At 45.3% G+C, this 51,766-nt stretch carries 38 protein-coding genes and 1 tRNA gene (1 of these 39 running past the window's edge); 13 read left to right on the plus strand and 26 right to left on the minus strand.

Annotated features, from left to right (window positions below):
• The 5 genes from J3492_RS06065 to J3492_RS06085 form a co-directional block, all read right to left on the minus strand.
• Nucleotides 1-717 carry the 5' portion of a prepilin-type N-terminal cleavage/methylation domain-containing protein gene (locus J3492_RS06065; RefSeq protein WP_207990913.1) on the minus strand. Its footprint begins 54 nt before the window's first position, so the window shows 717 of its 771 coding nt (coding positions 1-717); it begins with the start codon at nt 715-717; the stop codon falls past the left edge of the window.
• A gap of 80 nt (nt 718-797) precedes the next feature.
• Nucleotides 798-1,487 (minus strand): TetR/AcrR family transcriptional regulator, encoded by a 690-nt coding sequence (locus J3492_RS06070; RefSeq protein ID WP_207990914.1) that lies wholly within the window; start codon nt 1,485-1,487, stop codon nt 798-800.
• Between the two features lie 223 nt (nt 1,488-1,710).
• Nucleotides 1,711-2,499 carry a TatD family hydrolase gene (locus tag J3492_RS06075; RefSeq protein WP_207990915.1) on the minus strand — a complete coding sequence of 263 codons (789 nt, stop codon included), beginning with the start codon at nt 2,497-2,499 and terminating at the stop codon, nt 1,711-1,713.
• A 164-nt stretch (nt 2,500-2,663) separates the two neighbouring features.
• Nucleotides 2,664-4,451, minus strand: a complete 1,788-nt coding sequence (tfpB, locus tag J3492_RS06080; protein ID WP_207990916.1) for a type IV pilus assembly ATPase TfpB — start codon at nt 4,449-4,451, stop codon at nt 2,664-2,666.
• Between the two features lie 73 nt (nt 4,452-4,524).
• Nucleotides 4,525-5,442 (minus strand): tRNA (N6-threonylcarbamoyladenosine(37)-N6)-methyltransferase TrmO, encoded by a 918-nt coding sequence (locus tag J3492_RS06085; protein ID WP_207990917.1) that lies wholly within the window; start codon nt 5,440-5,442, stop codon nt 4,525-4,527.
• A 467-nt stretch (nt 5,443-5,909) separates the two neighbouring features.
• Between J3492_RS06085 and J3492_RS06090 the strand changes: the two genes are divergently transcribed.
• The 6 genes from J3492_RS06090 (at nt 5,910) to J3492_RS06115 (ending at nt 14,394) form a co-directional block, all read left to right on the plus strand.
• Nucleotides 5,910-6,683: a ferredoxin--NADP reductase gene (locus J3492_RS06090; protein ID WP_201575029.1), complete on the plus strand. Its 774-nt coding sequence runs from the start codon at nt 5,910-5,912 to the stop codon at nt 6,681-6,683.
• A gap of 206 nt (nt 6,684-6,889) precedes the next feature.
• Nucleotides 6,890-6,976, plus strand: a tRNA-Leu gene (locus J3492_RS06095).
• A gap of 685 nt (nt 6,977-7,661) precedes the next feature.
• Nucleotides 7,662-8,747 (plus strand): HlyD family secretion protein, encoded by a 1,086-nt coding sequence (locus tag J3492_RS06100; RefSeq protein WP_201575030.1) that lies wholly within the window; start codon nt 7,662-7,664, stop codon nt 8,745-8,747.
• Between the two features lie 83 nt (nt 8,748-8,830).
• A complete protein-coding gene (rbbA, locus tag J3492_RS06105; RefSeq protein WP_207990918.1) occupies nt 8,831-11,680 on the plus strand; it encodes a ribosome-associated ATPase/putative transporter RbbA in 2,850 nt (949 codons plus the stop codon).
• Complete coding sequence (locus tag J3492_RS06110) at nt 11,681-12,799, plus strand: ABC transporter permease (protein ID WP_207990919.1); 1,119 nt, start codon at nt 11,681-11,683, stop codon at nt 12,797-12,799. It abuts the gene before it with no gap.
• 128 nt (nt 12,800-12,927) lie between these two features.
• Complete coding sequence (locus J3492_RS06115) at nt 12,928-14,394, plus strand: TolC family protein (RefSeq protein ID WP_207990920.1); 1,467 nt, start codon at nt 12,928-12,930, stop codon at nt 14,392-14,394.
• Nucleotides 14,395-14,453: 59 nt separating this feature from the next.
• Here J3492_RS06115 and J3492_RS06120 read toward each other — a convergent pair whose 3' ends face one another.
• Entirely contained in the window at nt 14,454-15,158 is a 705-nt protein-coding gene (locus tag J3492_RS06120; RefSeq protein WP_207990921.1) for a hypothetical protein, read from the minus strand.
• Nucleotides 15,159-15,430: 272 nt separating this feature from the next.
• Here J3492_RS06120 and J3492_RS06125 point away from each other — a divergent pair, with 272 nt between their 5' ends.
• The 3 genes from J3492_RS06125 (at nt 15,431) to J3492_RS06135 (ending at nt 21,136) form a co-directional block, all read left to right on the plus strand.
• Complete coding sequence (locus tag J3492_RS06125; protein ID WP_207990922.1) at nt 15,431-17,347, plus strand: MrcB family domain-containing protein; 1,917 nt, start codon at nt 15,431-15,433, stop codon at nt 17,345-17,347.
• Nucleotides 17,348-17,377: 30 nt separating this feature from the next.
• Nucleotides 17,378-20,026, plus strand: a complete 2,649-nt coding sequence (locus J3492_RS06130) for a DUF2357 domain-containing protein (protein WP_207990923.1) — start codon at nt 17,378-17,380, stop codon at nt 20,024-20,026.
• 156 nt (nt 20,027-20,182) lie between these two features.
• Nucleotides 20,183-21,136 carry an NAD(P)-dependent oxidoreductase gene (locus J3492_RS06135; protein ID WP_207990924.1) on the plus strand — a complete coding sequence of 318 codons (954 nt, stop codon included), beginning with the start codon at nt 20,183-20,185 and terminating at the stop codon, nt 21,134-21,136.
• Nucleotides 21,137-21,409: 273 nt separating this feature from the next.
• Here J3492_RS06135 and J3492_RS06140 read toward each other — a convergent pair whose 3' ends face one another.
• From J3492_RS06140 to J3492_RS06160, 5 genes are all read right to left on the minus strand, one after another.
• Complete coding sequence (locus J3492_RS06140) at nt 21,410-22,393, minus strand: glutathione S-transferase family protein (RefSeq protein WP_207990925.1); 984 nt, start codon at nt 22,391-22,393, stop codon at nt 21,410-21,412.
• 291 nt (nt 22,394-22,684) lie between these two features.
• A complete protein-coding gene (locus J3492_RS06145; RefSeq protein WP_207990926.1) occupies nt 22,685-23,995 on the minus strand; it encodes an arsenic transporter in 1,311 nt (436 codons plus the stop codon).
• A 43-nt stretch (nt 23,996-24,038) separates the two neighbouring features.
• Nucleotides 24,039-24,797: an arsenical resistance protein ArsH gene (gene arsH / locus J3492_RS06150; RefSeq protein ID WP_207990927.1), complete on the minus strand. Its 759-nt coding sequence runs from the start codon at nt 24,795-24,797 to the stop codon at nt 24,039-24,041.
• Nucleotides 24,784-25,191, minus strand: a complete 408-nt coding sequence (arsC, locus tag J3492_RS06155) for an arsenate reductase (glutaredoxin) (RefSeq protein WP_207990928.1) — start codon at nt 25,189-25,191, stop codon at nt 24,784-24,786. Before arsC ends, arsH begins: the two co-directional genes overlap by 14 nt.
• Nucleotides 25,192-25,328: 137 nt before the next feature.
• Nucleotides 25,329-25,691, minus strand: coding sequence for an ArsR/SmtB family transcription factor (locus J3492_RS06160; RefSeq protein ID WP_207990929.1), 363 nt, complete (start codon nt 25,689-25,691; stop codon nt 25,329-25,331).
• A gap of 324 nt (nt 25,692-26,015) precedes the next feature.
• Here J3492_RS06160 and J3492_RS06165 point away from each other — a divergent pair, with 324 nt between their 5' ends.
• Nucleotides 26,016-27,320 (plus strand): lytic murein transglycosylase, encoded by a 1,305-nt coding sequence (locus J3492_RS06165; RefSeq protein WP_207990930.1) that lies wholly within the window; start codon nt 26,016-26,018, stop codon nt 27,318-27,320.
• Here J3492_RS06165 and J3492_RS06170 read toward each other — a convergent pair.
• Nucleotides 27,311-28,285 (minus strand): serine/threonine protein kinase, encoded by a 975-nt coding sequence (locus tag J3492_RS06170; RefSeq protein WP_207990931.1) that lies wholly within the window; start codon nt 28,283-28,285, stop codon nt 27,311-27,313. The genes J3492_RS06165 and J3492_RS06170 overlap by 10 nt on opposite strands.
• A 59-nt stretch (nt 28,286-28,344) precedes the next feature.
• Between J3492_RS06170 and J3492_RS06175 the strand changes: the two genes are divergently transcribed.
• Nucleotides 28,345-29,301 carry an ATP-binding protein gene (locus J3492_RS06175; protein WP_207990932.1) on the plus strand — a complete coding sequence of 319 codons (957 nt, stop codon included), beginning with the start codon at nt 28,345-28,347 and terminating at the stop codon, nt 29,299-29,301.
• 36 nt (nt 29,302-29,337) lie between these two features.
• Here the strand turns inward: J3492_RS06175 and J3492_RS06180 are convergent, their stop codons facing one another.
• The 7 genes from J3492_RS06180 to J3492_RS06210 form a co-directional block, all read right to left on the minus strand.
• A complete protein-coding gene (locus J3492_RS06180; RefSeq protein WP_207990933.1) occupies nt 29,338-30,435 on the minus strand; it encodes a ribonuclease Z in 1,098 nt (365 codons plus the stop codon).
• Nucleotides 30,436-30,480: 45 nt separating this feature from the next.
• The gene (locus tag J3492_RS06185) at nt 30,481-30,729 is read right to left on the minus strand and encodes a hypothetical protein (RefSeq protein WP_207990934.1); all 249 of its coding nucleotides are present in this window, start codon (nt 30,727-30,729) and stop codon (nt 30,481-30,483) included.
• A gap of 43 nt (nt 30,730-30,772) precedes the next feature.
• On the minus strand, nt 30,773-31,441 hold the full coding sequence (locus J3492_RS06190) for a glutathione S-transferase (RefSeq protein WP_207990935.1): 669 nt from the start codon (nt 31,439-31,441) through the stop codon (nt 30,773-30,775).
• A gap of 409 nt (nt 31,442-31,850) precedes the next feature.
• Complete coding sequence (rarD, locus tag J3492_RS06195; RefSeq protein ID WP_207990936.1) at nt 31,851-32,921, minus strand: EamA family transporter RarD; 1,071 nt, start codon at nt 32,919-32,921, stop codon at nt 31,851-31,853.
• A 641-nt stretch (nt 32,922-33,562) separates the two neighbouring features.
• Entirely contained in the window at nt 33,563-34,633 is a 1,071-nt protein-coding gene (gene rarD, locus J3492_RS06200; RefSeq protein WP_207990937.1) for an EamA family transporter RarD, read from the minus strand.
• 204 nt (nt 34,634-34,837) lie between these two features.
• Entirely contained in the window at nt 34,838-37,630 is a 2,793-nt protein-coding gene (gene gyrA / locus J3492_RS06205) for a DNA gyrase subunit A (protein ID WP_207990938.1), read from the minus strand.
• Nucleotides 37,631-38,030: 400 nt separating this feature from the next.
• Entirely contained in the window at nt 38,031-39,698 is a 1,668-nt protein-coding gene (locus tag J3492_RS06210; RefSeq protein ID WP_207990939.1) for an alpha/beta hydrolase family protein, read from the minus strand.
• A 375-nt stretch (nt 39,699-40,073) separates the two neighbouring features.
• Between J3492_RS06210 and J3492_RS06215 the strand changes: the two genes are divergently transcribed.
• Together J3492_RS06215 and J3492_RS06220 are read left to right on the plus strand one after the other, a co-directional pair.
• Entirely contained in the window at nt 40,074-40,355 is a 282-nt protein-coding gene (locus tag J3492_RS06215; RefSeq protein WP_207990940.1) for a hypothetical protein, read from the plus strand.
• Between the two features lie 55 nt (nt 40,356-40,410).
• Nucleotides 40,411-41,280 carry a methyltransferase domain-containing protein gene (locus J3492_RS06220; RefSeq protein ID WP_207990941.1) on the plus strand — a complete coding sequence of 290 codons (870 nt, stop codon included), beginning with the start codon at nt 40,411-40,413 and terminating at the stop codon, nt 41,278-41,280.
• A gap of 35 nt (nt 41,281-41,315) precedes the next feature.
• On the opposite strand, the gene J3492_RS06225 is transcribed toward J3492_RS06220, so the two are convergent.
• The 7 genes from J3492_RS06225 to J3492_RS06255 form a co-directional block, all read right to left on the minus strand.
• Entirely contained in the window at nt 41,316-42,581 is a 1,266-nt protein-coding gene (locus J3492_RS06225; protein WP_207990942.1) for an ABC transporter ATP-binding protein, read from the minus strand.
• Between the two features lie 68 nt (nt 42,582-42,649).
• Entirely contained in the window at nt 42,650-44,326 is a 1,677-nt protein-coding gene (locus tag J3492_RS06230) for an ABC transporter permease (protein ID WP_424108390.1), read from the minus strand.
• A 75-nt stretch (nt 44,327-44,401) separates the two neighbouring features.
• Nucleotides 44,402-45,535, minus strand: coding sequence for an extracellular solute-binding protein (locus J3492_RS06235; protein ID WP_207990943.1), 1,134 nt, complete (start codon nt 45,533-45,535; stop codon nt 44,402-44,404).
• A gap of 214 nt (nt 45,536-45,749) precedes the next feature.
• Nucleotides 45,750-46,499, minus strand: coding sequence for a 16S rRNA (uracil(1498)-N(3))-methyltransferase (locus J3492_RS06240; RefSeq protein ID WP_207990944.1), 750 nt, complete (start codon nt 46,497-46,499; stop codon nt 45,750-45,752).
• Between the two features lie 86 nt (nt 46,500-46,585).
• On the minus strand, nt 46,586-48,178 hold the full coding sequence (locus J3492_RS06245) for a 3-deoxy-D-manno-octulosonic acid transferase (protein ID WP_207990945.1): 1,593 nt from the start codon (nt 48,176-48,178) through the stop codon (nt 46,586-46,588).
• A gap of 65 nt (nt 48,179-48,243) precedes the next feature.
• Nucleotides 48,244-49,632: a tetratricopeptide repeat protein gene (locus J3492_RS06250; RefSeq protein WP_207990946.1), complete on the minus strand. Its 1,389-nt coding sequence runs from the start codon at nt 49,630-49,632 to the stop codon at nt 48,244-48,246.
• A 37-nt stretch (nt 49,633-49,669) separates the two neighbouring features.
• Complete coding sequence (locus J3492_RS06255) at nt 49,670-51,304, minus strand: cardiolipin synthase (protein WP_207990947.1); 1,635 nt, start codon at nt 51,302-51,304, stop codon at nt 49,670-49,672.
• Nucleotides 51,305-51,766: the final 462 nt, after the last annotated feature.

Here is a 51,766-nt window from a genome sequence, read left to right on the forward strand (position 1 = left end):
CAAGCGCGAATGATGACGCACTGCGATCGTCACTGGCGTGGCTTGCCCATTACCAAACCATAAAGCTTGTGGCACCGTCTGCGTTCTAAACCAAGGCTGTAGCGTTTGCGCTTGTTGGTTTGGCGACAGGCCAGTCTCCAAACTCTCGATACTCAGACTCATCCCAGTCGGCATATCTGGCAAAGACACCTCAGACTCGAGCACCCAGCTCGGGAGCGCTGCCTGATGATCAACAGTGCCGGACATCCCAGACAAATCTGCTGATAACTCCATCGCATTTTTGGGCATACTGTCACCTGCATTTGCTGTGAGCGCTGGCGTTTGATAAGCGCTATAAGGCGTCGACAAAGACACAATCACGGGGGTTATCTGACCTTGTTTGTCCGCTTGCAGACTAAGCCCCATGGGCTGCATACGTTCAGCCGCCAACAGTCTGACATAGCTGAGCGAGTCTGTCAGATGCTCATAAAACGCACGGTTTTTACGAGACTCACTACTGCCGACAGACAGACTTATCATGCCAGCAAATATAGACAAGATAACCACAACCACCACAATCTCAACCAAGCTAAAGCCTGATTGAGTAGACGTGAGCAAGCGTGAAGACGGTATACTAGGAGGTCTCTGCTTAAAAAAAGGCGCAGACAACGGTGGATCCATAAATAAAGCAGATGGATGAGGTGCGAGGCTGGACTGAGTTTTGACAGTAACCGGCATAAAACACCTAAAACTATAAATAGTAGCGACAAAAAAGCCATTTAAACCATCAAAGCTCAAAGACTATCGACAGCAGATCATCAATAAGTCGTATTGCGATGTGCCTCTGATTCTGTATCGATCTGATCTACAAGCTCCTGCATATCGACATCCATCATCTCTTCATCATCAATATACAGCGGATATTGACTGGGCAAGGCCAGCATTTGCTGCACAAACGCATAGCGCAGAGTGTCACGACGACCAAGATAGCGCTGATAAAAACTTGAATTCAAAAGTCCAGCACCACCTTGACCCATCGCCCATAGAGAAGACAAATAATCACGGGTGGTCATACGGCTACGCTCGTCTTTTAGATAGGCACTGATGATATCAATCACCCGTTTCATACGCTGGCGACGGATATCATAAAGCTCGCCAAATAAACGATTCAGACCTGTCGCTGACGCTGCCAAACGCTCTTCGATTTGATTAAGCAACATGGCTTTTTGTGGCTTAAGCAGCTGTTGCAGGAGCATACGTGTAATCCCTGCCGCAGGCGTATCATCGATACGATTGATCTCAAACAGCTGCTCTTCATAACGTATGATAATACGCAAATACAGCTCGTCCTTGCTAGAGAAATGCTTATACAGAGTGCCTTTCGCCAAATCAAGTTGGTCAGCCAAGCTATCTAAAGTAATATCACCATCGCCAGATTCAAGTAGTAAACGTTCAGCCATCGCCAAAATGTTTTCTTCTCGTGCTTTAAATTGTTGTTGACGGCTCATAATATCTCCTAAAACTTGACCAGATGACGCATATGATTAACGCTGTCACGGCTCGCTATCACCCCAAACGTGAATACCTCTTAACGGCCAGACAATAACTATAAAGAATGATAGTCCTTATATTCTATTAATAGTCATTAATAATCATACGGTTAGCACTATAAACAATGACGCAGCATTCAAATGATTTAATGAATGACTGACTGGTCATAGCATACCTACTTTAGTGGTACTGTGCCAGCAGATTTTCAAAGTTTTTTGCCGTCAGTGTGCCGACCTCCTCACTACTGCATCCATACATATCTGCCAAGTAGCTTGCGACATAAGGTACATAAGCTGGCTCGTTCGGTCGACCACGCTTGGGCACTGGGGCCAGATAAGGACTGTCAGTTTCGATGAGTATTCTATCTTTTGGCATGCGTCTGGCAGCATCTTGAATCATCTGCGCGCTCTTAAAGCTCACAATACCTGAAAATGAGATATAAAACCCTAAATCTAGCGCCCGTTTGGCTGTCTCCCAGTCTTCAGTAAAACAGTGAATAATGCCATGCTCAGCACCCTCTGCCTTTAAAATATCGATGGTGTCTTCTTTGGCATCACGCATATGCACGACAAGTGGTTTTTTGAGCTGCTGACTGGCATGAATATGACGGGCAAAGCTCTCACGCTGCTCGTGTGCGTTTTCAGTTGACCAGTAATAATCCAGCCCCGTCTCCCCAATGGCCCAGACCTGCTCGGCATTAGCCGTTTCTACCAAGCGCTCGACGGTCGCTGACTGTAATGTATTGATGTCTTCACAAGGATGAATCCCTACGCTCATACCAAGATTTAGAGTTTCATCGCTATACGTTCTAATGATATTGGCAATATCATCATATTCAGCAAAATCACACATAATGGCCATGGCACGCATCACTTGCGCCTCTTTCATGGCTGCAATCGCACCTTCTAACTTGCCATCATATTTGGCTAGGTCCAAACGGTTTAGATGACAATGGGTATCGGTAAACATAAACAATCTCGTTAATAAACATTAAGAAATAATAAGCGTTAAAAATAGAGTGTGGTCAGTTCAAAATAAAAAAGCATAAGCCTCTTAACCCATGACTGCTATACCTTTTAAATTGAAGCACCCCTACTGTTTATTGCTCTAAGTAGGTCTGTTTTCAAGTCCAATTAATGCAAAGGCACTACCCGCATCACCTCTTCTATACTCGTCAACCCCTCACTGATGCGCTTGGCCCCTGACAGACGCAGCGGTTGTACGCCTTCACGATAGGCTTGCTGTTTCAATATGTCCAAGCTGGCATCAGCGCTCACCAGTTTTTTGAGCTCATTCGATAGTGGCATAATCTCGTACAGTCCGACTCGGCCTTGATAACCGGTATGGCGACAGTGCTCACAGCCTTGAGCTGTATAAACTTGAGCAGGCAATGCCGCACGCCAAGGCTGTACCAGCTCCTGCCATTGTATAGCCACCTCACTATCTGCAATCACCGCCACAGCTTGCTTACAGTAAGAGCATAAAGTCCGTAGCAATCTTTGTGCCATCACGCCCAATATAGTCGCTGATGTCAAAAACGGCTGAACACCCAGATCATGCAAACGAGTGATCGAACTGGGTGCATCATTGGTATGCAGCGTCGAGAGCACCAAATGTCCGGTGAGTGACGCTTGCACCGCCATGTTGGCAGTTTCGGCATCACGAATCTCACCGACCATAATGATGTCTGGGTCTTGGCGCATTAAAGAGCGAATACCGTCAGCGAAAAGCAAATCCACGCCTGGATTGACTTGCATCTGATTAAAAGCCGGCTCAATCATCTCAATAGGGTCTTCGATGGTACAGACGTTTACCTGCTCAGTGGCCAGCTGCTTGAGCGTACTGTATAACGTCGTTGTTTTACCAGAGCCGGTCGGACCTGTAACCAGAATAATACCGTTTGGATGCGCAGTCAGCTCTTGCCACCTCTCGAGCTGACTGCCTGACAGGCCAAGCTGAGCAAAAGAGCGCACCAACACTTCAGGGTCAAACACTCGCATCACCAGCTTTTCACCAAAGGCAGTCGGCATGGTAGACAGGCGCAGCTCAGTCTCCATGCCATTATGAGTACGGGTCTTTAGACGCCCGTCTTGCGGTTTGCGTTTTTCTGCAACATTGAGCCGCCCTAAGATTTTGATGCGCGCCGTCACTGCTACTACAATCGCCAGTGGCATCTCATAAACCGTATGCAGCACGCCATCGATACGAAAGCGCACCTTGCCTGTCTCACGCCGTGGCTCTAGATGGATATCACTGGCACGCTGCTCAAAGGCGTATTGCAGTAGCCAATCGACGACTTTGACGATATGTTGGTCATTGGCATCGGGATTATTGTTGTCACCCAGCTGTAATAACGCCTCGACGTTGGTTACATCCGCAGCGGCGCGTTTATGGATGGAGTTGGCACCTGCAATCGCTTGCGTGACTTGATAGAACTCTTGCCGATAGCGATTGATCTGTTCAGGATTGATATAGACGGTGCGATAAGTTTTGGATTTAATCAGCTTTTCTATATTAGCGTGCCAATCCGTATAAAACGGCTGATCAGTACCAATGACCACTTCATCCATCGTGACTTCAATCGGCAAAATGTGCTGCGAGCGCGCGTATTCAAACGACATCAGCTGCGTCACGGCGGGCACATCGATCTTTAGCGGATCAATACGTACGAGCGCCATATCTGCTTTGGCTGCTAGCCACTGATTGAGCCATGCCAGCGTCAATGTTTGCTCTGAGTCGCTACCAAAGGCGTGGCCATTCGGCAGCCCAAACTCACTGATGGTCAACAGTGGATGCTGATCTTTATCACGGCGACTGGTCATCACCAAATTATAGCCGCGCTGATCAATGACTCTATCCGCTAGTAGCTCATCTAAGCACCAACGCAGATCAATCATTATCGAATACTTCTGAGCAGACATATTTTTCTTCTTTTATAATGGTCAAATATAATTTGTATAGTAGATTCAACAACTTAAAAATCAGCCTGCAATACTATAAGGCATCCTTAACCTCTACAACAGCCGTTATCTGCAACTGCCCCGACTCTATGAGCTGAAAACTCACATCGACCGACTTATAACGCATGATAAAAGTGGTATTCATCTCATCACGGCGATAAGCAGGGCGCGGATCATAGGCGATGAGGTCTTTAATACGCTCAATATCTGCATCTATCAAGCGGCTTTGTAGATGGTAGAGCACGCTGTCATGCGTTGATGGTTGTTTGTCAGCGTTTTGCTGAGCCTGCTGTTGCTCATGAGCTATTTGCATAAACTGCTGCTTGGCTGTGTCAGTCATCTGCACTACTAACTTCTCAAGCGCAGCGGTCGCAAAGCCACTCTTAGCGTCAGCCACAGCATCGCTGTAAGCGATATAAGGCTTAATATCGATAATCGGTGTACCATCGATCATATCAGCGCCGCTAATCATCAGTAACACGCGTCCTTCGATCACCTCAATGCGCTCAAGCTTGACCACAGACAGTCCCAGAGCTGACGGTCGATACATACTACGACTGGCAAACACGCCAACCTTTTGATTACCGCCGAGTCTTGGCGGACGGACTTGCGGACGAAACGTAGTTCTATTTGCATTTGCTGTGTCCGACTGATCGTTATGGCGCTCGTTAGAATGGCCTTTAGTTTCATTTTGCTTAGCTTTAGCTTGTTTAATATAGTTATGATGAAACTGCCAACTGAGCCACAGATGGCTAAAATGCTCTAAACCGACAAACGCCTCTGGCACGTCATAAGGCGCAATCATCTCAATCACGCTCATCAACGGTACCAAGTTTGGCTGTCTTGGTGCCCCAAACTTTTGTGATAGCGGTGCTCGGTGATAGCCTATAATCGGTGCTCTATGACAGCGCTCCGGCTGGTATGTCTCGAAAGATGCCGTAGCAGCAGTCATAACTTTCTCCAAACGCTGTAAAAACCTATGCAAACGTAACAAACCGCCTCAAGTAAAGCGGATAGACATGAGAATACAAAATTACTCACTAACGATATTCCATTTTATCATGGCGCATGACTGCCGCCAGACGGATTTTTATTTTAAAGTTTGTTATGATGAGCGATAAATTCAGTGCAGCCTTTTAAGCGCTTGGTTTACGTTATGTCCAAAACGCTATAGACACCCTTACTTATGTCTCATGCGACATAAAAAATGTTAGAATAGCCAGCCATAATATAGTGGACACGCACACCGTGTTATTGCGCTACGCATTCGTATTAAAAAAATAAGCATGGTCCACAACCATCTGAGCGCTAGAGTGTACTTCACTCACTACTAATCTTGCAAAAGATTAAACACTTTAATCAGTATTTAAAAACACTTAAACCTACTAACGCAGACAGCAATTTACCAACGAGGACTTTATGTCAAAACTTCGCACCGAAACGGTCACAGAGGTTCATCACTGGAACGACTCTCTATTTAGCATCAAAACCACGCGCGACGACGGCTTACGCTTTCGCAATGGCGAGTTTGCGATGATAGGCCTCGTTGTCGATGGCAGGCCACTGCTGCGTGCTTACTCACTTGCAAGTCCTAATTATGAAGAGCACTTAGAGTTCTTTTCGATCAAAGTTCAAGACGGCCCGCTTACCTCACGCTTGCAGCACATCAAGGTCGGCGACGAGCTACTGGTCAGCAAAAAGCCCACAGGCACGCTGGTATTAGACGATCTATTACCGGGCAAAAACCTATACATGCTCTCAAGCGGTACAGGGCTTGCGCCCTTCTTGTCTTTGTCACGTGACCCTGAGGTCTATGAGCGCTTTGATAAAGTCATCTTGGTACATGGTGTACGCCATGTAGAGGATTTGGCGTATCGTGATATGTTCGAAAACGAGCTGCCCAATGATGAGATCTTTGGTGAGTGGTTCCGTGAAAAATTCATCTACTACCCTACCGTCACACGCGATGAGTTTAGAAATACGGGTCGTATCACGGACTTAATGAAGTCTGGCAAGTTCTTTGAAGATATTGGTTTACCTCCGATGAACAAAGAAGATGACCGCGTTATGATTTGCGGTAGTATGCCTTTCAACGCCGACCTGTCCAAAATTTTAGACGACTTTGGTCTCACAGTTTCACCACGTATGGGCGTGCAAGCGGACTATGTGGTTGAGCGTGCCTTTGTCGGTTAAGTAGTCATACTAATAATCAATTGAGTACGATTTGTTAGGGATGGCCAGCTATGAAGCGTTAAATCTAAAGTTTTACGCCAAAATAGCAAAATCCCAGTAAATAATTCTTGACGCTCCAAAATAGGCTGTTATAATACGCAGCCTATACAGTTAACCCTGTAGCCCAATTCGATAATGTTTAGCAGTATAAACTTATCACCTTACATGCCAGTGTGATGGAATTGGTAGACATGACGGATTCAAAATCCGTTGCCTTTAAAAGCGTGTCGGTTCGAGTCCGACCACTGGTACCATATACAAAACCCTTACAGTCTATTGATTGTGAGGGTTTTTTATTGCCTATCAATATTGTCTAACAAATCATCTTCATAACCGTCCAGTTGCTCTATATTTGCTTATTTGCGCTTACTAATACCATTTCCAAAAATTAGAGTCACGCGAAAAACTTGTGCAAGTACTACACCTAGTAGGCTTAGCAAGTTTGACAACGTTAAACGCACTTTTTGGGTTTGGTATAACTCATGAGCAGTCGCTTTACCGATAATAAGCGCTTTATGATAAGGCAACACCATAACCTACTGATTGATAAACTAAGCAGTTCTCACATTAGATTTCGCTACGGTAGTTTATTGAACCAATATCCCGTATCATAACCACACTTTAGTTATGGTTATTATGGCTTTGTTAGTGAAACAGCCTTTATTTTTAATATTTATTTCCAAAAAACAAACTACTTCTCAAAAATCACTCTGTCGATTTATATCGAATATAGTGTTTTTAAGTGACACAGGGTTTTTGTTAGCTTACTTATAAGCCACTATGATCATCGTAAAAGGTTGCTTTTAGCCTCTGTTGTTAAAAATTACTGAAAAACTTTCAAAATATTTGAGGATGACAGAATTAGCCAACATATCGATTGGTCGTTTTCCGTTCTGTTTTCCGCATAAAAAGATGCATAGAGAAGAATAGGAACTCATCATGAAAAAGTCGTGGATTTTAATTCTCCTAGTCGTGGCTGCTGCTGTCGGTTGGTACTTCTGGCAACAGCAGCAACAGGCCGAAGCCCTTCCTTCAGGCATAGTCAGCTCAAACGGTAGACTAGAGCTAGAACAGTTTGATATTGCCAGCCTCTATCCAGGACGCATTGAGCAAATACTGGTTGATGAGGGAGAGGATGTCATGGCAGATCAATTGTTGGTTAAGCTGTCGTCCACTCAAAGCGAAAGCCAGCTCATGGCAGCGCAGGCTACTGAGCAGCGCGCTTATCAAATGGTATCGCAGGCTCAAGCAGGACGTAATCAAGCTGAGCAGGCAATGGCTCGCGCCCAAGCTGAGATCAATGCTCATCTTGAACAGCAAAAAGTCGCAAAAATGGATTTAGACAATGCACGTAAGATGCGCAGTGAAAACTTGATTTCAGACTCAGAGGTCAGTAAGAGAATGGCGGCTTACAATGGTGCCGTTGCAGCGGTGCAAGCGGCGCGAGCAGCACGAGCAGAAGCCCAAGCAGCTGCGCAACAAGTCGATGCTCAAATAGCAGAAGCCAAAGCTGGCGTCAATCAGGCAAAAGCTCAGCAACAAGCCGCTACTTCAATGAATGACGATATGCTTATCCGTAGCCCTAAAGCTGGGCGTGTCGAGTACCGTATTGCTGAGGTTGGTAGTGTCATTGCTGCAGGCAGTAAAGTGGTTAGTCTGCTCGATACTGAGGATGCATATATGAACATCTTCCTTCCTAACCAGCAGATGAGTAGTTTACAGGTGGGTGATGACGCAAGAATTGTGCTCGATGGACTCGATAGTGTATGGCCGGCACAAGTCTCGTTTATTGCTTCAGAAGCTCAGTTTACGCCCAAATCAGTAGAGACTCAGAATGAGCGCGAAAAGCTGATGTTTAAGGTGCGTATTAAGTTGCCTCTTGAAGTGGCACAAAAATATAAAGGCTTACTGAAGGGCGGTATGACAGGGAACGGTTATGTGCGTAGCGATACTGATGTAGCGTGGCCTGATGAGCTAACGATCAAGCTTCCTGCAGTAAAAATGCCTGTGCAAAATGCATCATAAATTATTCAGCAGCTTTTATGATCAATAAAACTGAATGCTTACGATGATAGAAAAGTTACCAGTACAAGATAAAGAGATGATGTATGGACAGCCAGCTTAATACAGTTGAGGTTAGCCATGTTTCTCATAGCTATGGCGAGACGATTGCTCTTGATGATATCTCCTTCAACATTCCACGCGGCGCCACCATGGGCCTGATTGGTCCTGACGGGGTGGGGAAATCCACTTTATTGTCTGTTATTGCTGGAGTCAAGATCATTCAAGAAGGCTCGGTGCAAGTGCTCGGTCAGGACATGGCAAAAAAAGCGGTACGTGATGATTTATCGCAGCATATTGCTTTTATGCCGCAAGGGCTGGGACACAACCTCTACCCCACACTTTCAGTGTATGAGAATGTGGATTTTCATGCGCGTTTGTTTGGCTTAGATGCGCACGAACGCCGTGCCCGAATCGCTCGATTACTTAAGGCAACAGGACTAGATCCCTTTCCAGATCGTCCGGCTGGCAAGCTCTCAGGTGGCATGAAACAAAAGCTTAGTCTTTGCTGCGCCTTGGTGAATAACCCAGAGCTGCTTATCCTTGATGAGCCAACCACTGGGGTGGACCCTTTAGCCCGTCGCCAGTTCTGGGCATTGGTGGCCTCGCTGCAAGCCGAACGCAAAGAGATGACCGTCATCGTCTCGACCGCCTATATAGAAGAAGCCGAAGACTTTGAATATTTGCTGGCGATGGATGATGGTAAGCTGCTGGCCAATGATCGCACGCAAACCGTCATGGAGCAGCTTGGGGTCACCTCGCTTGAAGAGGCGTACATCAAGCTTTTGCCAGCAGAGAAACAAACCAACTCAGGCAAACTAAAAATCCCTCCGTTCGAGCCCGATCCAGATGCGCCGCCCGCCATTGAGGCCGAAAACCTAACCAAGCGTTTTGGCGACTTCACTGCGGTCGATAGTGTCAGCTTTCGTATCGAAAAGGGAGAGATTTTTGGTTTTTTAGGCTCTAATGGTTGTGGTAAATCCACTACTATGAAAATGCTTACTGGCTTGATTGATAAGACTGAGGGATCAGCAAAGCTACTTGGTCAATCTATCGATGATGAAAATGTCGATACTCGCATGCGAGTTGGCTACATGTCGCAGACCTTCTCACTCTATGAAGAGCTGACCGTACGGCAAAACTTAGAGCTACACGCTAGGCTTTATCAGATAAAAGGCGCACGCGGACAGCAAGCGGTCAAGGACTCTTTAGAGCAGTTTGATTTGGTTGATGTGGCAGAGACTGACCCTTCCTCATTGTCGCTTGGTATTCGCCAAAGACTACAGCTGGCAGCCGCCTGTTTGCATCGTCCAGAGGTATTAATCCTCGATGAGCCAACCTCAGGGGTAGATCCAGAAGCGCGTGATATGTTTTGGCAAAAACTAATAGAGCTTTCTCGCGAAGAAAAAGTGACGATATTTATCTCTACTCATTTTATGAATGAGGCCTCTCGCTGTGATCGAATCTCCTTTATGCATCAAGGGCGCGTGCTCGATGTTGGTACGCCGCCAGAGCTAACACGCAATAAGAAGGCGGAAAACCTTGAAGAAGCCTTTGTGCAATATCTGCTTGACGATGAGCAAAGTCAAAAAGAGGACAGTCAGAACGCAGAACATGCAAACAACACAAATGACAGTCAAGGCCAGCCAACTAAAACCGCTGAAAACAGCACAGCTAAAAGCAGCACGGCTGAAAGTGAAGACAGCCCTATCGGCTCAGACATCATAGCATCTGCACCTGACAAGCAGGCCAATAAGACTGATACGCTTAGCTACTGGTTTAGTACTGTTTGGACATTTGCCACTCGTGAAGCTAAAGAGCTACTGCGCGATAAAATCAGATTCTTTTTTGCGATTCTCGGCCCCATCATCCTAATGGTTATGACTGGCTGGAGTATCTCTTTTGATGTCAATAATTTGCCATATACTGTTCTCGACCGAGATCAGACTATGCAAAGTCGACAGTTAACCGAGTATTTTTCTGGTTCAGAATACTTTATCACCAAGCCGCCTGTATATTCTTTAGAAGAGGCTGAGTATGCACTCAAAAGCTCCGAGGCCAAACTGGTGATCGATATTCCAGCGGGTTTTGGACGTGACATAGCAGCCAACAGACAGCCAGAAGTCAGCTTTTATATCGATGGAACTGTCCCCTTTAATGCGACTAACATTGAGGGCTATGTGGGCGGCATCATGAGGATGTATATGCAGGACCGCTTTCAGGACACGGGCTTGCCTATCGATCTAACGCCTGCTGCTGAAATAGTCCCGCGTTTTATGTATAACCAGGACTTTAGAAGTGTCAGCGCCGTCATCCCAAGTGTGATCATGATGATCCTGATGCTCATTCCAGCGATGATGACCACACTTGGGGTAGTACGTGAGCGCGAAATTGGCTCGATATCCAACCTCTATACGTCACCTGCCAGTGTGCCACAATACCTCATTGGCAAGCAGCTGCCTTATGTCGCTCTAGGCTTTATCAACTATATCATACTAGTATTAATGGCTGTTTTTTGGTTTCAAGTACCGGTAAAAGGCTCTTTTTTGGGCATGTCCTTTGGTGCCTTATTATTGGTATATGTGTCTACAGGACTGGGGCTGCTAGTATCCAGTTTGGTTCGCACCCAAATTGCAGCGCTACTGATAACCGCTATCGTGACTCTCATACCTACCATCAACTATTCTGGACTGCTCTACCCCATCTCCAGTATGGACGGTTTCGCTTATGCTCTGGGTGTCGGGTTTCCAGCATCTTGGTATCAGCGTATCAGTATTGGCGGTTTTACCAAAGGACTTGGCTGGAGCAGCTTTTTGACTGAGTATATGGTTCTGGCTGCCTTTGCCCTCACGTTTATCACACTGGCTTCTATTTTCCTGAAAAAGCAGGAGGTGTAAATGCGCTCTTTAAAGAATATCTGGACCTTAACCATCAAAGAGTTGCGTAGCTTGTTTGGAGATACCGTCCTATTTTTGATGATCGGCGTGGTTTTTTCTGTCACCATCTATACAGTAGCCGTCGGTATCAATACCGAGGTACGTAATGCCCCCATAGGTATTATAGATTCAGACCGTACCGCTCTGACCAGACAAATCCAAGAAGCTTTGCAGCAGCCCTACTTCATCCCGCCCGTTGACGTAAAGCGCGAAGAGGTTGATGAGTTGATGGATAAAGGCGAGCTTATCTTTGTATTGGATTTTCCGCCTGGGTTTGAGCGCGATGTGCTGGCTGGACGCAAACCGCAAGCCCAGCTACTGATTGACGCCACCACCATGACCCAAGCGGGTGTGGGACAGATTTATATTGCCCAAATATTTAATGAACAAATCAGCAGCTTTTTGAAGCAGGGAGATCCACCACTAATAGCTAAGCCCGTGCTCAATATGGTCTATAACCCAAATGCAGACAGCTATTGGTATACCCCAGTCATGGAGGTCTCTAATATGATCACGCTCTTGGCACTCGGCTTGTCGGGAGCTGCCGTCATCCGCGAGCGTGAACGAGGCACTATTGAGCACTTATTGGTGATGCCCGTTAATGCCACCGAGATTGTCATGTCAAAAATACTGGCCAACGGGATGGTTATTTTGGTTGCCTCCATGCTGTCGATGGTTTTTATGGTGCAGTACTTTCTCGGTATTCCTATTAACGGCTCACTAGTGCTATTCGGTATCGGCGTGGCAGTTTATCTGTTCTCGATATCTGCTTTGGGGATCATGCTATCGACCATAGCACCGACCATGCCACAGTTTGCGCTGTTGATGCTGCCGGTATTGGTGGTCTCCCTCCTGCTATCTGGCTCTATAGCGCCGCGCAGTAATATGCCCGAGATGGTGCAGCTGCTAAGTGAGTATTGGCCTACTACCCAGTTCATTGCTTTTGGCCAAAATGTGTTATTTCGTAATGCAGGATTAGATATTGTTTGGCCTGAGCTATTGGCGATGACGGGTATCGGAGGATTGTTTCTTATTTTTGCTTTGATACGCTTCAAAGCCATGCTTGAGCAATTGGGATAACCACTTAGGTAGAGTCAGTCCCATATAAAAAAGAGATATTCAAAATAGCGTTATTAATTTACTGTAGTTATATACGATAAACTTATAAAAATAACGCTGCTATATAGCCATATAATTAGGAGTAGCTTATGTTGCCAGTATCCAGAGTGGTTGCGTTGAGCGCATTAACTTTATTTATCAGCGCCTGTCAAACTCAGCCCACACAGGTGGTTAGACAAAGCGATGTACTCATTCCAACCAGCTTTAGCCAAGATCAAGCAGCAAAAGGCAGTCAAGATATCAGTCAGTGGTGGCAGCGCTGGGATGATCCAGTATTGACCCAGCTTATTGAGCAGGGACTGCAAAGTGGATTTGATGTAAGAGTGGCCCAAAGTCGTCTTGCCGAAGCCTCTGCCATCAGCCGCTTAGCCAACGCTGACCTTGGTCCTCAAGCTGGTGTTAATGCCTCTACAGGCATCACAAGGAGCTCATCCAATATCTACTCTACCGATAGATTGGGCTTGCCTGGCGGGAGCGTACCCTTATTAGAAGATCGTGTGCGCACCAGTGGCGACTATGGGTCGGTTGGGTTTGCCGCAGCTTGGGAGCCTGATATTTTCGGGCAAAAGCAAAGCGATGCAGACGCCGCTTATTATGCAGCACTAGGAGTACAAGAAAAGGTTTATGGCGCGCAAATGCTGGTGGCAAGCCAAATAGCTGACCACTATTTGCAGGCGCGTGCAGCGCAAAAACGTGAAGCCATCATTGATCAAAGTATCGCTACTCTGACGCAGTTCGAACGCTACGTACAGCTACGCTTTAACGCCGGTGACTCTACTATTAATGAGGTCAACAATACCAAAAGTAAGCTCAACGCTGCGCGTGCACTAAAAAGCACCTTGAATGCTGAATATGCCGCAAATGTACGCAGTATCGCAGTGCTAATAGGTCAGACGCCGCAAAGCTTTACGCTTCCTAAAGCACCCAAAGATATTTTTACTCATCTGCCATCGGCTCCCAGTGGCCAGACGCCGCAAGGCCTACTTGAGCGTCGCCCAGATATCAGAGCCTACGCCGCACTGGTGAACGCCTACTCTGCCAAACTGGCCAGTGCTGAGGCTGATTTGCTCCCGCGCTTCTCGATTAACTTTTTGGGTCAAGGGGGTCGTATCGATATTGATAGCGACGTGCCTAAACTGAAGGGTTGGGGCAGTATTTTAAACGTAGGCGTACAGCTGCCATTATTTACCAATGGCCGTATCCAAGCTAATATTGACAATGCGGATGCCAGATTACAGACCGCTTTATTAGAGTATGACCAAACTCTATTACGCGCACTCGGCGAAGTAGACAGTGCCTACCAGTTCCATTATGCGCTACAAAAGCAGCAATCCCTGTTAGAGACTGCTTATCGACAATCCGAGCAACATGCCAACGATGCACAAAAGCTATTCCGCTATGGTCATCATACTCTGGATTATGCGCTAAGGGCTCAGCTTGAATCGCAAGAGCTGCGTGAGAATTTGCTTAAGTCGCGACTCGCTCAAGCACAAATGCTAATAAACCTTAATAAAGCGCTTGGTGGTGGCTGGTCAACGAGTAACCAGCCATCTTAACTGATGGCTTGTTGGCTTACTCTAGAGTACAGCGCACCTATCATATATAGAATTAGACCCTATTCAGCGTCATCTATTAGGGTATTCAGCGCCTCTGCCATCTCATCATCGATCAGATTGTCTTCAATATAATTGACCAATTGATGGATGGTGTTCAGATCCATCTCCCTGATACCTAAGCTGGCCAGCTCTTCGTTGATAGTCTCTAAGCTTGCTAACTCTTTAGGATCACCCAATAGATGCTCTTCAAACCCCGCATTTACCAGCCAGTATATTTTTTCTAGCACGGTGTTTTTTTCGGTCAAGATGGAGTAGCTGTCGCCTTGAACAAACAAATTAAAGTGATAAGGTATCTCTACATCATTGATAAAAAAGGTACGCATACAGTCTATCGTGTAGGCTTGGTTGTCTAGGCTTTCTTGACCTTCATCACTTTCTTCGTCTTCTTCTACTTCCATCTGCTCTGTGACTAAGCTCCCTACTATTTGATAATCGCCTGTTTTTACTTTGTGATTATAGATGATAGTAGCGTCGGCTATGGCGTCAAAAATGACCGCGCTGATGTCTAAAGTATTGTTATCGATATCATAAAACCGCTTTAGCGCAGGTAAAAACTCGGTTAGCTGGTCTTCAGGTACTTGCGTGAGAAACTGCTGCTCGTATATCTTGATCATGTCTTCAGGAGCATAGGTATTTACGTTGTCTTCTTCGTTTCTGCCAGTAGGTTGTAGGGGCAAAAAATTATAAGGATTATCATTGGTCATGCAGGACTGCCTTGTTATGTAAGTTCGCGGTATTGGATGTCTATCTATGGCTATAAGTTTCGGCTTATTTTAGCTGTTATAGTGTCACAGAATCCATAACGGCTATTATCCCTTATTCGGTGGCTTTTAGATATATGGTTGTTTTAACACTCCCCTTTTCCAAAATCACATCTCTTTCCTTGTCTAGCCTAATCTATACGTATTGTGTAGACTAACGCATAAACTTGAGCTAATGATTTGTTAAATTTCGGATGAAAGAGTTAATGACTGATATGAATTTCGCAGAAAAATTAAAAGAATTTACGTCCAACTGGGTTCAAGCGACTCAAGAGCCTTTTTCAAATCATTGGCTAGCTAACTTCTTTAGGAATGATGTCAGAAAAGATATAGAAACTTTAGTAAAAGATTTTGATAACACCTATCAAGTCAAAGCCAGTGCTGGTGCTGGAAATTGGGCTAACGTGCCATGGCTTTCAATTCTTAATCCTAAAATTACAACGACAACGCAAGATGGTATTTATCCTGTCTACTTGTTTAAAGCTGATGGCTCCGGTTTTTACTTATCTCTAAACCAAGGAACAACAATACCTACCAAAGAGTTAGGAAAGCCTAAAGCAGAGCGTAGAGCTGAGTCAATTAAACAATATCTCCTTTCCCAGTTACCAGAGCTTAATTTTTGGGGGCAGCAAGAAATAGACTTACGTGCAAAAACTACCTTAGGTCAATCATATGAACCCTTTAATATAATCGCTAAGTACTATGATATATCTGAACAGTTAGATAACGCTCAACTTAAAAATGACTTTTTAGAACTTTTAAATATCTATAGGCAAATACAACCAATTTATAAAGAGATAAAAACAATTGATTTTGACTCACAGCCACAACTACATACCCAAATTAATGCCAGCGCTGTTATGAAAAAATCTCTTCCTGACGATGTAACGCCCCTGTCCAAACCCTTCCTACTCCTAGCTGGTATCTCCGGTACAGGTAAAACTCGCTTTGTCCGTGAGCAAGCCAAACTCACAGGTAGCCTTAGCGATACCTACTGCCTAACTTCCGTACGTCCTGACTGGCATGAACCAAGCGATGTACTCGGCTATATATCACGCTTGGGTGGAGATGGTAGCGCTGAATATATCACCACTGACGTGCTGCAGTTCATTGCCAAAGCTTGGCGAGCGATTATCGATGCAGAGCTTGAGCTAAAAGCTGATGACGACAGTCGCCTCATCATAACGGGTGATAAAGACCAATTAAATCAAGTGCTACCCTATTGGCTATGTTTGGATGAAATGAACTTAGCGCCTGTTGAGCAGTATTTTGCCGATTACCTATCCGTTTTAGAAACTCGTGAGTGGCAATGGGATGATGAGCAATTTAATTATTGCTGCGACCCGCTATTGAAATCAGCAACTATCAAGCAGCTAGAAGACAAAGACAAACTGCGTAAGGCATTGGGTTTTGCAGATGCAATGTACGATGACGCTTGGGATTTGTTCTGTTCGCATGGTTTAAGCCTGCCCTTTAATCTAATCGTGGCAGGTACGGTAAATATGGATGAAACCACCCATGGATTCTCACGTAAGGTCATCGATCGTGCTTTGAGTTTTGACTTTGGGGATTTTTTCCCCAATGACTTTGATCATTTCTTTGAGTCAAATGTCACTCATAACGCCCTAAGCTATCCTATTTACTCACACGCTAATAAAAGATATCTACCTGAAACTGATAGTGATGGATATAAAAGTATTGAGTTCTTAAAGTCTATTAATAAGGTATTGGATAATACGCCATTCCAATTGGCTTTTAGAGCTCTCAACGAGCTATTACTAGCCGTTATTAGCGCCGACCCTAAAGATGAACAGCAGCTACAAGCAGTCTGGGATGACTTCTTGATGTGCAAAGTATTGCCACGTATCGAGGGTGATTACGACAAATTAGCACTTATGAATGAAGCTACTAGCAACAATGAGCAGTCATTGCTCACAGAGTTAGCAACCATCTTAAAACAAGAGCTAAATGATATTTGGCCTACCGAAAATTATCCAGATAACCTGCGCCCTGATTTATATCGCAAAAATGCAGATGATAGTGTTTTGTCTATCACTTGTCGAAGCAAGGCTAAATTAGCTTGGATGCAACAGCGCCTAGAGCGTTCAGGCTTTACCAGTTTTTGGCCTTAAAATAGAGACAGCTGAACGAATGGAGCGATAATGCCAGATCTGTTAAGGATACAAACCGCTGATTTTGAGCTGTCTATTTGGTGTAGCGATATCAGCAAACGCCAAGCGACCTATCAGTCGACCTTGGCTAAGCGTCAGGCTATCAGCAATCATAGCGCTGGGCAGCCTATCATACGTTTCTCTCCGCCCTTAGCCATTGTTGAAGCTAGCTTTATGGATCAGCCCATAGAGATAAAAGGTAGCTTCACTCATTCTGGATTGGTAGAAGCGCTTAAGTTGGATGATTTTATTTTCTTTGAAAATATCCAATACCACTTTGAATGGATTTTTTTGAACAACAAACGTATTGATGAAACTAGCGTAGATGAATCTGATCAAAAAACTGAAAAGCAAGCTAGTAAAAATGACGTTAAACAGGCTTATCTGACCCACCGTAGTCATTTAATCAATGAGAGTTTTCGGTTTAGTCAGTCTCGCTCGCGAATGCCTGCGCATCTGACAGGCACTGTCAATACCGCAAACGATGTCGGTTGGCTGCGTTTGCCCCTCAATTACGTCAAATCAAACCAAACCTATAAAAGCAATATCGCCTTTGAAGTCTTGCCCACCAAGATGAGTCTGCACGATGACTTGCCAGCGATGTATCAAGCGATTGATACCGTCTTTCCACTGTGGCGCTTTAGTCTGGTAGAAAAAACCGAACAAGATAGTGCGCAAACCAAACAGCGCCATCAGTTTCCCCTACTTTGGCTCGCTAACTTTAGTCATTTACGCAACCAGCTGACGCATGCGCTAAAAGTTATTAATCAAGCACCTCATAGTCGTTTACAGGCTCATACCTCTTATAACAAAGCAGCACGGCTAAAAGGCAAACTGCCTGCGCGACTGGGAGCAAAAATAAAAGAGGACTTCGCGAATGGTCTGCATGAGCAGCGTTATCAGGTCACCAAAAAGCAGCTAAGTGTCGATACCCCAGAGAACCGCTTTATTAAAATGGTGGTAGCTACCTCTAAGAAACGACTGGCTGACTTTGAATATAAACTTAGGCAAAGCAATGCAGCACCAGATAAGCAGCGGCTGTCTGATGCCTTTTTAGATGAGCTGCATCAGTGGCAACAACCGCTACAAAAAACCTTGAAACAAGGCTTTATGACTGATGTGGGTGATTATAACGGCCGTAACCGTGAGTCACTGGTGTTGCAGCAAAAGGTCGGCTACAGCTCCGTCTATCGAATTTGGCAAGAGTTGAAGTTTTACCTAGATGTCTTTGACAATCAATCTAGTATCTCTATGAAGTCGGTCGCAGAAATCTATGAAGTGTGGTGCTTTTTGACCCTAAGAAACATCTTAATGGATGAGTTGGGCTTTAAAGAGGTAGCAGCTAACAAGCAAGCGTTAAGACTTAAAGACTTTTTTGAATACCAGCTCCAAGACGGCTTCGCTGGCGCATTTGAGTTTGAGCGTAACGATGGCATTACAGCAAGGCTCGCGCACGAGCCTCCATTTAATAAAACTACCAAAGACATCCGAACTTACTCAGTTAATCAAAAGCCTGATATCGTCTTGGAAGTCATCCTACCAAACAACAAACGCTTTATTTGGTTATTCGATGCCAAATATCGCATCAAAACCAAAAAGCATCACTACGATGACCCCGAACAAAACATTGATGCGATTGACTATGTGCCAGATGATGCTATCAATCAAATGCACCGTTATCGTGATGCACTGATTCGTATTGAACGAGATCAAGGGGCTTTTGATGAAGCAAACAGCAATAAAGAGAACAACAATAAAAAAACAGCCAACCTAAAAAAAAGCCGTCCGACATTTGGTGCTTTTGCGCTATATCCAGGTTATTTTGACCAAGTAAATACTAATAATCCTTATCTCGACTCCATTGACGAGGTCAGTATCGGTGCTTTTGCACTATTACCAAGTGCCCTGCAAACGGATTCAACAGTCAACAATGGGCATTATTGGCTATTAGATTTTCTCCACCAACAGCTTGGCACTGGCATCACTACTGAATCAAACGATATACAATCAACCGCTACCCAGTTGATAGATGATAAGTTAAGCAATAGCAAGGTAAACAGCAATGCTGTCGCTTATCAGGCCAATAACTATCAGATTGACCAAATTATTCAGCACAACCATCAGCTCGAAGAGCATCTGTATTTGCAAGAAGCAGCACGTATTCCACATTCAGGTATGCAGCAAATACTATATCCTGACTTGACCTTAACGGTGGCTCTGCCAGGGCAAAAAGGCCGTAACGCTGCTTACTTTGACAACTTTAGAGATGGCTTGGCTAAATGGTATCACTTACCTAAAAACACACTTTTGGGTAAGTATAAACAGCATATTGTGAATGAAATACGCTATTTAGCATTGGCAATGACCTCTGATCAAGATGCACATAGTAAGCAAATCACCAAAATATGGCCTATTAAAAACGTCGTGCTGAAACCAAGAAATAAGCTTACTTCAGAGCAAGCAGGCAGTCATTCAAACTCTGATGAGGATTATTACTTGTTTGAGCTGGGCAAGCCACTAACTCTAAAAAACATGGTTTCTCGTGTCCCTCATCGCCCTTTCAAAAACTCAATGAAGCTCACTACCCTAGATCACTTACAGCAAGCAGCTACGTTTAATGAGCTTCAGACAGTTTATTAAAACGCCGCGATACAATAAAGATAAAGCAGGGATAATCATCTACATCTTGATTGTCCATATGAAGACATTTCAAAAAAACCCTGAATAATGATACACTTAGTTAATAATTTAACCGTATTGTTAACTGTAGCTATAAAATAGAGGGAAAATAAAAAAATGCAAATTGTAATCTTAGAGTCGCTAGGAATTAGTGATGAAGTATTAAATACATTATCAAAACCTTTGACGGATAATGGCCATGAGTTATTGATATATGACGATGGAAAATTAGACGATGAGACGCTCAAAACGAGAATCAAAGATGCAGAGGTTATAGTCCTCGCTAATACACCACTGAGCGGTGAAGTCATCGATACTGCAGAAAATTTAAAATATATTTCAGTCGCCTTCACGGGCTTCAATCATATCGATTTAGAAAAGTGCAAAGAGAAAGGGATTAAAGTCTCCAATGCTGCGGGTTATAGCACCAACTCTGTAGCAGAAATTACGTTTGGGCTGATCATTTCACTGTTACGTAATATCGTACCTTTAGAGGCGGTCGTCAGAGACGGCGGTACCAAGGATGGCTACAGACAGCTTGATTTAAAAGGTAAAACTTTGGGCGTCTTAGGTACGGGAGACATAGGCGGGGCAGTCGCTAAACTAGGCTTAGCGTTCGGCTGTCAGGTCATCGCATATAACAGAAGTGAAAAGCCAGACTTGATAAGTAAAGGCGTAGAGTATAAGTCGTTAGATGAAGTCTTAAAGACGAGTGATATTGTGACCCTGCATACGCCTCTCACCGATGAAACCAAACACTTAATTGATAAAGACAAGCTGGCATTGATGAAAACCAGCTCATTCTTAATCAACACAGCTGTGGGTCCGATTGTTGATAATGAGGCATTGGCAGAAGCGCTGCACAAGGGAGAAATCGCTGGTGCAGGCTTAGATAGAGTCGATATGGAGCCACCAGTTCCCGCAGATTACCCGATCCTAGCTGCTCCGAATGTCGTTTTACTTCCGCATATCGGCTTTGCAACAGAAGAAGCGATGGTAAGAAGAGCCGAAATTACCTTTGAAAACATTGTCAAATGGCAAAAAGGCGAACAAGAAAACATTGTTCTTTAGAAAACTGTGCTTTAGAACAGTTCTTTAAACCAACATAAAACAAACCTATCGCAACGATAGGTTTGTTTTTATTTATTGGAAACTTCTTAATGAGTCCATATCTAATACCATTCCCAAAAATTAGAGTAACGCGGAAAACTTGTGCAAGTACTACTCCTAGTAGACTTAGCAAGTTTGACAAAGTTAATCGTACTTTTTGGGTTTGGTATAAGGATATGGTTGCAGAGGTCATGAGCTTACCACCTGCTCTTCTGGTTCACGACTTATAAACCCTTAAGCCGATAAACGCTCACGATCATGAGACGTGGTAAAGTCCAAATACGGCCCAACAGGCACGATACGCGTTGGATTAATGTTTGCATGACTGCCGTAATAATGCTCCTTGATATGATCCATATCCACCGTCTCGGCAATACCTGGCACCTGATACAGGTCGCGCAGATAGCCCCAAAGATTTGGATAATCGATGATACGGCGTATATTACATTTAAAGTGACCCACATACACCGCATCAAAACGCACTAAAGTCGTAAATAAGCGCCAATCTGCTTCAGTGATGGTATCACCCGTCAGGTAACGACGATCTTCCAGACGCTGCTCTAATATATCTAGCGCATCGAAAATTTCTACAACCGCTTCTTCGTAGGCTGCTTGCGTCGTCGCAAAGCCAGTACGATACACGCCATTATTGATCGCAGGGTAGATCAGATCATTCATCGCCTCGATGTCTGCTAATAGCGCGGACGGTGTAAAGTCGCCTAGTAAAGCACCAACCTCGTCAAATGCCGAATCAAACATACGAATGATTTCAGACGACTCATTACTGACGATGGTATTGGTTTTTTTGTCCCACAGCGTCGGTACAGTGACACGCCCTGTATAGTCAGGCTTGGCCGCTGTATAGACTTCATAAAGATAATTTGCATTGAGTACTGGATCAGCGACCACCCCTTCGCCTTCTGCAAACGTCCAACCGTTTTCGCCCATAAACGGATGCACCACGGAGACCGATATCATGTCCTCCAAGCCTTTTAGCTTGCGATAAATCATGGTACGGTGCGCCCAAGGGCAGGCCAAAGACACATACAAATGATAACGATTGGGCTCGGCTTTAAAGCCGCCAATACCTGATGGCCCAGCACTGCCGTCTGCGGTGATCCAGTTTCTAAAGCCAGATTCTTCACGCTGGAAACGGCCGTCACTCGCCTCTGTGTCGTACCATTTATCTTGCCATTTACCATCGACTAATAAACCCATATCGCGCTCCTTGTTAGTATTTATTTCCAATTATTTATCTTGCATTATGTATTCTTAATTAGGATCTCTTCAACACGCTTTAATATTTCGCCAAAGCATGATAACAGTGTACTGGTTAACTCAAGCGAAATAAACAGCAGCAATCACAAATCAAAGTTCTGATTTGGAGAACAGTTGTTTATCAGATGACAGCATGCTTTGAGGATGACACAGCCAAAACTTTAAAGAAATTCTCCTATGATCCATCCACTATAAAACCAATATAGAGTTGATCCTACATAAAACTGGCTTTTATTGATTTGGTAGCATCGGCAACCAAAACACCAAAGCCAACAGCGTCGCTAACAATACTGGCGGCGTGATAAGCAGGCCGATTTTCATATACTGCCCCCAGCTGATTTTATAGTCCTTCTCTGCCAACACATGTAGCCATAACAAGGTCGCAAGGCTACCGATGGGCGTAAACTTCGGTCCCAAATCATTGCCAATCACATTGGCATAAATCATCAGCTCGCGAGTCGCTGCGGGTACTTGCGCGCTATCAATAGCCAGCGCGCCTACCAAGGTTGATGGCATATTATTCATGATAGAAGCCACAATTGCTGAAAGGAATCCAGTCCCTACTGTAGCGATGATATTGCCCTGTTGTCCTAACCAATTCAGTATTTGAGCACCATAAGCCGTTAGCCCTGCATTACCCAAGCCATACACCACCAAATACATACCGACAGAAAACAAGACGATTTGCCAAGGCGCGTTACGTACGACGTCAGATACAGAAACAACGGCATCTCGCCCGCCCTGCCACCAGCGGCCTGCAATAGCCATTAATACCAATGCCGCTGCTCCCGTGACGAGGGAAATAGGAATACCTAGTGATTCAGTCGCAAAATAAGCAACAAGTAATAATGCTAATAACGGAAAAGCTGCCTTAAAAACCAATGGATCTTCAATAGCGGATACAGGTGCGCTAAGATTGGCGATGGAATAATGTGTTGGAATTTGGCGCGCATATACCACCCATAGCACTGCTAATGTCGCGATGACAGAAACGATATTGACTGGCACCATGACCGCCGCATAACGTCCAAAGCCAATATCAAAATAATTGGCGCTGACGATATTAACCAGATTAGAAGTCACTAACGGCAAACTTGCAGTATCAGCAATAAAGCCCGTCGCTATAATAAAAGCCAATGCCGATGGCGGTGAAAACTTAAGCCGTAGCAAGATAGCGATGACAATCGGTGTTAGAAGTAATGCAGCGCCATCATTGGCAAAAAACGCGGAGATAAACGCGCCCAATATCACAATCATGGGAAATAATAACCGCCCTTGCCCATTGCCAAGTCTCGCTACATGTAGCGCCGCCCAACCAAAAAACCCCGCTTTATCTAAGATAAGTGAGATGATAATCAGCGCCACAAAGGTAAAAGTCGCATCCCAAACGATGTCCCACACCACACCGACATCGGATAATTGCACCACGCCAAAAGCTAAAGCGACCAATGCTCCGCCCAGCGCACTCCAACCAATGCCCAACCCTTTAGGCTGCCATATCACCAAAACCAAGGTCACGATAAAGATAATTAATGCGAGCATGGAGCAACCTTATTTACAGCGTGGTGATTATAACTAGGAGATATTACAGCGACTTTTGATTGACGCGCTGTGACACTTCCTCAGCACTTTCCACCCGTTCTGAATAGCGATCAGTCAGATAAGCTGAGCGTCCACGGGTCAGCCAAGTGAACTTTACCAGCTCTTCACAGACATCAACTAGGCGCAAGTATAAAGGCGACTTGTCCATACGATTGTCATCATTGAGTTCTAAAAAGGCTTTCGGGATAGACGATTGATTCGGGATAGTAATCATGCGCATCCAGCGCCCAAGAATACGCAGCTGATTGACGGTATTAAAGCTTTGGCTGCCACCGCTCACTTGCATCACCGCTAAGGTTTTGCCTTGAGTTGGTCGTACGCCGCCCAGTGCGAGTGGTATCCAATCAATTTGTGCTTTCATAATACTGGTGATGCTGCCGTGGCGCTCTGGACTCACCCACAGCATGCCTTCTGACCACTGCGCCAGCTCGCGCAGCTCTTGTACCTTTGGATGGTCGCTATCAGCATCATCTGGCAGTGGTAAACCCGATGGATTAAACATCCGTACCTCGCAGCCGTACCAACGCAACAGACGACTTGCCTCTTCGGCCGCTAGCCTAGAGAATGAGCGCTCACGTAACGACCCGTATAGCACGAGTATCTTTGGCGGATGATGTGGATCATTTGGCGCAATTAATGACTCAATATCGATCGGCTGTAATTGACTGGCATCAATATTGGGCATGTCATCTAGATTGGCTAAGTCATCTACGTCAGGTTGCTCTTTATTAACCTTTACCATAATGTAGAACCTCTCCATCCTCTTTAGTAAAGCTGCTCACTGGATTTTCTAACAATTCAAACACTCGCTCTGATGGTCGGCATAACGCTGCGCCTTTATCCGTGACCACGATAGGACGATTGATTAAGATAGGATGCGCCATCATCGCATCGATAATGTCGTTATCAGACAGCTCAGGATTGTCTAAGCCCAGCTCATCATTGATGGCTTCTTTACTACGTAGCAACTCTCTTGGCGAGAGGTTCATTTTTGCCAATAGCTCAACTAACTCATCACGGCTCGGCGGGTTTTTCAGATACTCCACTACTTTTGGCTGCTCGCCTGATGCCTTTATGATGGCAAGGGTATTGCGAGAAGTACCGCAGTTAGGATTATGAAAAATTAATGGTTTCATAGCAATCTCACCTATTTTATGGGTATGGTTATTAATAATATATTTGTTCAGAAAACGTTTATTAAGAATCTATTAGTTCTACTACTTCTATTAGTTAAGAGATAGTTATTGAGTCAGCTATCGGCTTAGCGCTTACTTTACAGATTGTCTTTATTATTAAGTTTAGCAGTCTCACATCCACTCAAAATTTCCATGAGCGAGGCACACAGCTCTGGATGTCCCGCACAGCAGTCTTGCAATAAAAACTGCACGACCGCCTCCATATGCGACAACGACGCGCGATAGATTATCTGCCGACTTTGGCGTTTTGACACTACCCACCCTGCTCGTGCCAGCACCGATAAATGCGCCGACATAGTGTTATGTGGTACAGACAGCTGACGGGCTATCTCACCCGCAGGTAAACCCTCGGGCTCTTGACTGACAAGTAACCTAAAGGCTTTGAGACGAGTATCTTGAGAGAGCGCAGCGAAGCTTGCGATAGCATTTATTATTTCCATATGTCCAATAATACAGACATATTAATTTAATGTCAAAAATTATAGTTTATTGGTGGCCGGCTACTCATAGCCACTGCCATGACTTATCAAAAATATATACAAGTGACTGATAGCACTTAACAATGTGATTCGAGCACATTTACTAAAACAAAGTAATAAGCTTATCTAACCCATCGACTTTATCCCTATTTATTGCTACAGTTATTTTTCAGCGTTGCTAAGTGACAACCCTCAGCACAGACGCTTTATGAGCTTAACCTTGTTGTAAATTTGACCTATTTTTCTACAACCCTTTGTCGTCCTTACCGATACCCGAGACCTGTTATGATGTTAAAAAAGCGCTATTTTGCCCTGTTACCCATCGTGCTCGCTGCCAGCTGTGTCAGCCAACCAACCAAGCAAACCAGTAAACCGGTGCGCCAAGGCAATGTTAAGATTGAGCAAACCCAAACCATTCAAGTCAAACCCGCCCCTGTCATCATTCAAAAAGAAACGGTCATAACGCCCAAGCCGACCTATGGTAGCTTTTCGGACTGGAAGTCAGACTTTTCTATGCGTGCCATGTCTGCTGGTTACAGTGCTTCGGATGTGCAGCGATTACTAGGCTCCGCCTACCTAAACCAACAAGTGGTTTCGCTGGATAGAGGTCAGCCTGAATTTGCTAAAATGCCGTGGGATTACGCAGACTCTGCGGTATCAAGTGGCCGAGTGTCTGTCGGTAAACGTAAGTTTTCAGAGCAGCGCACCTACCTCTCAGGTCTAGAGTCACAATACGGGGTAAACGCTGAGATTATTGCAGCGATCTGGGGTATGGAGTCATCCTTTGGGGCAGTGACAGGTAGCAGTCATTTGCCAAGCGCACTTGCCAGCCTCGCTTATGATGGCCGCCGCCAAGAGTTTGCAGAGACTCAGCTCTTGTCTCTAGTGACGCTGCTACAACGGGGTGATGTCTCTTGGTCACAGCTCGAAGGCTCTTGGGCCGGCGGTATGGGGCAAACGCAGTTTATCCCTGCCACTTGGCTTGAGCATGGTGTCGACGGTGATGGCAATGGACATCGTAACCCGTGGTCAACGGCTGATGCGCTCGCTTCAACGGCCAACTATCTAAGCCGTTCAGGCTGGGTACGGGGCTTAGCACCTTTTTATGAAGTGGTGCTGCCACCATCTTTTGATTACTCTACGGTCAGTACCAAGCTACCTGCAGTTCGATGGGCTGCACTCGGGGTCGACACCATAGCAGATGTGTCTTTGGATGCCGACACCCAAATGGAGCTTTGGCTGCCTGCTGGCAAGAATGGTCCAGCACTGCTTCTAAGCCCTAACTTTGATGTGATTAAAGTCTACAACAACTCCTCAAACTACGCTTTAGGGGTTAGCTTATTGGCAAAAGCCATTGTTGGTCAAAGCGGTCTACGTACCTCATGGCCACGCTATGAGCGCCCATTATCAACCTCACAAGTGACCCGTCTGCAGCAGCGCTTGACCAGTGCTGGCTACGATACCAAAGGCGCTGATGGCATCATTGGCACCAATACTCGCAAGGCATTTCAGCGCTGGCAAGCGGACAACGGTCAAACCCCAGATGGCTTTATCAGTCAAAGCAGTGCGTCGTCATTGACCTATTGGTAAGGGTGTAGAGTCTGCAGCGCTTTTAGCAGCTCTTGCATACTAGGATAGCGCTGCTGTACGGGTTTGGCGAGAGCACGATTTAAAATCTGTTGATAACGCTGGTGCGGTTTTGGCAGTATTGGGGTTGGCTGTTGACAATGCTGAGTGGCCCACGCTGCTATAAGCGCAGCCTCTTGTTGCTCACGATGTTGCTGTGTGATCGCAAAGGGTCGCTCGCCCATTAAAACCTCATAGAGCAAAACACCAAACGCATAAATATCAGTTTGCACTGTTTTACCCTGCCCGTGCCAGCATTCAGGTGCCAGATAAGCTGGCGTCCCTGCAGAAGAGACTCTACCTACTGTCTGTGACTTAAGCTGAGCGCCTTTGATATATTCAGCCAATGCAAAGTCGGTAAGCATCAAGGCATGCTCGTCACTGATTAAGAGATTACTAGGTTTGATGTCATTGTGTAGCCAGTTTGACTGATGTAGATGATCGATAAGGATAGCTGCTTGGATGATAAACCGGTGTTTTTGCTGCGCACTTTGTGCCTGCTTGAGTGCATAGGCTAGGCTACCATTAGAGTAATAAGGCATGATCAGCACAGTTAATCGCTGCTGTGATAGAGAAATGGTTTTATGATCTAGCCATGGCGGGGTTATGATTGCGCTGCTGTTTTTTTGATACTGATTTAGCGTCCTTAACACTCTGATTTCATGGTGTAAGCTGCTGTTATCTGCCATAGGGCTAGGGTTGCTGTCCAACTGCCATTTTATCATCACCTGGCCAAACCGTGTTTGGTATGCTCGTGTGAGCCCTTGATAGCAGTCATGAGCTCCTGCGATATTCTGTTGACTGATGCGCTGGTGAACAATCTCGCTATAACCCAATCCGATCAATACGTCGGTCAGGGCAGGCAGCATTTGCTTCGCTTGTCTGTGTAGTGCTTGTATTGCCGCTGAATTACTGGCACTATTTCTCATAAATTCGTACCCTTCGCTCATTCACACTTAATTTATCGATATTTACAAGTAACCATGCTATGTCTATACCGTCTAATGCTTCTAATTACGCCTTGCCTGAGTCTTTATTGACACTACTCACGACATACCTAACAGAGCGTATCACACCTGATATCAAAATAGATCCTGAACAGTTGGCTTACCGCTGGGTCGGTGGGCGCTCAGGGCATTTAGAGCCGCTATCTGTCAATTTGTTTTTGAGCCTAGACGACCTGCAAGGTATCGACACCCAAAAATCCAAGCTGATACAGAACACGCGGCAGTTTCTCAAAGGCTTCCCCGCCAACCATGTATTGATGACGGGTACTCGTGGTGCAGGTAAATCATCGCTGATTCGGGCTTTGCTACATGCCTATCATAGCGAAGGGCTGCGCATTATCGAGATCGCCCGTGACGACTTACTTGTACTGGATAAAATTCGTGCGGCGATCAATGAGCTGCCTACTGATTGTGATTGTCGTTATATTGTCTATTGCGATGATTTGGCATTTAATGGTCAAGATGAAAGCTATCGTACGCTGAAAAGTGTGCTTGATGGATCGCTTGATTCTGAGCAAGACAAGCTATTGGTCTATGCCACCAGTAATCGTCGTCATTTATTACCGCAATTAATGAAAGACAATGTCAACATCTATGATGGTCAAACCGACGAAGTCAATCCTTATGAGACCATTGATGAAACCGTCTCACTCTCTGATCGCTTTGGATTGTGGCTGTCTTTTTATCCGATGAACCAGCAGACTTATTTGCAAATTGTCCAACATTATTTAAGCTTACAGCAAGCCCAGATGACTGACAGTGTCATTCATACTGACACGAGCAACGACAGCGATGATAAAGCGCTTGATGAGAATATTAGAGCGGAGGCATTGCGCTGGGCGTCACAGCGTGGCGGACGCTCAGGACGGGTGGCGTATCAGTTTAGTCGTTATTGGATCGGTCAAATGCAGTTGGCAGCGCTAGACAACCCTTCTTAGGGACTGTATCAAGTCTGGCCTAAAGCTACCAGTGCTTCAAGATTTGTGATGAGCCAAACCCAAGGACGTCACCTGGTTATCAGTACCTTTGACCAGATACTGCTCAAAGTCAGCCGCCAGCCATAGATTGCCTTTGTAGGTGCTTGCGGCATCCAAACGAATATGTCCCATATTGGGTGTCTCACTCTCAGGATTATCAAAGCTTTGATAACGAGCACTAAAGTGCGTCAAGATGAGATTTTGAAGACCGCTGTCTTGTGCAAACCTGCCGACTTGCGCAGCGCTACTGTGCATCGGGTCATAATCTGAGTGGCTGGCTTGTATCTTGGCCTGTACTTTAGCGAGCACATCAGCGGTATACGTCGCCTCGTGTACCAACAGATGGGTATCCGTCAAGGCGGCGCTCAAACAAGCTGGTGTATCATTATCACCAGCGACCACGACTCTGGTTCGCAATACTTCGCTATTGACATAATCTGTTGCGCGCAGTGATCTGCCGTCTTCAGTTATCACATCTTCACCTTGCTGCAGCCTACCCCATAACGCACTGGCTGGGATACCTTCTGCCAGCAGTTTATCGGTATTGAGGGTGCGACGACTGATGCTCTGAGTAATGCCAAACCCATAGCAGGGTACCCGATGCGATAAAGGATGAATATCAATAGTTAAGGCTTGCTTATCTATGCTGACGTCTAGCTTAGCGCTATTTTCCTTGCCTTGTTGCGACAGCAAATCTTCTATCGCCATAAAGTTGATGGCAAATGGAAAGTACAGCTCAGTGGTGAGCGTTATCGTATCTAGTAATTTAGCGATGGCCTTTGGAGCGATAAGGGTCAATGGCGCAGTTCGTCCTGACATGGCAGCACTAGCAAGCAGCCCAGGCAAGCCATAGCAGTGATCACCGTGCACATGAGTGATACAAATAGCGCTGAGCCGGTGCAGCGATAGTTTGGTATGCAACAATTGCTGCTGCGTGCCCTCGCCACAATCAATGAGCAACCATGGCCGTGATTTTTTGCTATGTTGCTTAGAGCCTGACAGATAAGGATTGAGGCACTCCACCGCCAACGCAGTGACGTTACGCTGCTTGGTTGGCACCCCTGCCGAGGTGCCCAAAAAAGTAAGCTTAAGCATAAGCAATATCTCTCATGAATAACCACTCATCATATATCGCCGATACTAAGGCAGCTGGCACAATAACGTTCTTTGCCCTTCAACCATCTGCCCTCCATGGATCGCACATTCATTGACCATATAAGACTCATAAGACTTCCAGCCGCCATAAAAACTGGCTATACACAATAAGACCACCAACAGTTTTTGTGTCCACGCCTTGATTGAGACTTGCTGCGCATCTGCCTGCTGTCTTATCAAGCTATCGGTTTCAGTATCCGTAGCTTTAGTATTGATATTATCAGGGTCTGTCATCGTTTTACCTTCTAAAAACTTTTATCAATGAAAGCGGCAGGGGTTAGAACTGAATACGACCGCCTTTGGCTTCAGCTCGTTTAAAGGCCTCACGTTCTTGACAGCGTTTTAACCAAATAATGATGTTGGCATACTTAATTCTATCTAAGCCCTCTCCGGCATTGGCAGCGGCAACAGCAAAGTGCATCTGAATGTCAGCAGCACTAAACTCTGTCCCTGCAAACCAGTGATTGTCTTGCAGACGATCTTCCATCATCAGCAGCATCTTGGTCAAGCTGGTATTTATCATATTGTTCTCGACCTGTTTGCGAATGCTTTTACTCACTGGCCTGATAAGTCTTGGCGACTTTTCGACAACCTTGGTAAACACCAAGCGCATGACCAATAACGGCATAATTGAAGCCTCAGCGAAGTGCAGCCAAAAAGTATAAGCCTCCCACGCCGCTTCGTTATCGTCAGCAGGTTTAAACTGCTGCTCTGTATCATAATGCTTGAGCAAATACTCAATGATAAACCCAGATTCTATCAGAGCCTGATCATTCACTTCCAATATAGGGGTATGGCCAAGTGGATGAATTTTTTTTAGGCTCTCGGGTGCCCGAAAGGCTTTATTGCGCTGATAGCAAGTCAACTGATAATCGACATTCAACTCTTCTAATAACCATAAAATACGGAACGAGCGTGAGTTCTCTAAATGATGCAGGTGTAACATAAACTTATCCTAAAAATTAATAGTGATGATACTGCTGATGACTGGCACGCTTACTCATCGTCATGGGTATGTTGTCAAGGCGCTGTTTGCTTAGGTCATGATGGCCTTTGATCGTGATACTCATGCATTAAGACTATCAAAAATAGCACTGACAGCGACTGTTTACGACTGTTTAATAGACCCTAAAACCAACTCCTGATAATAACGCACTTATAGCAACATTGATATAAATAACGTGCCCCTCTATTTTCTATCTTAAAAACAGAGCCTAAATATAGTGAGCTCGAAATACTATCCATACTCCCATACCCGCCCAGCTTACTCATGTAATGCATCTATTTTATTTACGCCCTGTCATTACTATCAACCCCATTCAGTCATCACAAATACGCCCTTACATCGGGTCTCTTTATTTGGAATAAAGCTGGTTGATTTTATGCGACATCTTATCTATCTTGTGCTGATAACGTCTGATTTTACGGAATCGATGCGCTGTGAGCACGCCTTGAATCCGGCGGTTTTTTAGACGACGACGCGGTGGAAAGCTGCCGACCTGCGGCTCATTGTAACCATGCAAACGATTGTCACGACGACGTGCCAGATAACCAAGCCCACTGTCTAGTATCATAATCATCAACGCAGCAAAAATCATACCATACATAAATAAAGAGCCACCCTCATCGACGTTTTGCTGCAGCAACGTGATCGAAAACACAAACAAAAATATCGGCTCAAGGTAACATAAAGTACCAAATAAGGAGACTGGCAGCTTGCGGCTAGCAACCATGGTCAATGACATCGCCGCCGTACTGATAATGCCCAATAATGGGAGCAAGTACCACAGCTTACTGGTCGTGATGGCCAACTCAAAGCCGCCAGTAAAATATAAGGCCACTATTACCACAGGTAACAATAACACAAGATCAGAGATCAGCCCTGTGATGGGCGGTACTGCAAGCTTGCGGCGCAATAGATAGTAAGGCGGATAACCCAAGCACACAAACAAAGTCGCCCACGATATCGTGCCGTATTGAAACACGTCATAAGCAATACCAATGGCAGCAAATATAGTCGCAAACCATTGGAGCAGGCTCATCTCTTCATTATAAAAAAACCGGCCAACCATGATCATAATCATTGGATATAAAAAATAGCCCAACGTCACATCCAGTCCCAAGCCATTTACAGGCGCCCACATAAATATCCAAATTTGCGCACCCAAAATCGGCGTTGGAATGAGAAACAAAAACCACTCCATCGGGGTTTTTAGCGTTTTTAGATAATCTACAATATGCTGCCACTGTTTCATCACGGTCACTAACAGCACCAAGCTGATCAGCATCATGATGACACGCCATGAAGCGACTTGCGTACCTGACAAGGGCTGCATAATCAAACCAAATAAAAACAATAACGAGTATAAAAAATTAGCTGCCACCGCAGTGATCGTACCCTGCGCAGTTTGGTTGGTGGTAAACATAATAATAGCCTTAAAAAGTGATACCAGACCCAAAATTACGATTGACGGGGTCAAACTTACGACAGTAGTTTGTGCACAAGTTTTCCGCCTTACGCTAACTTTTGGCAATGGTATTTGCGCGCTTCCTTGGCAATTTTAGAGAAAAACAAAAGCCTCAGACGCGAACGTCGGAGGCTTTTTGTCTATAAGATGCTTATACTGCAAACATAAAGCTATGGTCAAAGGTGCTTTAAGAGCACGAAAATATAAATATATCGGCCTTAACTTTCTTCGACTACAATCATCATACTTTAAGATAAATGCGTGGATTTTATAGTCAGTCTAATATGAAAAAGATACAGCGGAACTGGGATGCTTAGTTTTTTAATGTTGGTTTTGCAGCCTCTGTCGGCGTAGGCACAGCAAGCTAAAAAAATTTATACCAGTTTCGCATTATAAAATAACGTATCCATTTTATTTAGTATCGACTATACCTCGTATTTATCACGGGCGGCATTATGTCAAAGTCAGAATAGATAAGCAATACATCGATCTAACTGACCCGTCAATCTATAATAATGTCCATTTACAAGTATTACAGCCCTACTGGTACAGCATCCACCAACCGTACTGAGTATCGACTGCATACTACCTCATACCTTTTATTTGGAATCAAGCTGCTCAATTTTTCGTTGTATTCTATCCATCTTTTTTTGATAGCGACGAATCTTACGAAAACGATGGGCTTGTAGTACCCCATCGATACGGCGGTTTATCAAACGACGACGTGGCGGGAACCCCCCTACTTGCGGCTCTCTGTATCCATGTAAGTCATCATCACGCTTACGCATCATATAGCCCATAGCGCTATCGGCCACCATGATCAATAATGCCAAACCAATCATCCCATACATAAATAAAGAGCCACCCTCATCCAGACTTTGACCCAATACCGTGATCGATAACACAAATAACAGCATAGGCTCGATATAGCTCAATGCACCAAATAATGACACAGGCAGCTTACTACTGGCAATCATCGTCAACGACATCGCAAGCGCACTAAACGCCCCAAGTAGCGGCAATAAATACCAAAATTTAGGGTACTGTGCTGCCATGCCAAAGCCATCACTAGCATAAAGCATAACCAACACCACTGGCGTCAATAAGGTCAAGTCAGACAACAACCCTGTAATCGGCGGCACCGCAATGGCACGCCTGAGCAGATAGTATGGCGGATAACCCAAACAGACAAACAGCGTCACCCAAGATATACTGCCATACTGCAAAATATCATAGCCAATACCTAACGCTGCGCAGAGTGCTGCTGACCATTGCAATGTGCTCATATTCTCATGATAAAAAAAGCGCCCAATCACAATCATCACCAGCGGCAATAAAAAATAGCCCAACGTGACATCAAGACCATAGCCATTGACTGGCCCCCACATAAACAGCCAAATCTGCCCACCTAATATCGGCGTTGGTAAGATAAATACCACCCAGTCTTTCGGCGTTTTTAAGGTTTTTAGGTAATCAAAGACATGCTGCCACTGTTTGGTCAGACTGACCAATAACACCAGACTCAGCAGCATCATAAGCACCCGCCATGATGCTACCTGAGTCCCTGTAAGTGGCAGCATAAACAGCCCAAACAAAAACATCATCGAAAACAAAAAGCTCGATGATACTGAGGCTAAAGTTCCCTGAAAGGTTCGGTTGGTAGTCAGCATAAAAACAACCTTAAAAATAAAACTGGATTAGGATTTAGGGAGTATTCACAAACTAGTACTGCTCATAGCTATAATGCTTCTAGACACCGTCATATATTTATTGTTATAACCAAGCCAAAAAAGTAAAAGCCCCCGACGATAACGTCAGAGGCTTTTGTTAGACAGTACGATAAGACTCGACTAAAAAGCTAACTGCTGAAACCGTTATTCGTCATCTGACTCTTCATCAATAGTATCATCATTGGCCATATCCATACTGTCGCTGATATCAGTGCTAGCCGTACTGTCAGTCACTGCATCGACCGCCTGCTGCTCCTGACCTGCAACATCAAACGTCCCATCTTCCCGCATGGCCTCAATCAGCTCATCATCGTTCTCTTCATGCTCCACACGTGCCATAGCGACGAGCTTTTCATCTTTTGATAAACGAATCAAGGTCACGCCTTGAGTATTACGACCAGAGCTGGCCACATGCTCAACTGGCGTACGCACGAGCGTACCTTTGTCCGAGATTAGAATGATATCGTCTGTAGGGTCAACCTTGGTCGCTCGCACCAGTGCGCCATTACGTGCGCTGGTTTTGATGGCTATCACACCGCCGCCGCCGCGGTTTTGCGTATTAAACTCGTCGATAAAGGTACGCTTACCAAAGCCGTTCTCACAAGCGATAAGGATTTCGCGTATATCATCTTCGATAACGACTAGTGATTTGATAAATTCATCATCAGCCAAACGCATACCGCGTACACCTTTGGCAGTACGGCCCATGGCGCGGGCATCGTTTTCATCAAAACGAATGGCTTTACCACTCGATGCAAACAGCATCACCTCTTGGCTACCGTTGGTGATACGGGCGCTCACCAGTTTGTCACCGTCTTCTAGACCAATGGCAATCAAGCCATTGGAGCGGATATTGGCAAACTGCTTGAGCTCTACGCGCTTCACCGTACCATTGGCAGTGGCAAAGAAAACAAACGGCGGCTCGGCCTCATTGCTACTCTCTGAGTTATCATCATCGCCATCACTCACAGCATTGCCAGACAGCTCTTCGACGATTTTTGGAATAGGCAAAATGGTGGTGACGGTTTCGTCAGCATCCAAACTGATGAGGTTGACCAATGGACGACCGCGTGAGCCTCGGCTAGCAATCGGCACTTCAAACCCACGTAAGCTAAAGACGCGGCCGCTGTCCGTAAAGCACAGCACGGTCGCATGCGTCGAGGTCACTACCAAGTGATCTATCACATCATCTTCTTTCATAGCAGTTGCCGACTTGCCTTTGCCGCCGCGTTTTTGCGCCACATAATCATCGATAGGCTGTGTTTTGGCGTAGCCGGTGCGCGAGACAGTCATCACGACAGTCTGCTCAGGGATGAGATCTTCACGGTTAAAGTCCATACGCGAGTCGATAATATCGGTACGGCGCTCATCCCCAAAGTTATCACGAATCTCGATAAGCTCATTAGAGATGATACTCATCAGCTTATCAAAATCACCAAGAATCGACTCCAAATGAGCGATTTCACGCAGCAAATCTTGATATTCTTCGGTCAATTTGTCTTGCTCAAGCCCCGTCAAACGGTGCAGCTGCATGTCTAAAATCGCATTGACCTGCTCAAGTGATAAGCGATAGCGCTCCTCACCTTCGATCAAACCAAACGGCGCTTTTGGGTCCTCGCCTTCGATAAACTCAGGACGCACAGACTGGCTACCAGCCGCTGTTAGCATCGCCACGACACTACCGGAGCCCCATGTATTATTTAATAAGCTCTCGCGTGCCAAGCCGCGGTTGGCCGAGGCTTTGATAGTGGCGATGATATCGTCGATATTGGCGAGCGCAACGGTCAAACCTTCGAGCAAATGACCACGGACGCGCGCTTTATTTAGCTCAAAAATCGTACGACGCGTCACCACTTCTTGACGGTGACGAACAAAGGCGGCTATCAGCTGGCGCAAAGTCAGCAGTTTTGGCTGACCATTATCCAGCGCCACCATATTGATACTAAAGCTCGACTCTAGCGGCGTTTGCAAAAACAAATTATTGACAATGACTTCAGCCGTCTCGCCGCGGCGCAAGTCAATGGCGATACGCATCCCTTCTTTATCAGACTCATCACGAATCTCGGTGATGCCCTCGATTTTTTTGTCTCGTACCAGCTCGGCGATACGCTCAATCAGCTTAGCTTTGTTGGCCTGATACGGCACTTCGGTAAAGACAATACGCTCGCGATCACGGTTGACACCTGTGTCACTCATCGGCTCGATATGATAGCGCCCACGAATATGCAAGCGGCCTTTACCGGTGCGATAGGCATCTAAAATACCCGCGCGGCCATAAATAATACCGCCCGTTGGGAAATCAGGGCCTGAGATATGCGACATCAGCTCTTCCGCCGAAACTTGCGGATTTGCAGCATAGGCCAGACAAGCATTGATGACTTCTGTCAAGTTATGCGGCGCCATATTGGTCGCCATACCAACGGCGATACCTGTTGCGCCGTTGACCAGTAGGTTGGGAATACGCGCTGGCATCACGCTTGGCATGCGCTCAGAGCCATCGTAGTTGTCTTCCCAATCGACCGTGTCTTTATCCAAATCAGCAAGCATCTGGTGCGTGAGCTTGGTCATACGAACTTCGGTATAACGCATGGCCGCCGGTGGATCATCATCGATCGAGCCAAAGTTACCTTGGCCATCGACCATCGGATAACGCAGACTAAAATCCTGCGCCATACGCACGATGGCATCATAGACCGCACTATCACCATGTGGGTGATATTTACCGATGACGTCACCGACCACACGTGCTGATTTTTTATAGGGTTTGTTATAATCGTTTGATAGCACGTGCATGGCATACATCACACGGCGGTGTACAGGCTTGAACCCATCACGCACATCAGGCAGCGCACGTGAGACGATCACGCTCATCGCATAATCCAAATACGATTGCTTTAGTTCATCTACGATGCCAATAGGACTGACCGATTCGCTCATATACACTCCTTCACTCACACCCACTCTCTAATATTTTTATATATAAGCATTTACAGTCAAAAATAACGGCACAAATGCGCCGTCATTTTATGAAGATAGTGACCATCAAAAAAGCTTACAAACAACTCAATTCTATAGAGAAATAGCGATAGTTTTAATGTTGAATAAAAGAAGTCATTTTAGCACAAATTTGCCGTGTTAGGGGCATTTGCACGGTATTAAAATCAAGCAAATCAGGTCACTAGTCATCATTATTTATGACTCTTGATTAGCTTTTCGCTGACCCTAACGATATATCTATTTGGATTGACAGCTTTTGCTGTTATTGTAAAAAAACTGCATCCAATGAATACAGTTTTTTAATAGTAATACTATTGATCTAACGTAAGTTTTAAAGCTTTTAAATTGACTTAAATTCTTGATCAAAAAATTGACGGGTGGCATTGATACAGGCAGTGCTAACAAGACCAGCGTGATACGTACTGGCTATAGCAACTTGTGCAGCATACTGTGCTTCTGCTACTGTACCACCGCTATTAATAGTCTGATCATATGCATTTTTGCCAATCAATTGCACCGTTCCAGCAAATTTAGTTTGAATATCTGGTATAGCTGAAGTTAGCATCCAAGGATTGCTCATAGCTGAGCCAATTGAGGTTACCGTATTCTGTACACGATCTTCATCATTAGTAGCATCAACATCTAAGACTGTAACATTAAGCTTAACGGTTGGGCTGCTTGCACTTACTTGCTGCAGTATCCCTGCCATTGCGCCAGTATTGAGATCATAAAAAACAGTTGGGTCTTGATTACCACCGCAAATCAGCGTTGGCATTTTTGGAGTATAACCTCGTAAATCGTTAGCTTTTAACGCTTTACGTAACTCGTTTTGTGGATTTTGCTCTGGTAACAGCCCTGTGTCTGCTAATAAATTATCAGGATTTGCTTGAGCATCTGCTAGATAAGCCGCGCGAAAGCTCGTTTGAATCAAATAATTTTGTGTATCAAACCCAAAGCCTGTTTCGTTAGTATTGGCCTCAAATAAAGCGGTCTGTGGTAGCTTGCCAGCTCTTATAAGATCTTCAAAGCTTGACGTTGTTGGTAGCTTAGTACCCGCATACTGATCAGTAAAGATTTCAGTAGGATTACGATAAATCTTGCCATCCACGTTTTGTAGACTTCTCGCCAATAACGGCACAAAAGCAGTAGCACCGACGTTGACATTACCGGATACTATAGCATCACCAAACGCAGCTAACGCATAAGGCCCTGAAGATGGTGCGATAGCGGTAACCACTTTATTTTGATCTTGTAGTAATTGAGCAGTCGCCATAGCCACATGCCCACCCTGCGAGTAACCTGTTAAGAATAATTTTCCAGAATCTTTAACATTGATATAATTGGTATTATTAACACTCTGTTGCTGTTTAATAAGAGAACGAGCAGTATCAAGAGCCGTCACCATCTCTTCTGATTGCTGTTTAGCGTTTAAGTAAGGATGATAATCGAGAGTAGAAGTGTCATATCCAGCGTAGTTAGGAGCGACGACGATATAACCCTGAGCAGCAAAGTTTGCCGCCATTAAAGTCGCTCTCGCCCCAGCAGGGTTATCAGTATTGCCTACTTGCGTAAAGTCATACGACTTCTCAGTCGCTGTACCATGAGCATGTAAGAGTACTGGGCGATCACCTTGACAGTCTTTACTCTCACCAGTAGGCAGCATCAAAGCAGCAGTGGCATTAGTCGCCTCACCGCCTGAGCCTTTGGTCTGATAGCTGATTTTTTCTACCGTGACCCCGCAGACAGCATCTGGCGTGACCGCTTTACCTATCGCTGAGGCCTCTTGTAATTCTTGATCTATTTCACTGGCAGTAAAAGAAGCGATATGCTGAGGTGCATTGGTATAAGTAATCTTATCATTGTCGTCGTTACAACCAACCAGCAGTAAGCTGCTGGCGATGGCTACTGATAAGAGACAACGTGTCATTATCGGTGTGTTTGTTGAATGGATAAAAGAAGTAGAATGAATACGAGTAGCAGAATTGGTGTTATTTTTAGAAGGTATCATAAGCGCTATCCTTAGCAAAAATAAGTTTTTCTGAACGTCAGAAACGGTGATCTATCACTGCTTTTTATATATAAACTAAGAACCTATGTTTAATCAAAACAGTATCTATCACCTTACTGGTTATACCCTAAAGTATTATAAATAGCTACTGTGAAGTATGTATGCAAACGTCATAGGCTTTATCTGCAATTTTATGACTGCCAAGCGTTGACCTACAGTATGTTGCCAACAGCTTTCATTTTTATCACCATCCTAATCACATAAAAAGCGTTCATGATGCTATTTTTTCGTCGCCTATAGACAAATTTTTTTTAGCCGCTACACTAACTCATCTTTTATGACTCTTAAATAACCACTAAATAGGCCACTCTTATTATGGATATCCTTCTTGCGCTGGTTTGGATTTTAGCGATGGTGCTATATAGCTTCTCTAGCGATTATGTGGCCAGCTTTCCTAACCACAATAATCGTGCTGTACCCTACGTCCGCTGGGGAGCATTGCTGGTGGCTATGGCCTTATCGGCATACTTAGCGCAAGCTTATCAAGAAAACCTACAAGGTAATGGAATGTGGGTGTTTGTTGTGGTGGTATTTGTCATTATCACCTTATCGAAAGTCATCTTCAAATGGGTCATTAATAGACGTCTAAAACGCTAGGAGCTGCTTCATAATTTATCCCCTTCAACCTCTTACCTATCTATCTGAACGCATTATGTCAACTGAACACCAAGATACCCAGCCTCACTCAAACCACCTTGTCGCAGCAACAGACGATCGGATAGACCGTAGCTTTGACGGCATTGCGGATCACTTTGAAAAAAAGGTTTACGGTGGCCTAAAGGGTGAGATTCGCTTGGCCGTTTTGCGCCGAGATATCTTTGGCTATGTCGAGCAGCTAAGCCAAAGTCTTGGGCGGCCTTTACGTGTCTTAGATGTGGGCGCAGGTCTGGCACAGATTGCGCTAGAGCTTGCCGAACAAGGTCATCATGTGGTGATCAATGACATTTCAGCAAATATGTTGGCAAAAGCAAAAGCGAGCGTCAAACAAAAAAGCACAGCACTTAATATCTCCTGGCACGTCTGCCCTTATCAAGCGCTTGCAGAGAAGCTGGCTACAGACAATGTAGGCAAGTTTGATTTGATATTATGTCATGCTTTGCTCGAATGGTTAGCGGAGCCTAAAGCGGTGATGGATTTCTTTGATAGCCAACTGACTGATGATGGTGTGCTGTCATTATGCTTTTATAATCCAGCAAGCTTTGACTACCGCAATCTCATCATGGGCAACTTTAATTTGTTGGATGCTGTATCTGAAAAATCCAATTATCATGCAGACAACAAAAAAAGCCTGACACCCAGTTATCCAGTCGCCAAAGAAGAAGTGGCATCTTGGTTACAGCAGCATCATTATAAAGTGATCATCGAAAGTGGCCTGCGTGTTTTTCATGACTATGTATCACTAAAGCGTGGCGGTCATAATGACCCAGAGGCGGTCATACGTATGGAGCTGCGTTACTCACAACAAGCGCCTTATAAATGGCTCGGACGTTATCTGCATGTGATGGCCATGCGTCAAGCCTAAACAGATTTCGGTGAAAACACCTAGCTGAGATCAGCTTACTGAACCTCAGTAACCATATCCGCTCTGTCGTACTCTGACCACGTGGTGGCGTTGATGTCTTTTTCATCAAATACCACCACATGTTCGAGAATAGGCAAAATACCAATGTGAGAGCCGACTTCATGGTTGTGATGGCTGGGTACTAATGACAGGACGGTCTGACCATCTGCAAGTTGCAAGCGATACAGATAGTTGGCACCCCGAAAGACACGACCAACGACTAACGCTGTCTGACTACTGTCATCATCATGAATGATATCATCTGGGCGTACCAGTACTTTGATGGGCGTGCCATTGGGATAGTCATACTCACAGTACTGCGGCCGCCCCAGCTCATCGCAGACTTCCATACGCCGATAAATATCACCCAGTGCCGTCTCGACATGCCCCTCTTGGATAATCCCATCTATCATCGCCCCTTCACCGACGAACTCAGCGACAAACGGACTGACAGGCTCATGGTATAGATCACTCGGAGTCGCCCATTGCACCAGCTTGCCTTCGTGCATGACGCCGACCTTGTCTGCGATGGCAAAGGCTTCGTTTTGGTCATGAGTGACCAAGATGGCTGTGGTGTTGGTGCGTTTTAAAATATCACGTACGCTCATAGCGAGTGATTCACGCAGCACCACATCTAGGTTAGAGAATGGCTCATCAAGTAATAAAAGCTTAGGCTTAGGTGCCAAAGCCCTTGCTAAAGCGACACGCTGTTGTTGCCCGCCTGAGAGTTCAGCTGGGCGTTTATTGGCATGCTCAGACAACTCAACGAGACGCAGCATTTCAGCCACTCGTGCCTGCTTGTCAGATTTTGACCAGTTATTGAGCCCAAAAGCGATGTTTTTGGCGACTGTTAGGTGACCAAATAGAGCATAGTCTTGAAACACCATGCCCATGCCACGTTTGGCAGGGGCCACAGCAAATGAAGTGCGTGATGTCTGCTCCGTTAGACGCTGACCATTTAAGCTGATCATACCTTGACGTGTCGGCTCTAATCCGGCAATGGCACGTAACGCTGTGGTTTTACCACAACCACTGTATCCCAAAAAACAGCCTATCTCGCCTTGCTTTAAGGTTAAAGATAAGCCATCGACGACAGTGATATCATCATAGCCCACTACCAAATCTTTCACCTTGAGATAAGGTTTTTCCTCAGTTGCTGACAGCGCTTGTTGATGAGTATCATGCTGGGCCTTATGGCGGGCAAGAGTATGCTTAGATTGCTCTGTAAGGTCTGCTGAGGCTTTAATCAGGTTTTTCTGCATAAATGTTACCGATAAGAAAAAAAGAAGTACTACCACAAGCATACCTTGTCCAAACGACCAAGCACACTTTAACTGTTTTTATCACTTTGACGCAGTAAAATCCATACTGGAATCAGTCCCACCAGTACAATAAGTAAGCTCGGTAGTGCCGCTCGTGCCCACATCCCTTCACTGGTCATCTCAAACACCCGTACCGCAAGCGTATCCCAGCCTTGCCGCCGAGTCATAAGCGTAATGGGCATCTCTTTCATGACCTCGACGAACCCCATTAACAAAGCCGTAAGCACGCCAGGCTTGAGCACTGGTAATACCACTTGATACCAGCGCTGTAGTGGATTCGTGGTCAGTATCTTCGCTGCAGCTTCTTGATTAACTGTCAGCCGTTGTAACTGACGATCGATTGGCTGAAAACTAACCGTCATAAAACGGGTTGAAAGCGCAAGCAGCATCACAATGACACTGCCTGACAGCAGTTGCTTGGAACTCAGACCAAAAGCAATCAGCTGGTTATCAAGCCAAGCGATAGGAATAAAAACACCGACAGCAAGCACCGTACCTGGTACTACATAACCTAAATTGGCCAAGGTAATCATCAGCTTGGTTGATGGGTCAGTATACTGACGTTTAATCCAAGCAATAATAATAGCAAAAAAGGCGATGAGCAGCGTGGTCATACTCGCTATCATCAGACTATTGGTGACAAAATCGATGTAGCGTGCATCAAAATCTTCTTGATAGTTCATCGCTGTCCAATATAGCAGCTGCAAAAACGGCAGTAAAAATGCTATAAAAAACACCAAAGCACAAAACAGCATCATCGCCACTTTGGCAGCGGTACTGGTCTCAAAACGGCGGCTGTTGCCCTGCGTCACTGTATTACCACGCCGAGCTTGCCAATATTGCTCAAAAAACACCACTATAAACACGACGCCAATAAGCAAGGCGGCCAGTTGCGCCGCTGTGGTGAGACTAAAAAAACCAAACCATGCTTTATAAATAGCAGTGGTAAAAGTATCTACATTAAACACTGACACTGCACCAAAATCTGCCAATGTTTCCATACAGGCAAGCAGTAAACCGCCAATAATCCAAGGCAGCGCTTGTGGCAATGCCAAACGCAGCAGCACCTTACCACGGCTTAGCCCTAGCATTTGACCCGCTTCAATCGCACGGCGACCTTGTGATAAAAACGCCTGCCTTGCCAGCAGATAAACATAAGGATAAAACGCTAAAGACAGTATCAGCCCTGCCCCCCAGACATTGCGTACTGAGGGTATCGCAGCACTAACACCCAAATCACGCAACCCCGTCTGCAAAGGTCCACTAAAATCGACGATACCAACGGTGACAAAGGCCAACACATAGGCGGGCATCGCTAACGGCAACATCAGTGCCCACGAAAAAAACCGCTGGCCTGGAAAGCGGTACATACTCGTGATCCATGCCAAAGCCGTACCGATACTACCTGCAATCACAGTCACCATGAGCAGTAAGATGGCTGTGTTTTTGGCGACTTGCGGCAGCACATAGTCGGTCATGTGCTCCCAAATATCTGCAACTGGCTGTGTCCATGAAAAGAGCACTACTAAAATCGGGATAAGCATAAACAACGAAATCAGTCCTAGGACTGATTTCGAAAAAACACGCTTAAAGATGACATGCTCTTGACCGATAGCATGATTGTCACTGACAGTGTCTTCTTTGACAGCATGATCTTCTTTAATAGAAGCTTTTGTCATTGTCATAATAAAAATACTACCGTGTCATACGCATAAAAGCCAAATTATATACCTTTTAGCAAATCATTTATAACCTACTTTTTATTTATAACCGGCTTTATCCATCATCTGAATCGCTTGAGTCTGTAGCTCACCAAACTTTGCTACATTGATGCTATCTTGGGTAAAGTCGCCCCACGATCTGAGCATATCTGATTTATCAACGCCTTCTTTTACTGGAAACTCCTTGTCAGCACTGGCATAGATGCCTTGTGCTTCATCAGATGATAACCATTCCATTAGCTTAAGTGCGCCATCAGGATTGTTTGAATTGGCGACTACGCCTGCACCTGAGACATTGACGTGAGTGCCCGTGCCACCTTGGTTTGCCCAAAATATCTCAACTGGGAAATCAGGATTGTCGTCTAAAATACGGCCATAATAATAACTGTTGGCAATACCGACTTCGCACTGACCTGCGGCGATAGCTTTTAGCAAACTGGTATCATCACTAAACACATCTGTCGCCAAGTTATCTACCCAGCCACGTATGACCTCTTCTGTCTTTTCAGCCCCTAAGTGCTCAATCATACTGGCAACCAGTGATTGATTATAGACTTTCTTTGAGGTGCGTAAGCATAGCTTACCCTTCCACTTTGGGTCTGCAAGATCAGCATAGGTAGACAACTGGTCCGCATCTACCTTGCTTGGGTCATAGAATATCGTGCGGGCACGTAGAGATAGACCTGTCCAATGACCGTTTGGATCACGATATTTGGCAGGGACATTACTCTCAAGTACGGTTGACGCTACTGGCTGCAACAACCCTTGTTGGGAGGCTTGCCATAAGTTACCTGCATCGACGGTCAGTAACATATCGGCAGGTGTGTTTTGACCTTCTGCCTGCAGACGTGCCATAAGCGGACCAGTCTTATCAGTCACCAGCTCAATATCTACGCCCGTGGCTTCAGTATACTTATCCAATAATGGCTTGATCAGCTGCTCATTACGTGACGAATAAATGGTCACAGCTTGGTCGCTATCAGCAGATGCAGCTGTGGTATCCGTTACCGTCTCTTGCTCAGGTGTTTGCGATTCTGTCTCTGCACTGTCGGCAGGTGTAGAGGCATTATTACAGCCCGCCAGACCTAGCATGAAGCCAAATACAGCGACAGACAAAGTGGCTTTAACAGGGCGAGTCAAGGATAGGTTTTTGCTAATCGCAGTCACTGACATGGTGTTCTCCATAATTATTGCGATAAATAGTAGATAGGTGAGATTGTATGGATAGCAAGCTGCTGAGCGATTATTAAACCCACAATAAGCTTAATAAAAGTCAGTTAATCATAAAAACTAAAACCACATACTAATCTAAATGAGATTAGTTATCAATACATTTATCATACCTATGGTGAGTTTGAAATAAAACCGATATGCTGGTATCACCGTGCTACTGATGCAGTAGCCAGTGTCCAAGCAGCACGTTTACCGCCGCCTCTGTGCGTAAAATTCTTGAGCCCATATGTACCGCTTGGCAGCCCTGAGCAGCCAGTAGCTCAATCTCATAGTCAATCCAGCCGCCCTCACTGCCTATAAAAACCACACTTGGCAAAACAGCCTTGGCTGTTGATGCTTGAGAGATGGCATTTTGCTGACTGTACTGTGTTAATGACATCTCACTGTAAGGATGGGCGACGATAGCATCAGGTTTCATCAGGCTGAGCAGCTCATCTTCCACAAAAGGCTTAAAACGCTTTCGCAGTTGAATTTGCGGTGCTACGGTATCAACGCCTTGTTGCAGACCTTCTAAAACAAACGCCTCAAGGCGTGCCAGCATCGGACTTTGCCAGTAGCTTTTTTGTGTACGGTAGCTGTTGATCAAAACTATATCCCGCACCCCAAGTACTGTCATATCCATAATCAGGCGGCGCAGTACTTTTGGGCGTGGTAAGGCCAGCACCACAGTGACATCTAACTTTGGCGGTGCTGCTATGTCAAGCTGTACGCCGCTTAGCTTGATACTATCAGATGACATACTGCTGATGACTGCTGTGCCAAGGTTGCCACCGAGCTGACCTATTTTTAGCGTATCGCCAACTTGTAGTTTTAGCACGTTATTAATGTGCGTGATTTGAGCCGCATCATTAATCTGCGCATCAGGTAGCGTCATATCGGACTTGGGCAATAAGATACAGTTCATAGATGATCCGTCATGATTTATGGGTCGTAGATGAGCGTCTGCCCCCTAGTTTTAGTAACGTTATAAACTAGAGTGTGAGAGGTTACTTAGATGACTTCTGGTTCAATAGCATGCTGTTCAATAACCTCTTGTATCATATTGAGCTGTCGTGTCAGCACTTGCTGCTGCTGCACTGTCATCTGCTCACCTATCTGCCCTGCGCGCTTGGCAATATCCGGACGACTCAACCAAAGCATTAACTGCTGATAAATCCGTTCGATATCAGCACAAGCCTTATGTTCATCATCAGTCTCAGTACTGATTGCCTTTATTGCATGTGTATGGGCAGATTCGATGCTGGCGTGTTCGTCTACAGCAAGCGCTTGATAATGCTCATTGTCAGGTTGATATAAAGCACCAACACTGGCAAGCTTATCTACCACGCTTTGACACGACTGTGTGTATCGTCCCATAAGAACTGGCGTACCGATACTCATGGGCTCCACAGGATTGTGGCCACCAATATTGACCACAGAGCCACCCACCAATGCCACATCCGCTATAGCGTACCAGTGCATTAACTCACCCATACTATCTGCCAGATATACTTGCGTATCGGCGGTAATGGCCTCGTTTTTACTGCGTCTGGCCATCTGTAATCCTGACGCTGTAATCAACGTAGCAACATCATCAAAGCGCTCAGGATGTCTGGGTACGATAATCAGCAAAGTATTCTCAAGCTCAGCTCTCTCAAGCAGTCTTTTTTGTAGCATCAAGACGGCGCTTTCTTCGCCATCATGAGTGCTGGCCGCCACCCAAACTTGGCGCTCTGCCGCCACAACGTCACTTTTACTGCTCATAGCCATGTCTGCTGTCGCTTTGGCATGCAGCTCCTTGTCTGCAGCTGCTGTTTGAGGTTTGGCAGCCAGCTTGGTAGCTTTGGGGGTATTAATTACCCATTTTAGTGAGCCTGCGACACGTATCTGAGTACATTGCGCCCCCAGTTCACGAAAGCGTTTAGCAGATTCGCCGTCTTGAGCGATGATGAGCGTTAGGTTTTGCATCATGCTGGCACTGACGGCACTAATTTTTTGATAACGATCAAAAGAGGTCGCAGATAAACGCCCGTTGACCAAAATACTGGGAATGTTTTTTTGCGCCAAGGCTGACAAGATGTTTGCCCACAGTTCGGTTTCGACAAACAAAGCCGCTATTGGCTGCACATGCGCTAAGAAAGTCTCGATGACCGCAGGAGCATCTACTGGTACATAGCTATGGCTCATACGGCCTTGTGCAATCTCTTCGGCGAAGCGGCTTGCACCCCGAGCGTGCCCTGTCTGCGTGGTATTGGTCAACCAAACCTTATAACCTTGGGCCAATAGCGCATCCAGTAGCGGCGCAACTGTATTGGTCTCGCCAAGCGATACGGCATGACACCAAATAATACGATGAGTCGATGACGCCGTGGCAGACATAGGTAGTGGTGGATATTGCTTACCAAAACGCTGAGCCACTTCTTGCTGGTAGTTGGGTCGCTTATGCGAACGGTGCCAGACTTGCGCCTGATACAGGGGCTTTAACAGTCTTATTACCAATCGATAATAGCTTGGTGGTTTCACCACTGCTCGTTTTTTGCGTGAAGCTTGCTTCGAGGGCGATTTCGGTTCTGTATTAGGCGGCGGGATATTAGAAGTTGGCATGAGGAAAACCAGAGTAGTAGTAAAAGGGATAAAGTCTATTAAAGATTGTGATAAACAAATAGCGCTTATACAAAAATAAAGAGCAAAACAGTAAGCACCAGTATCACTGCTATCAGCAGCTGATAACGTTTGATACTGTGCTGCTCTTGTTGCTGAGTGGTTATTAACGCTTGTGCTTTTTGCCACTGCGCTTCTAGTTCAGCCGCTTCTGCATGGCCGTTTTTGGCCGCCTGCGCAAGCCAATAGTTGCCACTGTCGAGATCTTGCGCTACCCCAACACCTTGATAGTACATTTTGCTCAATAAACGCTGAGCCCGACTGTCTTGTTTATCGGCTGCTTGCTTGACCAGAGCCACGCCTGCTTCCTTGCTTGACTCAAGGTCTGTATCCAACCCTTCATCTAGCAATTGGTACATCGCCATCCTTAGCATGGCACTGGTATGACCAAGTTTGGCAGCATTCTGTAGTTTGAGTAGTGCCTGCCGACGTGCTTTTTTATGCTGGTCAGAAAACCGTACTTGATACCGCGGTTTTTGTTGCTGTGCTATATAACGCTCAAACTGATCTAGAATTTTTCGTGCTTGTTGATACTCAGTGACACCTGCGCTTTGTGCAACCTCGATATCATCAAGTTCTAACAACAACTGACTAAACATCTCAAGTGTGGGAGCGGTGGTTTTAGGGGAGATTACCGCTTCAGGTGGCGTACTTGGCGTTGGTGAGACCTGGGTGTTGGCAACCTGATCTTTTTTGACTGACGTTGGTGTGTCTAAAGATTCTTTAGTCAGCCCAGAGGTGGTCTTTGTCATGAGCACAGATTGGCTTTGATACTGATTGTCGCTTTGGCTTAGATTTTGAGTGTCGTTAGCAGCTGCCATGCTCGCCTTAGGTAGACGAGCACAAACCGCTTGATACAGGCTACTTGTCACCGGCCCTCCCCCTTGTGTGGCCTGAAACCTACGATCGATATGCCCAAACAGCCGTTGGCCTATCGGCTCTAGTGCAAAAAAAACACCTGTATCGTCCCTAATGTCATCTCGATACTTGACCGCCATCTGCTGATAAAAGTCATCTACTTTTAGAACAAGATTGGGATAGCGGTTTTGCAATTCGGACTGACCATACCACTGTGCCAAAACATGCCATTGCCTCGCCAGCACTCGCCCCGCATAAAAAGCCAAAAACCATAACAGATGACGATAGCGGTCGTCATCCAATAGCTTGGTTTCATCTAAACGGTCAGACTTGGTCAGCTCACGGCGAACATGCGAGATCAGTGTATCTACTCGCTGCAAGCTGGCTAAGGTTTCGTCCAATTGGCATTCATGCAGCTGCGCTTCATAAGCAACGCCGCCAGCGACAGGCTGCGCTGCTTTGAAGTCTTGCCAGTACCCCTCAGCGACATAGTCTAGAGATGTTTTGGGTATTGTTTTATGATGATTGGGAGCAGACATCAGGGACTAAATCCTTGGTATAAGTTTATAAACAGCGTTAAAGCAAAGGACTAAATAAACGAACCACATTATCAAACAAACGCTGCGAATCAGGGCGTTGTTGCCACTCTTCTAAGCTTAAAAAGCGACAGTGCTGCAAATAGACATCTTGGCATTCAGCCACTTGAGCGACCATTTCAGGCGTATATATTGCCAAGCTCACTTCCATATTCAGATAAAAGCTGCGCATATCAATATTTACTGTACCAAACAGACAGTAATCATCGTCAATCACCACTGTTTTGGCATGTAACAATCCTCCTTTAAACAGTGCAATTTTTACTCCAACTTCTAGTAGCTCTTGATAATAAGCTTGTGAAGCATGCTGTACCAAAAACGAATCCACCTTTTCTGGGACAATCAGTGTCACATCTACGCCACGTTTCGCTGCAGTTATCAACGCACCTGATATCGGCTCATCAGGGACAAAGTATGGTGTGGTAATTTGAATCCGCTTATTAGCACGATGAATCACTGTGACCAACGTATTATAGATCACATGAGCGGTCAACTGAGGCGCTGAGGGAATCAGCTGCGCAATCACACCATCAACCACTGGCATTGGTGGGATCGAGATCGAAGTTGACCCTATCTCTGGTGCTGGCTCCCGTGTTTTTTCACTCAAGACCTCTACCCGACTGTTGATATCATTGATGGTCGGATTGAGCACGTACAGCTTTCGTGTGTAGCTGTTGACCCGCTGATGTAGCGCATGCAAGTTATCGTTGTTTTCTGCACCAATATCAGTCACGACGACTTTGGCCATCGCTGTTGCGATACTCACTGGCTGCTGGCTGACACTGCGTATCATCAAATCAATCCATTGACCGACATTCTTATCTTGTTTAAAAAATCTAGGATCTACCAGATTAAAACTACCCGTATAACCTATATACTCATCAATCACTACGATTTTGCGATGATTGCGCAAATCTGAGCGCTTAAAGAGTGTTTTAAACAGCCCCACTGGTAAGGATTGATGCACAAACACGCCAGCTCGCTCTAAAGCTTGATGCTCAGTCCCATTAAAAAAACTAAAGCTACCGACACTGTCAACCAAAAGATGACACTCAACCCCACGCTGAGCTGCCGCTTTTAGCGCTGCCAGCACCTCTAACACCTGTCCTTTGGGGTAAATAATATAAAACTCTATAAAAATAGTGCGCTTTGCGTGCTCAATATCATAAATAATATGACTAAAAATCGCTTGCGGCGATGTCAACAGCTGCATTTGATGGCCAGGAAAGACCCCAAACCCAGTTCGCCGTGTCCCGATACGACTGACGCCGCGGTAGCTGTCTGACAATAAGTCCTGCCCTTGATTAAATATCAGACGCTCACGGGTCGCCATATCATTCATAAGCAAGCTTGCCTGATCCATGCGCTCACGGTAACGACGGCCAATCATCGGCTCACCTACGAGAATATAAGCGATAAAACCAACCAAAGGTAAGATATATAAGACCGCTATCCACGCAATCGTCACCCCGATATTACGCTGTACCGATACCACACGTAAAGTCATGACCACCATCAATATAATGTGCAGTACCAATCCTATCCCTGCAAGGTCGCCCCACGACCATGCAGCCAAGTAATGACCAGTAGCCAAATCGTTTATAACAGCCTCCATGAACTAAAAAAATAAAGCAAAAAACATAAGTAGTATAGTAGCTTTTGCCATTCAAACAATAGGTAACAATCATAAGTATCTTTGTAGCAGCATTTCAGACCAATCGACTTATGTTATTGTAAATCATGGTTTTTAAGCCCTATTTTTAATTATTTGCTAAAATAATTAAAATAACGTTTGACAGGTATGTGTAAATGTATATAATACACACCCACAGAGCGAGGCTTTAGTTAGCTATCTTCTGTTAAAAGCCTTTCAAAGGGTGACAGCTTTGAATATCGAAGCTTTTAGAATTTTCCCTTTAAGGAAAATTCTCTTGCGAAGCTAAAATTGCAGTGATACTTATAATATTGCGTTTAGGTACAAAGCTTTTGAAAATCCTATTTAAAGGATTTTCCTTGCAGAGCTAAAAAAGCATTGCTTTTTTTATACGCTCTTCAGGGTGATTAGCTCAGTTGGTAG

The organism is Psychrobacter coccoides (genome assembly GCF_017498085.1).
Lineage (GTDB): Bacteria > Pseudomonadota > Gammaproteobacteria > Pseudomonadales > Moraxellaceae > Psychrobacter > Psychrobacter coccoides.

What these genes read in the sequence shown, in the direction of transcription:
- J3492_RS06085 (WP_207990917.1), bottom strand. Translation starts at nt 5,442, where the DNA reads ATGACTGCTGCTACGGCATCTTTCGAGACATACCAGCCGGAGCGCTGT.
- J3492_RS06075 (WP_207990915.1), bottom strand. Translation starts at nt 2,499, where the DNA reads ATGTTTACCGATACCCATTGTCATCTAAACCGTTTGGACCTAGCCAAA.
- J3492_RS06140 (WP_207990925.1), bottom strand. Translation starts at nt 22,393, where the DNA reads ATGGGTTTATTAGTCGATGGTAAATGGCAAGATAAATGGTACGACACA.
- J3492_RS06245 (WP_207990945.1), bottom strand. Translation starts at nt 48,178, where the DNA reads ATGCCAACTTCTAATATCCCGCCGCCTAATACAGAACCGAAATCGCCC.
- J3492_RS06175 (WP_207990932.1), top strand. Translation starts at nt 28,345, where the DNA reads ATGTCTATACCGTCTAATGCTTCTAATTACGCCTTGCCTGAGTCTTTA.
- J3492_RS06070 (WP_207990914.1), bottom strand. Translation starts at nt 1,487, where the DNA reads ATGAGCCGTCAACAACAATTTAAAGCACGAGAAGAAAACATTTTGGCG.
- J3492_RS06230 (WP_424108390.1), bottom strand. Translation starts at nt 44,326, where the DNA reads ATGACAATGACAAAAGCTTCTATTAAAGAAGATCATGCTGTCAAAGAA.
- J3492_RS06090 (WP_201575029.1), top strand. Translation starts at nt 5,910, where the DNA reads ATGTCAAAACTTCGCACCGAAACGGTCACAGAGGTTCATCACTGGAAC.
- J3492_RS06100 (WP_201575030.1), top strand. Translation starts at nt 7,662, where the DNA reads ATGAAAAAGTCGTGGATTTTAATTCTCCTAGTCGTGGCTGCTGCTGTC.
- J3492_RS06190 (WP_207990935.1), bottom strand. Translation starts at nt 31,441, where the DNA reads ATGTTACACCTGCATCATTTAGAGAACTCACGCTCGTTCCGTATTTTA.
- J3492_RS06215 (WP_207990940.1), top strand. Translation starts at nt 40,074, where the DNA reads ATGGATATCCTTCTTGCGCTGGTTTGGATTTTAGCGATGGTGCTATAT.
- J3492_RS06135 (WP_207990924.1), top strand. Translation starts at nt 20,183, where the DNA reads ATGCAAATTGTAATCTTAGAGTCGCTAGGAATTAGTGATGAAGTATTA.
- tfpB (WP_207990916.1), bottom strand. Translation starts at nt 4,451, where the DNA reads ATGTCTGCTCAGAAGTATTCGATAATGATTGATCTGCGTTGGTGCTTA.
- J3492_RS06240 (WP_207990944.1), bottom strand. Translation starts at nt 46,499, where the DNA reads ATGAACTGTATCTTATTGCCCAAGTCCGATATGACGCTACCTGATGCG.
- rarD (WP_207990936.1), bottom strand. Translation starts at nt 32,921, where the DNA reads ATGTTTACCACCAACCAAACTGCGCAGGGTACGATCACTGCGGTGGCA.
- J3492_RS06180 (WP_207990933.1), bottom strand. Translation starts at nt 30,435, where the DNA reads ATGCTTAAGCTTACTTTTTTGGGCACCTCGGCAGGGGTGCCAACCAAG.
- J3492_RS06130 (WP_207990923.1), top strand. Translation starts at nt 17,378, where the DNA reads ATGCCAGATCTGTTAAGGATACAAACCGCTGATTTTGAGCTGTCTATT.
- arsH (WP_207990927.1), bottom strand. Translation starts at nt 24,797, where the DNA reads ATGGTAAAGGTTAATAAAGAGCAACCTGACGTAGATGACTTAGCCAAT.
- J3492_RS06165 (WP_207990930.1), top strand. Translation starts at nt 26,016, where the DNA reads ATGATGTTAAAAAAGCGCTATTTTGCCCTGTTACCCATCGTGCTCGCT.
- J3492_RS06170 (WP_207990931.1), bottom strand. Translation starts at nt 28,285, where the DNA reads ATGAGAAATAGTGCCAGTAATTCAGCGGCAATACAAGCACTACACAGA.
- J3492_RS06255 (WP_207990947.1), bottom strand. Translation starts at nt 51,304, where the DNA reads ATGGAGGCTGTTATAAACGATTTGGCTACTGGTCATTACTTGGCTGCA.
- J3492_RS06145 (WP_207990926.1), bottom strand. Translation starts at nt 23,995, where the DNA reads ATGCTCGCATTAATTATCTTTATCGTGACCTTGGTTTTGGTGATATGG.
- J3492_RS06235 (WP_207990943.1), bottom strand. Translation starts at nt 45,535, where the DNA reads ATGTCAGTGACTGCGATTAGCAAAAACCTATCCTTGACTCGCCCTGTT.
- J3492_RS06160 (WP_207990929.1), bottom strand. Translation starts at nt 25,691, where the DNA reads ATGGAAATAATAAATGCTATCGCAAGCTTCGCTGCGCTCTCTCAAGAT.
- J3492_RS06210 (WP_207990939.1), bottom strand. Translation starts at nt 39,698, where the DNA reads ATGATACCTTCTAAAAATAACACCAATTCTGCTACTCGTATTCATTCT.
- J3492_RS06220 (WP_207990941.1), top strand. Translation starts at nt 40,411, where the DNA reads ATGTCAACTGAACACCAAGATACCCAGCCTCACTCAAACCACCTTGTC.
- J3492_RS06125 (WP_207990922.1), top strand. Translation starts at nt 15,431, where the DNA reads ATGAATTTCGCAGAAAAATTAAAAGAATTTACGTCCAACTGGGTTCAA.
- rbbA (WP_207990918.1), top strand. Translation starts at nt 8,831, where the DNA reads ATGGACAGCCAGCTTAATACAGTTGAGGTTAGCCATGTTTCTCATAGC.
- J3492_RS06120 (WP_207990921.1), bottom strand. Translation starts at nt 15,158, where the DNA reads ATGACCAATGATAATCCTTATAATTTTTTGCCCCTACAACCTACTGGC.
- rarD (WP_207990937.1), bottom strand. Translation starts at nt 34,633, where the DNA reads ATGCTGACTACCAACCGAACCTTTCAGGGAACTTTAGCCTCAGTATCA.
- J3492_RS06110 (WP_207990919.1), top strand. Translation starts at nt 11,681, where the DNA reads ATGCGCTCTTTAAAGAATATCTGGACCTTAACCATCAAAGAGTTGCGT.
- J3492_RS06250 (WP_207990946.1), bottom strand. Translation starts at nt 49,632, where the DNA reads ATGTCTGCTCCCAATCATCATAAAACAATACCCAAAACATCTCTAGAC.
- gyrA (WP_207990938.1), bottom strand. Translation starts at nt 37,630, where the DNA reads ATGAGCGAATCGGTCAGTCCTATTGGCATCGTAGATGAACTAAAGCAA.
- J3492_RS06115 (WP_207990920.1), top strand. Translation starts at nt 12,928, where the DNA reads ATGTTGCCAGTATCCAGAGTGGTTGCGTTGAGCGCATTAACTTTATTT.
- J3492_RS06185 (WP_207990934.1), bottom strand. Translation starts at nt 30,729, where the DNA reads ATGACAGACCCTGATAATATCAATACTAAAGCTACGGATACTGAAACC.
- J3492_RS06225 (WP_207990942.1), bottom strand. Translation starts at nt 42,581, where the DNA reads ATGCAGAAAAACCTGATTAAAGCCTCAGCAGACCTTACAGAGCAATCT.
- arsC (WP_207990928.1), bottom strand. Translation starts at nt 25,191, where the DNA reads ATGAAACCATTAATTTTTCATAATCCTAACTGCGGTACTTCTCGCAAT.